This is a genomic window from Streptomyces sp. NPDC101234 (assembly GCF_044767525.1).
GTDB lineage: Bacteria > Actinomycetota > Actinomycetes > Streptomycetales > Streptomycetaceae > Streptomyces > Streptomyces sasae.
Window position 1 is genome coordinate 1 of the sequence record NZ_JBIWOA010000048.1, and the last position, 57,671, is coordinate 57,671.

General features: G+C 71.7%; 40 protein-coding genes and 1 rRNA gene (1 of these 41 running past the window's edge). 19 read left to right on the forward strand and 22 right to left on the reverse strand.

The window, feature by feature from the left end; genetic code table 11:
• Positions 1-86: ribosomal RNA gene (rrf, locus tag ACIRR9_RS49020) — 5S ribosomal RNA — on the forward strand; the annotation flags it as partial.
• 105 nt (positions 87-191) lie between these two features.
• Here the strand turns inward: rrf and ACIRR9_RS49025 are convergent.
• The 5 genes from ACIRR9_RS49025 to ACIRR9_RS49045 are packed head-to-tail and all read right to left on the reverse strand — an operon-like array spanning position 192 to position 5,865.
• On the reverse strand, positions 192-1,502 hold the full coding sequence (locus ACIRR9_RS49025) for a DUF58 domain-containing protein (RefSeq protein ID WP_403766395.1): 1,311 nt from the start codon (positions 1,500-1,502) through the stop codon (positions 192-194).
• The gene (locus tag ACIRR9_RS49030; RefSeq protein WP_403766520.1) at positions 1,502-2,491 is read right to left on the reverse strand and encodes an AAA family ATPase; all 990 of its coding nucleotides are present in this window, start codon (positions 2,489-2,491) and stop codon (positions 1,502-1,504) included. The genes ACIRR9_RS49025 and ACIRR9_RS49030 overlap by 1 nt, the downstream gene beginning before the upstream one ends.
• Positions 2,491-3,687 carry a DUF4350 domain-containing protein gene (locus tag ACIRR9_RS49035; RefSeq protein ID WP_403766398.1) on the reverse strand — a complete coding sequence of 399 codons (1,197 nt, stop codon included), beginning with the start codon at positions 3,685-3,687 and terminating at the stop codon, positions 2,491-2,493. The genes ACIRR9_RS49030 and ACIRR9_RS49035 overlap by 1 nt, the downstream gene beginning before the upstream one ends.
• Complete coding sequence (locus tag ACIRR9_RS49040) at positions 3,684-4,436, reverse strand: DUF4129 domain-containing protein (RefSeq protein WP_403766400.1); 753 nt, start codon at positions 4,434-4,436, stop codon at positions 3,684-3,686. Before ACIRR9_RS49040 ends, ACIRR9_RS49035 begins: the two co-directional genes overlap by 4 nt.
• A gap of 34 nt (positions 4,437-4,470) precedes the next feature.
• Positions 4,471-5,865: a hypothetical protein gene (locus ACIRR9_RS49045; protein ID WP_403766403.1), complete on the reverse strand. Its 1,395-nt coding sequence runs from the start codon at positions 5,863-5,865 to the stop codon at positions 4,471-4,473.
• Positions 5,866-6,005: 140 nt separating this feature from the next.
• Here ACIRR9_RS49045 and mtnA point away from each other — a divergent pair, with 140 nt between their 5' ends.
• The 7 genes from mtnA (at position 6,006) to ACIRR9_RS49080 (ending at position 14,921) form a co-directional block, all read left to right on the forward strand.
• On the forward strand, positions 6,006-7,148 hold the full coding sequence (gene mtnA, locus ACIRR9_RS49050) for an S-methyl-5-thioribose-1-phosphate isomerase (RefSeq protein ID WP_365347047.1): 1,143 nt from the start codon (positions 6,006-6,008) through the stop codon (positions 7,146-7,148).
• Positions 7,149-7,152: 4 nt separating this feature from the next.
• A complete protein-coding gene (gene mtrA / locus ACIRR9_RS49055) occupies positions 7,153-7,842 on the forward strand; it encodes a two-component system response regulator MtrA (protein WP_187283109.1) in 690 nt (229 codons plus the stop codon).
• A 1-nt stretch (position 7,843) separates the two neighbouring features.
• Complete coding sequence (gene mtrB / locus ACIRR9_RS49060) at positions 7,844-9,901, forward strand: MtrAB system histidine kinase MtrB (RefSeq protein WP_403766407.1); 2,058 nt, start codon at positions 7,844-7,846, stop codon at positions 9,899-9,901.
• The gene (locus ACIRR9_RS49065; protein ID WP_403766410.1) at positions 9,891-11,729 is read left to right on the forward strand and encodes an LpqB family beta-propeller domain-containing protein; all 1,839 of its coding nucleotides are present in this window, start codon (positions 9,891-9,893) and stop codon (positions 11,727-11,729) included. Before mtrB ends, ACIRR9_RS49065 begins: the two co-directional genes overlap by 11 nt.
• Positions 11,730-11,985: 256 nt before the next feature.
• Positions 11,986-12,957, forward strand: coding sequence for a ComF family protein (locus ACIRR9_RS49070; RefSeq protein ID WP_403766412.1), 972 nt, complete (start codon positions 11,986-11,988; stop codon positions 12,955-12,957).
• Between the two features lie 315 nt (positions 12,958-13,272).
• Positions 13,273-13,965, forward strand: a complete 693-nt coding sequence (gene hpf, locus ACIRR9_RS49075; protein ID WP_260328265.1) for a ribosome hibernation-promoting factor, HPF/YfiA family — start codon at positions 13,273-13,275, stop codon at positions 13,963-13,965.
• A 206-nt stretch (positions 13,966-14,171) separates the two neighbouring features.
• Positions 14,172-14,921: a response regulator transcription factor gene (locus tag ACIRR9_RS49080; RefSeq protein WP_123976536.1), complete on the forward strand. Its 750-nt coding sequence runs from the start codon at positions 14,172-14,174 to the stop codon at positions 14,919-14,921.
• A 33-nt stretch (positions 14,922-14,954) separates the two neighbouring features.
• On the opposite strand, the gene ACIRR9_RS49085 is transcribed toward ACIRR9_RS49080, so the two are convergent.
• Both ACIRR9_RS49085 and ACIRR9_RS49090 read right to left on the reverse strand, forming a co-directional pair.
• Positions 14,955-16,145: a winged helix-turn-helix domain-containing protein gene (locus tag ACIRR9_RS49085; protein ID WP_403766416.1), complete on the reverse strand. Its 1,191-nt coding sequence runs from the start codon at positions 16,143-16,145 to the stop codon at positions 14,955-14,957.
• Between the two features lie 49 nt (positions 16,146-16,194).
• Entirely contained in the window at positions 16,195-16,770 is a 576-nt protein-coding gene (locus ACIRR9_RS49090; RefSeq protein ID WP_403766419.1) for a GNAT family N-acetyltransferase, read from the reverse strand.
• A 326-nt stretch (positions 16,771-17,096) separates the two neighbouring features.
• Here ACIRR9_RS49090 and secA point away from each other — a divergent pair, with 326 nt between their 5' ends.
• A complete protein-coding gene (gene secA / locus ACIRR9_RS49095) occupies positions 17,097-19,943 on the forward strand; it encodes a preprotein translocase subunit SecA (protein ID WP_403766422.1) in 2,847 nt (948 codons plus the stop codon).
• A 591-nt stretch (positions 19,944-20,534) separates the two neighbouring features.
• Here secA and ACIRR9_RS49100 read toward each other — a convergent pair.
• Positions 20,535-20,996: an Rv3235 family protein gene (locus ACIRR9_RS49100; RefSeq protein ID WP_403766424.1), complete on the reverse strand. Its 462-nt coding sequence runs from the start codon at positions 20,994-20,996 to the stop codon at positions 20,535-20,537.
• Positions 20,997-21,323: 327 nt separating this feature from the next.
• Between ACIRR9_RS49100 and ACIRR9_RS49105 the strand changes: the two genes are divergently transcribed.
• The 3 genes from ACIRR9_RS49105 to ACIRR9_RS49115 all read left to right on the forward strand — a co-directional run bounded on the left by ACIRR9_RS49105 (position 21,324) and on the right by ACIRR9_RS49115 (position 27,954).
• Complete coding sequence (locus ACIRR9_RS49105; protein WP_403766427.1) at positions 21,324-21,836, forward strand: DUF6912 family protein; 513 nt, start codon at positions 21,324-21,326, stop codon at positions 21,834-21,836.
• Positions 21,837-21,912: 76 nt separating this feature from the next.
• Positions 21,913-22,578, forward strand: coding sequence for an HAD family hydrolase (locus ACIRR9_RS49110; RefSeq protein ID WP_403766430.1), 666 nt, complete (start codon positions 21,913-21,915; stop codon positions 22,576-22,578).
• 438 nt (positions 22,579-23,016) lie between these two features.
• Positions 23,017-27,954 (forward strand): NAD-glutamate dehydrogenase, encoded by a 4,938-nt coding sequence (locus ACIRR9_RS49115; RefSeq protein ID WP_403766433.1) that lies wholly within the window; start codon positions 23,017-23,019, stop codon positions 27,952-27,954.
• 65 nt (positions 27,955-28,019) lie between these two features.
• On the opposite strand, the gene ACIRR9_RS49120 is transcribed toward ACIRR9_RS49115, so the two are convergent.
• Positions 28,020-28,859 (reverse strand): ABC transporter ATP-binding protein, encoded by an 840-nt coding sequence (locus ACIRR9_RS49120; RefSeq protein ID WP_365347069.1) that lies wholly within the window; start codon positions 28,857-28,859, stop codon positions 28,020-28,022.
• Positions 28,852-29,766 carry an ABC transporter permease gene (locus ACIRR9_RS49125; protein ID WP_403766436.1) on the reverse strand — a complete coding sequence of 305 codons (915 nt, stop codon included), beginning with the start codon at positions 29,764-29,766 and terminating at the stop codon, positions 28,852-28,854. Before ACIRR9_RS49125 ends, ACIRR9_RS49120 begins: the two co-directional genes overlap by 8 nt.
• 357 nt (positions 29,767-30,123) lie before the next feature.
• On the opposite strand from ACIRR9_RS49125, the gene ACIRR9_RS49130 reads away from it, so the two are divergent.
• The 3 genes from ACIRR9_RS49130 (at position 30,124) to ACIRR9_RS49140 (ending at position 32,168) form a co-directional block, all read left to right on the forward strand.
• Entirely contained in the window at positions 30,124-30,750 is a 627-nt protein-coding gene (locus ACIRR9_RS49130) for a TetR/AcrR family transcriptional regulator (protein WP_316779073.1), read from the forward strand.
• Positions 30,751-30,831: 81 nt separating this feature from the next.
• On the forward strand, positions 30,832-31,209 hold the full coding sequence (locus ACIRR9_RS49135; RefSeq protein ID WP_403766439.1) for a DoxX family protein: 378 nt from the start codon (positions 30,832-30,834) through the stop codon (positions 31,207-31,209).
• Between the two features lie 35 nt (positions 31,210-31,244).
• Positions 31,245-32,168: an RNA polymerase sigma-70 factor gene (locus ACIRR9_RS49140; RefSeq protein WP_403766441.1), complete on the forward strand. Its 924-nt coding sequence runs from the start codon at positions 31,245-31,247 to the stop codon at positions 32,166-32,168.
• 43 nt (positions 32,169-32,211) lie between these two features.
• Here the strand turns inward: ACIRR9_RS49140 and galE are convergent, their stop codons facing one another.
• Complete coding sequence (galE, locus tag ACIRR9_RS49145; RefSeq protein WP_403766443.1) at positions 32,212-33,192, reverse strand: UDP-glucose 4-epimerase GalE; 981 nt, start codon at positions 33,190-33,192, stop codon at positions 32,212-32,214.
• Positions 33,193-33,231: 39 nt separating this feature from the next.
• Entirely contained in the window at positions 33,232-34,449 is a 1,218-nt protein-coding gene (locus ACIRR9_RS49150; protein ID WP_403766445.1) for a glycosyltransferase 87 family protein, read from the reverse strand.
• A 424-nt stretch (positions 34,450-34,873) separates the two neighbouring features.
• Here ACIRR9_RS49150 and ACIRR9_RS49155 point away from each other — a divergent pair, with 424 nt between their 5' ends.
• Positions 34,874-36,370, forward strand: coding sequence for a glycosyltransferase family 39 protein (locus tag ACIRR9_RS49155; RefSeq protein ID WP_403766447.1), 1,497 nt, complete (start codon positions 34,874-34,876; stop codon positions 36,368-36,370).
• Between the two features lie 87 nt (positions 36,371-36,457).
• Here ACIRR9_RS49155 and ACIRR9_RS49160 read toward each other — a convergent pair whose 3' ends face one another.
• Positions 36,458-36,940 carry a MarR family winged helix-turn-helix transcriptional regulator gene (locus ACIRR9_RS49160; protein ID WP_403766449.1) on the reverse strand — a complete coding sequence of 161 codons (483 nt, stop codon included), beginning with the start codon at positions 36,938-36,940 and terminating at the stop codon, positions 36,458-36,460.
• A gap of 125 nt (positions 36,941-37,065) precedes the next feature.
• Here ACIRR9_RS49160 and ACIRR9_RS49165 point away from each other — a divergent pair, with 125 nt between their 5' ends.
• Complete coding sequence (locus ACIRR9_RS49165; RefSeq protein WP_403766451.1) at positions 37,066-37,482, forward strand: organic hydroperoxide resistance protein; 417 nt, start codon at positions 37,066-37,068, stop codon at positions 37,480-37,482.
• Here the strand turns inward: ACIRR9_RS49165 and ACIRR9_RS49170 are convergent.
• From ACIRR9_RS49170 to ACIRR9_RS49210, 9 genes are all read right to left on the reverse strand, one after another.
• Complete coding sequence (locus ACIRR9_RS49170) at positions 37,469-38,950, reverse strand: hypothetical protein (RefSeq protein ID WP_403766453.1); 1,482 nt, start codon at positions 38,948-38,950, stop codon at positions 37,469-37,471. The two genes, ACIRR9_RS49165 and ACIRR9_RS49170, sit on opposite strands and share 14 nt — an antisense overlap.
• A 72-nt stretch (positions 38,951-39,022) precedes the next feature.
• Positions 39,023-40,294: a hypothetical protein gene (locus ACIRR9_RS49175; protein WP_403766456.1), complete on the reverse strand. Its 1,272-nt coding sequence runs from the start codon at positions 40,292-40,294 to the stop codon at positions 39,023-39,025.
• Positions 40,291-42,546, reverse strand: a complete 2,256-nt coding sequence (locus ACIRR9_RS49180; RefSeq protein WP_403766459.1) for a CDP-glycerol glycerophosphotransferase family protein — start codon at positions 42,544-42,546, stop codon at positions 40,291-40,293. Before ACIRR9_RS49180 ends, ACIRR9_RS49175 begins: the two co-directional genes overlap by 4 nt.
• A gap of 2 nt (positions 42,547-42,548) precedes the next feature.
• Complete coding sequence (locus ACIRR9_RS49185; RefSeq protein WP_403766462.1) at positions 42,549-44,741, reverse strand: CDP-glycerol glycerophosphotransferase family protein; 2,193 nt, start codon at positions 44,739-44,741, stop codon at positions 42,549-42,551.
• 124 nt (positions 44,742-44,865) lie between these two features.
• Complete coding sequence (locus ACIRR9_RS49190; RefSeq protein ID WP_403766464.1) at positions 44,866-47,163, reverse strand: CDP-glycerol glycerophosphotransferase family protein; 2,298 nt, start codon at positions 47,161-47,163, stop codon at positions 44,866-44,868.
• Between the two features lie 157 nt (positions 47,164-47,320).
• The gene (locus tag ACIRR9_RS49195; protein WP_403766466.1) at positions 47,321-48,160 is read right to left on the reverse strand and encodes a carbohydrate ABC transporter permease; all 840 of its coding nucleotides are present in this window, start codon (positions 48,158-48,160) and stop codon (positions 47,321-47,323) included.
• Complete coding sequence (locus ACIRR9_RS49200; RefSeq protein ID WP_403766468.1) at positions 48,157-49,506, reverse strand: carbohydrate ABC transporter permease; 1,350 nt, start codon at positions 49,504-49,506, stop codon at positions 48,157-48,159. The genes ACIRR9_RS49195 and ACIRR9_RS49200 overlap by 4 nt, the downstream gene beginning before the upstream one ends.
• A 7-nt stretch (positions 49,507-49,513) precedes the next feature.
• Positions 49,514-50,893 (reverse strand): ABC transporter substrate-binding protein, encoded by a 1,380-nt coding sequence (locus tag ACIRR9_RS49205; protein ID WP_403766470.1) that lies wholly within the window; start codon positions 50,891-50,893, stop codon positions 49,514-49,516.
• A gap of 157 nt (positions 50,894-51,050) precedes the next feature.
• On the reverse strand, positions 51,051-54,695 hold the full coding sequence (locus ACIRR9_RS49210) for an FHA domain-containing protein (protein WP_403766473.1): 3,645 nt from the start codon (positions 54,693-54,695) through the stop codon (positions 51,051-51,053).
• Between the two features lie 416 nt (positions 54,696-55,111).
• Between ACIRR9_RS49210 and ACIRR9_RS49215 the strand changes: the two genes are divergently transcribed.
• Positions 55,112-56,836, forward strand: a complete 1,725-nt coding sequence (locus tag ACIRR9_RS49215; RefSeq protein ID WP_403766476.1) for a serine/threonine-protein kinase — start codon at positions 55,112-55,114, stop codon at positions 56,834-56,836.
• A 111-nt stretch (positions 56,837-56,947) separates the two neighbouring features.
• Positions 56,948-57,671: the 5' portion of a serine/threonine-protein kinase gene (locus ACIRR9_RS49220; RefSeq protein ID WP_384556009.1), read on the forward strand. Its footprint extends 503 nt past the window's final position; the window shows 724 of its 1,227 coding nt (coding positions 1-724); it begins with the start codon at positions 56,948-56,950; the stop codon falls past the right edge of the window.

Sequence of the window (57,671 nt, forward strand, 5' to 3'; positions counted from 1 at the left end):
GTTACATTCCGAACCCGGAAGCTAAGCCTCACAGCGCCGATGGTACTGCAGGGGGGACCCTGTGGGAGAGTAGGACGCCGCCGAACAAATATTGAGAAAGAGCCCCACACCTCACGGTGTGGGGCTCTTTTGCGTTTAGGGGTCTGTGAAAAGAAAAAGGCAGGCCCACGCACAGGCCTGCCGTGCGGTCTTCAGAGCCGGCCCGCCGCTTTCAAAGCGAGGTACGCATCCGCCAGCGCGGGTGCGAGGGCATCAGGCGTCGCGTCCACAACCGTCACACCGTGCCGACGGAGTTGCTCTGCGGTCCGATGCCGTTCGCTCTGGGCCTGCGCCGCTGCCGCTGCCTCATATACCGCGTCGGCGTTCCCACGGGCCGTCGCCATTCGGGAGACATGCGGGTCGGCCACAGACGCGAGCAGAACTGTGTGACGTTGGGTCAGCTGGGAGAGCACGGGAAGCAGGGCCTGTTCGACAGGAGCGGTGTCGAGTGTCGTCAGCAGGACGATCAGGGAACGGCGTGGAGCCGAACGGAGTGCCATGGCTGTGAGGCCGCGTGCGTCGGTTTCGACGAGCTCGGGCTCGAGCGTGGCCATTGCGTTGACCAGGGACGGCAGCACATCGCCTGCGGAGCGGCCCTGGACGAGGGCGCGGACCCGGCGGTCGTAGGCGAGAAGGTCCACGCGATCGCCCGCTCGCGAGGCGAGGGCCGCCAGGAGGAGCGCCGAGTCCATGGAGGCATCCAGGCGTGGGGCGTCACCGACTCGGGCGGCGGAGGTGCGGCCGGTGTCCAGGACCAGGAGGATGTGCCGGTCGCGTTCGGGGCGCCAGGTACGTACGGCCACTGTCGACTGCCGCGCGGTGGCTCGCCAGTCGATGGAACGGGTGTCGTCACCGGGGACGTACTCGCGCAGGCTGTCGAATTCTGTGCCCTCGCCGCGCGTGAGAACGCTGGTGCGACCGTCGAGTTCACGCAATCGGGCGAGTTTTGACGGCAGGTGCTTGCGGCTGGTGAACGGGGGCAGAACCCGGACAGTCCAGGGCACCTTGTGGCCGCCTTGGCGGGAGAACAGGCCGAGGGGGCCGTAGGAGCGGATCGTGACGCCGTCCGCCTGGCGGTCACCGCGGCGGGTGGGGCGTAGCCGGGTCGTGACGCGTCGGCGTTCCCCTGCGGGGACGGTGAGGCGGTGGCGTGATGCCTCGACCTCGGTGCCGGGTTGCCAGCTGCTGGGCGGCCAGCCGTCCCTGAGGCGGGCCCGGAGCGGGCGGCCGGCCGGGTTGGTCACCGTCAGGGTGACGTCGGCGGTCTCGCCCAGGCGGGCCGAGGTGTCACCGGAGCGGGTCAGCACGAGCCGTCGTACCGGAGCCGCCAAGGCGAAGTCGCAGGCGCAGGCCAGGGCCAGCGACCCGTCGACCGCGAGGATGCCTGTCCAGCTGGGTCCCCACAGACCGATGGGGATCGATCCGATTGCCGCGAGGAGGGCGGCCCGTCCGGTGAGCGGCATCAGCGGGGGACCGGGACGTGGGCGAGGATCGCGTTGATGACGGAGTCGGCGGTCACGCCCTCCATCTCGGCCTCGGGGCGGAGCTGGACGCGGTGGCGGAGAGTGGGCAGGGCGAGGGCCTTCACGTCGTCCGGGATGACGTAGTCGCGGCCCGTCAGCCAGGCCCACGCACGGGAAGTGGCCAGCAGAGCGGTGGCTCCGCGCGGGGAGACGCCGAGGGTGAGGGACGGCGACTCGCGGGTGGCGCGGCAGATGTCCACCACGTAGGCGGTGATCTCGGAGGAGACGGTCGTCTTGGCGACCGCTGTGCGGGCGGCTTCGAGGTCGGCGGGGCCGGCCACGGGGCGTACGCCGGCGGCTCGCAGGTCGCGTGGGTTGAAGCCCTCGGCGTGCCGGGTGAGGACGTCGATCTCGTCCTGGCGGGAGGGGAGAGGGATCGTCAGTTTGAGCAGGAAGCGGTCGAGTTGGGCTTCGGGAAGGGGGTATGTGCCCTCGTACTCGACCGGGTTCTGGGTCGCGGCGACCAGGAACGGCTCAGGGAGCGGGCGTGGCGTGCCGTCGACCGTGACCTGGCGTTCCTCCATGGCTTCGAGGAGGGACGACTGCGTCTTGGGCGGGGTGCGGTTGATCTCGTCCGCGAGGAGGAGGTTGGTGAAGACCGGGCCGGGCTGGAAGGAGAACTCGGTGGTGCGGGCGTCGTAGACGAGGGAGCCCGTGATATCGCTCGGCATCAGGTCGGGGGTGAACTGGACGCGCTTGGTGTCCAGTTCGAGCGCGGATGCGAGAGTGCGGACGAGCAACGTTTTGGCGACTCCGGGGACTCCTTCGAGTAGCACGTGTCCGCGGCACAGGAGAGCGACGACGAGGCCGGTCACGGCGGGGTCCTGGCCGACCACGGCCTTGGCGATCTCGGCGCGGAGGGCCTCCAGGGAGGCCCGGGCGTCGGCCGGGTTCCCGGTGCTCCCGGCGTTGTCAGTGGTCGGGTCCATCATGGACGGCGTACCTCTCTTTCGAGGGCGTCGAGTTGGTCGGTGAGGGCGATGAGGGCCGCGTCGTCGCCGGGCGGCGGTCCGAAGAGCAGGGAGTGCAGGGTCTGTCCGTCGCCGTGGAGTTGGGCGGACAGGGCGGGGAGCAGGGCCTCGGGTGCGTGCGCCTGGGAGACGGGGACGCCGACGAGGGGGGCGAGGCGGGTGCGTGCGGTGGAGCGAAGAGCGGCGGCCGCGCGGTCGCGGGCGTTGGCCTTGCGATAGAGGCGGGCGCGGCCTTCGACGGTTTCGGAGGCGCGGATCGCCACGGGGAGTTTCTCAGGCACGAGGGGGCCGAGTCGGCGTGCCCGCCAGAAGGCGGCGAGGGCTGCGGCGATGAAGAGCTGGAGCGTGCCCCAGAGCCAGCCGGAGGGGAGCAGGTCGAAGAGGCTTTTCTGTTCGCCGGTGCCGGTGGCCGAGGAGTCGGAGAGCGAGGGGAGGTACCAGACCAGATGGGGGCGGGAGCCGAGGAGTTGGAGCGCGAGCGAGGCGTTGCCCTGCTCGTCGAGACGGTCGTTGAGCAGGATGTCGGGGGCGCCGAGGACGACGGTGTCGCCGCTTCCGGAGGCGGCGGGGACGCGGATCAGCGTGGCCAGCCGCTGGCTGGGGTAGCAGGAGTCGGCGTCGAGGTGGGTGGTGGTGTAGCGGATGCCGCCGGTGTCGGCGCTGCCCGCGCGACGGGCCTCGGCCAGGCCGCAGTGGGGATCGAGGGTGGAGTTGAGGCTGGTGGCGGGGTCGGCGGTGACGCCTGGTGCGAGCCGTTCGACGGACGAGCCGCCGGCGGCGACCAGGACGGTGCGCCCGCCCGAGCCGGCGGTCGACGCCCGCAGTTGGGACTGCTGGTGCGGGGTCAGCAGGTCGGGTATGGCGACGAGAAGGGTGGTGTCGCGGCCGGCCGCGGCGCGGGCCTCGGCCAGGGTGGTGACCACGCGGGTGGACACACCCCGGTCGGCGAGGAGTTCGGCGACGGCGCGGCTGCCGTAGCGGTCGGCGGAGCGCGGGTCGAGGTCGCCGTGTCTGTTGTCGGAGCGGATGACGGCGATGGCGACGGCCCCGGCCAGGAGGAGCACCACGGAGAGGACGATGCCTCGGGCGCGGGTCCACACCTGGCGGGTGGTGGGCGCCGTGGAGGTCGCCGGGATGACTGCGCCGGTGGTCATTCGGCGGCTCCCTGGCGGGTGTTGTGGGCCGTGCTGTGGGTGCTGGCGAGTACCGGCTTGGTGCGTTCCAGGTCGCGGTCGAGTTCGGCGATGCGCTCGTACGACGCCTGGGTCGCCCTGCGGCCGCCGTACGTGACGTCGTCGAACTCGCGGGCGGCGGCGCGCAGTCCGTCCGTGTGGGCGGGCAGGGCGCGGCCGGCTTCGGCGGCGGCCTCGTCGGCGGTGCGGCCGGGACGGACGTCGAGCAGGGCGCGTTCTTCCAGGGCGCGGACGACGCCGCGCATGCGTTCCTGGAGGGCCTGGTTCCAGTGGCCCTGGGCGGCGTGGGCCTCGGCGGCGGCGCGGTGCTCGGCGGCGCTGCGGGGGCGGTCGTCGAACAGAGCGGCGGCGGAGGCAGGCTGGCGGCGCGGGGTGCCCAGGCGCCACCACAGGGCGCCCAGGACGGCGATCACGGCCAGGACCACGACGACGAGGCCCAGCGCGCCTCCGGGCGTCGCGGACGCGGCGACGGAGAGCAGGCGGTCGATCCAGTCCAGGACGGCGTTCAGGGCGCGCTGGAACAGCCCGGGGTCGTTCTCGTGGTACATCCGCTTGGACAGCTCACGCCGTGCCGCTTCTCGCGCAGGGTCGCGCGGAATGGTCACGGGTGGCTCGTCGCCCGAGCCGGCCAGCGACAGCAGAGCTGTGTCACGGGCCCGCAGCAGGCCTTGTACGGCCTCGTCGACGGCGCGCGGCAGGATTGCCGGCATCGCTGCGAGGACTCCCCCCGTCGGAATCACCGCATCAGCTCCCCGGGACGGCGCCGGGGGTGCCGGCGCCGTAGTCCTCGACACCGGCGGCGCGGGCCAGTTCGAGGTCGAGGGCCTCGCGGCGGATGCGCTGGTCGATGTAGAGGAGCACGGTGACGCCCGCGTTGATCGGGAAGGTGAGCATGGAGCCGATCACCGAGCCGATTCCGCTGACGACGAGGAACGTCCAGCCGTAGTTGCTGTTGGTGCCCTGGAGGAAGCCGCTGAAGCCGTCGCCGCCGAGGTAGGCCCCGAGCACCGTGAAGGGGACCACGGCGAGCGACGAGACGATGTTGGCGATGATCGTGGCCAGGAACTGGATACCGAAGACCCGCCACCAGGAGCCGCGGACCAGCTTGGCGGAGCGGCCCAGCGACTTGGTGATGCCTTCCTTCTCCAGCATCAGGGCGGGCGAGGCCAGGGAGAAGCGGATCATCAGCCACACGGTCACGATGGCGCCCGCGAGGATGCCGAGGACGAGCAGTGCGGCGATGGCGCCGCCCGGACCGCCGGCGATCGCGACGACGATGCCGGGCAGCGCGCCCACGAGCAGGACGCCGACCGCGATGAGCCCCATCAGGACGATGAGGCCGAACAGTTTGGGGACCTGCGGACGGGCGTCGCGCCAGGCCTCGCCGGTGCTGACGGACCTGCCGAGGACGGCGCGGCTGGTGACGGTGGTCAGCAGGGCTGTCGCGATGATGGTCCCGACCAGGGAGATCAGCAGGACGGCGACCGAGCTGAGCATGACTTCGCCGGCGGCGCGGGACACCTCGCTGAGGGAGGCGCTCGGGTCGCTGAGGGAGTCGGTGGTCTCGGTGTCGTTCAGGACGAGGCCCTGAAGGAGGATCACCGCGACCTCGGTGACGACGGCGACGGCCAGCGAGATGCCGAGGACCGTGCGCCAGTAGGTGCGCATGGTGGAGACGGCGCCGTCGAGGATCTCGCCCACGCCGAGCGGGCGGAGCGGGATCACACCGGGCTTGGCGGCGGGCGGGGGGCCGCCCCAGCCGCCGCCCCAGGCTCCGTATCCGCCGGGCGGCCCGTAACCTCCGGGCGGGCCGTATCCGCCAGGGGGACCGTAACCGCCGGGTCCGCCGGGGCCCCCGTGACCGCCGCCGGGGGGCCGGCTGCCCCAGCCGGGGCCGGGGGGTGGGGGCGGCGGTGCCTGGCCTGGTGCCGGGGCGCCCGTGGGCGCGGACCACTGGCTGGGCGGCGGCTGTTCCTTCGACCACTTCGAACCGGAGCCCTGTGGATCCGCGCCCGGCTGTTCGGCGGGCTGTTCGGCAGGCACTGCGGGAACGGGGCGGTCGGCAGGGGCGGACGCGCCGGGTTCCCGCCCGTCGGACGGGGCGGATCCGGGCGAGGCCCAGCCCGGAGTGTCGTTCATCGAAGCTCCTTCACGGTGCCCGTCCGCGGTCGCGGTGGCAGGTTGGCAGCCATCGTGCCATGGGGCGGTCGCCCAGTGACCGGCCGCGGTAGAGGCTGCGCACCTTCAATTGTCCGCGGGATACGGGGCAGACTGACCGCATGGCTGATCAGTACGCGCAAACCGGCGAGGACAAGAGGCCGACGGGGATGGCCGTGATCCGGTGGGAGGAGCCTCCCGAAGGTCCTGTCGTGGTCCTTCTCGACCAGACCAGACTGCCCACCGAGGAGGTCGAGCTGGTGTGCACGGACGCGCCGGCGCTGGTGGAGGCGATCCGTTCGCTCGCGGTGCGCGGCGCGCCGCTGCTCGGGATAGCCGGGGCGTACGGCGTCGCGCTCGCCGCCGCGCGGGGCTTCGACGTGGACGAGGCCGCGGCGGCGCTGGCGAGTGCCCGGCCGACCGCGGTGAATCTGTCCGTAGGGGTGCGCAGGGCCGCGTCGGCGTACCGGGCGGCCCTGGCCAAGGGCGGGGACACCGGGGCGGCGGCCGCGGCGGCACTGGTGGCCGCGCGGGCCCTGCACCGGCAGGATGCCGAGGCCAGCGCCCGGATGGCCGGGCACGGGCTCGCGCTGCTGAACGAGCTGCTGCCGGGCGGAGGGCACCGGATCCTCACCCACTGCAACACCGGTTCGCTGGTGTCGGGAGGGGAGGGCACGGCGTTCGCGGTGGCCCTTCAGGCCCATCGGGCGGGGCGGCTGAGGCGGCTCTGGGTGGACGAAACGCGTCCGTTGCTGCAAGGTGCTCGCCTGACGGCATACGAAGCGGCTCGCAGCGGTATGGCGTACACCTTGCTCACCGACAACGCGGCCGGTTCGCTGTTCGCGTCGGGTGAGGTGGACGCGGTGCTGATCGGGGCGGACCGGATCGCGGCCGACGGATCGGTGGCGAACAAGGTGGGGAGCTATCCGCTTGCGGTGCTCGCGCGGTACCACCATGTGCCGTTCATCGTGGTGGCCCCGGTGACGACGGTGGATCCGGAGACGCCGGACGGGGCGGCCATCGAGGTCGAACAGCGCCCCGGATTTGAGGTGACCGAGGTCACAGCACCGCAGGTGCCGGTGACGGGAGCGGGAGGCGGGATTCCGGTGGCACCCCTGGGAACCCAGGCGTACAACCCGGCGTTCGACGTGACGCCGCCGGACTTGGTGACGGCGATCGTCACCGAGGAAGGCGTCGTTTCGCCCGTGACGGCAGAGGCACTTGCCGAGCTGTGTGCCAGGTCACGCCAGGTAACGATTAGCTAATGGGATGATGTCGTTTATGAAGGGACGAGTCCTTGTCGTCGACGACGACACCGCACTGGCCGAGATGCTCGGCATCGTGCTGCGTGGTGAAGGTTTTGAGCCGTCTTTCGTAGCCGACGGCGACAAGGCGCTGGCTGCTTTCCGTGAGGCCAAGCCCGACCTGGTGCTGCTGGACCTGATGCTGCCCGGCCGGGACGGTATCGAGGTGTGCCGCCTGATCAGGGCGGAGTCCGGGGTGCCGATCGTGATGCTCACTGCGAAGAGCGACACCGTCGATGTGGTCGTGGGCCTGGAGTCGGGCGCGGACGACTACATCGTGAAGCCGTTCAAGCCGAAGGAGCTGGTGGCCCGGATCCGGGCCAGGCTGCGGAGGTCGGAGGAGCCGGCGCCGGAGCAGCTCGCCATAGGTGACCTGGTCATCGACGTGGCCGGGCATTCGGTGAAGCGGGACGGGCAGTCGATCGCGCTGACCCCGCTGGAGTTCGACCTGCTGGTCGCGCTCGCCCGCAAGCCGTGGCAGGTGTTCACGCGTGAGGTGCTCCTGGAGCAGGTCTGGGGCTACCGGCACGCGGCGGACACCCGTCTTGTCAACGTTCACGTCCAGCGGCTGCGCTCCAAGGTCGAGAAGGACCCGGAGCGGCCGGAGATCGTGGTGACCGTCCGTGGTGTCGGATACAAGGCCGGACCGAGCTGACATGTCCGGGGACAGTGCCGCTTCGGCCCCCGGCCGGTCCGGGGACCGTCCGGGGCGGCCTGTCGGCGGAAAGGGGTCCGGCTCGCGCTGGCGGCTGCTCTTCGAGGGCGGACTGCTCCAGGGCGGAGTCCAGGGCAGCCCGGTCCTGCGGCTCTTCATGCGCTGGGTGCGGCGCCCGCTGCTGCCGGTCATGCGGCTGTGGCGGCGCAACATCCAGCTCAAGGTCGTCGTCACGACCCTGCTGATGTCGCTGGGCGTGGTCCTGCTGCTCGGCTTCGTCGTCATCGGGCAGGTCCGCAACGGCCTGCTGGACGCCAAGGTGAAGGCCTCGCAGAGCCAGGCCACCGGTGGGTTCGCGGTGGCCAAGCAGAAGGCCGACGAGGCCGCGACCGGCACCGGTGACACCGCCGCGTCGGCGGACGGACGGCAGTCGCAGAACGTCACCTCGTGGATGAGCGATCTCGTCGACTCGCTTTCCAGCGGCGGCCAGGGCGCCTTCGACGTGGTGACGCTGCCCGCGGGCAGCAACAACAGCGGCGGCGGGCGCACGCGTGCCTCCGGGCAGGTCGACCCGACGGCCAGCGTGCCCGACGACCTGCGCGCGCGGATCAACGGCAATACGACGGCCGCGCAGAGCTATACCCGGATCATGTACACGGACAGCGATATGGAGTCGCAGCCCGCGCTGGTCATCGGCAAGCAGGTCAACGACCCGAACAACAACCCGTACGAGCTGTACTACCTCTTCCCGCTCACCCAGGAGGAGAAGTCCCTCAGCCTGGTCAAGGGCACGCTGGCGACCGCCGGGCTGTTCGTCGTCGTACTCCTCGGGGCCATCGCCTGGCTCGTGGTGCGGCAGGTCGTCACGCCCGTGCGGATGGCGGCCGGGATCGCCGAGCGGCTCTCCGCGGGGCGGCTCCAGGAGCGGATGAAGGTCACCGGCGAGGACGACATCGCGCGGCTCGGCGAGGCCTTCAACAAGATGGCGCAGAACCTCCAGCTGAAGATCCAGCAGCTGGAGGACCTGTCGCGGATGCAGCGCCGGTTCGTGTCGGACGTGTCGCACGAGCTGCGGACGCCGCTGACGACCGTACGGATGGCGGCCGACGTCATCCACGAGGCGCGCGAGGACTTCGACCCGGTGACGGCGCGGTCCGCGGAGCTGCTCGCCGACCAGCTGGACCGCTTCGAGTCGCTCCTCGCCGACCTGCTGGAGATCAGCCGCTTCGACGCGGGCGCGGCGGCGCTGGAGGCCGAGCCGATAGACCTCAGGGAGGTCGTACGGCGGGTGGTCAGCGGGGCCGCGCCGCTCGCGGAGCGCAAGGGCACGCACATACGCGTGGTCGGCGATCTGCAGCCCGTCGTCGCCGAGGCGGACGCCCGGCGCGTGGAACGGGTGCTGCGCAACCTGGTCGTCAACGCCGTGGAGCACGGTGAGGGCAAGGACGTCGTCGTCAAGCTGGCCGCGGCCGGCGGGGCGGTCGCGGTCGCGGTGCGCGACTACGGCGTCGGGCTCAAGCCCGGCGAGGCGACCCGGGTGTTCAGCCGCTTCTGGCGGGCGGACCCGGCGCGCGCCCGTACCACCGGCGGTACGGGCCTGGGGCTGTCGATCGCCCTGGAGGACGCCAGGCTGCACGGTGGCTGGCTGCAGGCGTGGGGGGAGCCGGGCGGCGGCTCGCAGTTCCGGCTGACGCTGCCGAGGACCGCGGACGAGCCGCTGCGGGGCTCGCCGATACCGCTGGAGCCCAAGGACTCCCGGCGCAACCGGGGGCTCAACGACGCCGGTCTGCCGAGCGGTGGAGGGGACAAGCGGGCGACCGTACCGGTGCAGCCCGGCGGCCAGGCGTCGCCGCTCGCGCCGATTCCGCAGCGGGTGGCCACCGTGGCTCCCACCGCCGACCCGACCGCCCTGCCCGGCAACGGCGCCCGCGTGGTGCCGAGGCCCACCGGGGGCGCACGGCGCCAGGAGAGCACGTCAGAGACCGGCGCGGCCGACGACGGGAGCGTCGCCGGGCCGGAGGAGCCGAACAAGCCAGGGGAGGCATTTCGTGGGCGCTGACCGCGAGGGGAGCGCCCGGCGCCGACCGGTGCGTGCGGTGGCGTACGCCGCCTGTGGGGCCGTATTGCTGGCGGGCTGTGCCTCCATGCCGGACAGCGGCGACCTGCAGGATGTCGAGTCCACGCCACGGCAGGACACACAGGTGCGGGTCTTTGCCATGCCGCCGCAGCAGGACGCCTCGTCGACCGAGATCGTCCAGGGTTTCCTGGAGGCCCTGACCAGCGACGATCCGCACTACGACACCGCGCGCCAGTATCTGACCACGGCCGCCGCGAAGACCTGGCGGCCGGAGCTGCAGGCCACGGTGCTGGCGAACGGGCCGAGCATCCAGACCGCCGCGCGCCCGGCGGGCCGGGAGGACGCCGACAGCATCGCCTACGCGATCCAGGGCAGCCAGGTGGCCACCGTCGACGCGCAGCAGGCGTACACGCCCGCCGACGGGTCGTACCGCAGGACGGTGCATCTGACGAAGGACGCCAAGAGCGGGCAGTGGCGGATCGACTCGCTGCCGCAGGGTGTCGTGATGGGCCAGTCGGACTTCCAGCGCAACTACACGTCCGTCGACAAGTACTACTTCGCCTCGGACACCTCGGCCGCGGAGACCGGGCAGCCGGTGGCGGTCGCCGATCCCGTCTTCGTCCGCAGCAAGGTGGATCCGACGACCCAGCTGGTGCGTTCGCTGCTCAACGGCCCCACCTCCTGGCTCGGCCCGGTGGTGCGGTCGAGTTTCCCGACGGGTGCGGCGCTGAAGAAGGGCGTGTCCGGGCTGACGCCCGACGACCAGAACCGGCTCACCGTGCCGCTGAACGTCAAGGCGTCCCGGATCGGTTCGGCCAAGTGCACGGAGATGGCGACCCAGTTGCTGTTCACGGTGCGGAACCTGACGCCCACGGTGGGCTCGGTCGCGCTGCAGTCGGTGAACGGCGGCCGGATGTGCGACGTCAACGAGGAGGACGCCGAGGGCATCGCCTGGCGCCCGTCCACCAAGCGGCCCGACTACCTGTACTTCCTCGACAGCAAGCACCGGCTGGTGCGGATGACCACCGGCGGTCCCGGCACCAGCGCGGTCGCGGTACCCGGTCCGTTCGGCGCGGGCACCAAGCCGCTGCGGTCGGTGGCGGTGGCCCGTGACGAGCGGACCGCCGCCGGGGTCACCAGCGACGGCAAGGCGCTGTACGTCTCCTCGCTCACGTCGGACGGCTCGCTCGGGAACGCCGTGCTGACCAGCCGCGGTGCGACCGAGGACGACCGGCTGACGGCCCCGAGCTGGGACGCCCGGGGCGACCTGTGGGTGGCCGACCGGAATCCCGACAAGCCGCAGCTGTACATGCTGGCGCAGGGCGTCGGTCAGCCGCTGGCCGTGCAGATCCCCGAGCTCGACGGCCGTATCGAGGACGTCCGGGTTGCCGCCGACGGGGTGCGGATCGCGCTCGTCGTGGAGAAGAACGGCGAGCAGTCGCTGCTCGTCGGGCGGATCGAGCGCACCAAGTCCGACGACAAGCAGGAGGTTTCGGTCCTCGAACTGCGCTCCGCCACGCCCGGCTCCGAGGAGGTCACCGCGATGTCCTGGGCCGGGGACAGCCGGCTCGTGGTGGTCGGGCGTGAGCAGGGCGGTGTGCAGCAGACGCGGTACGTCCAGATCGACGGCTCCACTCCGGACGGGCCGGCGCCCGCGGCCCTGACGGGCGTCCTGGCGATCGCCGCGTCCGAGGACGACCGGGTGCCGCTGGTGGCCGACTCGCAGGACGACGGGATCGTCCGGCTGCCGTCCGGCGACCAGTGGCAGAAGGTGGTCAAGGACGGGTCGGCGCCGGTCTATCCGGGCTGAGCCCACCACCGCGTGAGCGGCCGTCCCGGTTCGGCGCCGAACCGCGACGGCCGCTTCTGCGTGCGCTCCGAGCGGGGCCGCTCGGTGCCGGGTGCCTCGGGCGACCGCCATTTGTGTGCCCCGGGCGACCGTTGTCGGACGGAGTGGCCGCCTTCTCACCCGTGTGGGTGACGTGCTGTGCGTGTCGCGTGGAGTTGTCCACAGGCAGTTGTCCACAGGGGTGGCCGGTCCGGCCCGGCATTGGCACAGTGGGCACATGCGGGGGTGGTGGCAGGATCTCACCGACCTGGTGCTACCGGCCGAGTGCGGAGGCTGTGGAACGCCTCGCACGGTGCTCTGCGACGGGTGCCGTGCCGCCCTGAGCGGGGCCGTACCGCGCCGGGTGCGACCGGTGCCGGAGCCGCCCGGGCTGCCGGCGGTGTACGCGGCGGCGCCTTATGCGGACGAGGTACGGGCGGCTCTCCTCGCCCACAAGGAAAGGGGCGCATTGGCGCTGGTCGGAGCGCTGGGGACGGCTCTGGCAGGAGCGGTGCGCGCCGGGTTCCCGGAGGCGCTGACGGTCCGGACGGCCCGGAGCGTCAGGATCGTGGCCTCCTGGGCCGACCGGGCGACCGGGAGTGCCGGTGGCGACACCGGCGGCGTGACCGCCGACCCGGCCCGCGGTGCCTGTGCCGGCGGACCCGTGCTGCTCGTCCCGGTGCCCTCCGCGCCGTGGGCCGTGCGGGCGCGGGGGCATGATCCGGTGCGGCGGATCGCCCTCGTGGCGGCCGCGGAGCTGCGGCGGAGCGGGGCCTCGGTCCGGGTGGCCCCGGTGCTGCGGCAGCGGCGGGCGGTGGCCGACCAGGCGGGGCTCAACTCACGGCAGCGGCTGGCCAATCTCGCGGGCGCGCTGGAGGTGTCGGCGGGCGGTGCGAGGCTGCTCGCAGGGGGCTCTGTCGTTCTCGTCGATGACCTCGTCACGACCGGCTCGACGCTTGCGGAAGCGGCCCGCGCGGTGCGGGAGGCGATGGGGCCAGAAGGGTCAGGAGGGGCAGGAGCGGAGACAACGGCCGTGTATCGGCGCGCGGCTTGGGAAGGTAGGGAGGAACGGACGGCCGGAGCGAGGGAAGCGCGAGCGCAGTGGACACGGGACGCACCGGGAAAGGCCGAGGCGAACGCCCTCAGGTGGCCGATCCGTGCGGCTGTGGTCGCGGCGGCGCCAGATTCTTTCGAAATGAACCGGAACTGACTGTGAACGTTCATCGTTGCAGGTAGTGACAGGGTCAATTCACCTGAATGGAGGTACGCATCAGTAGAGGGTGACGACATCCGTCCGGGCGAGATATGTTCGGTTGTGAGGGAGAAAGCCGCAGGCCATGTCTCCTCTATCCGAATGCCGTGCCGCGGGTTTTCCGTAATCATCGCGGTGCTGGGGTGCAGATCTTGCCCATGGGGGAGGAGGAGGTGAAGTCACCGAGTCCGAGGCTCCGGGGTTCACCGGAGTTGGGTGCAAAAGGGAGATGCTCCGCCTGTGGAGCGGAGCGATCCGGGAACGGAGTTCTGCGTGGACATCGTCGTCAAGGGCCGCAAGACCGAGGTGCCCGAGCGGTTCCGCAAGCACGTGGCCGAGAAGCTGAAGCTGGAGAAGATCCAGAAGCTCGACGGCAAGGTGATCAGCCTCGACGTCGAGGTGTCCAAGGAGCCCAACCCCCGACAGGCCGACCGTTGCGACCGAGTGGAGATCACGCTCCGCTCCCGCGGTCCGGTGATCCGGGCGGAGGCAGCGGCCAGTGACCCGTACGCGGCACTCGACCTGGCGGCGGAGAAGCTGGACGCGCGACTGCGCAAGCAGCACGACAAGCGGTACTCGCGCCGCGGCGCACAGCGGATCCCGGCCGCCGAGGTCGCCGACCACGTCCCGGGCGCGGCGACGCTCAACGGGAACGGCAGCCCCTTCCACGAGGAAGAGCCCGACGGCGTGCCCACCAAGAAGATGGGCTCCCTGGAAGTGAAGGGCGAAGGCCCCCTCGTCGTCCGCGAGAAGACCCACGTCGCCTCCCCGATGTCCCTCGACCAGGCTCTCTACGAGATGGAACTGGTCGGACACGACTTCTACCTGTTCGTCGACTCCGAGACCAAGGAGCCGAGTGTCGTCTACCGGCGGCACGCGTACGACTACGGTGTCATCCACCTCAGCACGGACCCGATGGTCGCCCAGGCGCAACCTCCGGCGGCAGGGGGCACGCTGGGCGGCTGACCCCAGCGGCAGGCAGCTGAGCCTGTGCCCCTGGAAGCGCGTGTGCGCCCCCAGGGGCACCGGTGTGCGACCACTTCGCGCCCCGCTCTGTCACCGCGTTGTCGCCCGGGCATGGAATCATGGCCAGGGTGGTCCAACCGGTGGGCCGCTGCCTTGGGTTGGCGATGGCACAGCACCACAGGCCACAGCCTTCAGGGGGAGGAACGATGGCGGACAGTTTCGGACCGATGCAGGACGAGGACGCCGACGGCGGCGTCGTCGGCATGGGCCCGGACGCGGACGGCACTCCGCGCAAGGAACCGATCAGGGTCCTTGTGGTGGACGACCATGCCCTCTTCCGCCGCGGTCTGGAGATCGTGCTCGCCGCCGAGGAGGACATCCAGGTCGTCGGGGAGGCGGGGGACGGCGCCGAGGCCGTCGACAAGGCCGCCGACCTGTTGCCGGACATCGTGCTGATGGACGTCCGGATGCCCAAACGCGGCGGAATCGAGGCCTGCACCTCCATCAAGGAGGTCGCGCCCAGCGCGAAGATCATCATGTTGACGATCAGCGACGAAGAGGCCGATCTCTACGAAGCGATCAAGGCGGGCGCGACCGGATATCTCCTCAAGGAGATCTCCACCGACGAGGTGGCAACCGCCATTCGCGCGGTGGCCGACGGACAGTCGCAGATCAGCCCGTCCATGGCGTCGAAACTCCTCACCGAGTTCAAGTCGATGATCCAGCGCACCGACGAGCGCCGGCTGGTGCCGGCGCCGCGGCTGACCGACCGTGAACTCGAAGTGCTCAAGCTCGTCGCCACGGGGATGAACAACCGCGATATCGCGAAGGAGTTGTTCATCTCCGAGAACACCGTGAAGAACCATGTGCGCAACATCCTGGAGAAGCTGCAGCTGCACTCCAGGATGGAGGCGGTGGTCTACGCGATGCGGGAGAAGATCCTCGAGATCCGCTGAGGCCGCCGGTGCCGACACTGGCAGCCACGCCGGTCAGCGCAGCGCGGCGATCAGGGCGCGGGTCACTTCCTTGAGGAGGGGCTCGCGCAGCTCGGGGGCGTCCACCCGCTCCACCCGCACCGTCGTGCAGTCCACCCAGCTCGCCGCCTCGACCAGGGCCTCCGCCACCGCCGGAACCGCCTTCGGACCGTCCAGCGTGACCTGGCGGGCCACCAGGATGTCGCTCCCCTCGCGCGCAGGGTCCACCCGGCCCACGAGACGGCCGCCGGCCAGCACCGGCATCGCGTAGTAGCCGTACACCCGCTTCGGCTTGGGGACGTAGGCCTCCAGGCGGTGGGTGAAGCCGAAGATCCGCTCCGTGCGCGCCCGGTCCCAGATAAGCGAGTCGAAGGGGGAGAGTAGGGTCGTACGGTGCCGGCCGCGCGGGGGCGTGGCCAGGGCCGCGGGATCCGCCCAGGCGGGCTTGGACCAGCCCTCCACCTCCACCGGGACCAGTCCCGAGTCGGCGATCACGGCATCGACCTGCTCGCCCTTGAGCCGGTGGTAGTCGGCGATGTCCGCGCGGGTGCCGACGCCCAGCGACTGCCCGGCCAGCCCGACCAGGCGGCGCAGGCACTCCGTGTCGTCCAGCTCGTCGTGCAGCAGCGCCTGCGGGATCGCACGCTCGGCGAGGTCGTACACCCGCTTCCAGCCGCGCCGCTGGACGCACACCACCTCGCCGTACATCAGCGCGCGCTCCACGGCGACCTTGGTGCCGGACCAGTCCCACCACTCGCTGGTCCTCTTCGCACCGCCCAACTCCGTGGCGGTCAGAGGGCCTTCGCTGCGCAGCTGCTTGATGACCTGGTCGTAGACGCCTTCGGGGAGCTCATGCCCCCAGTGCGGGCGGTCGCGGTAGGCGCGGCGGCGGAAGGCGAAGTGCGGCCACTCCTCGACGGGCAGGACGCAGGCCGCGTGCGACCAGTACTCGAAGGCGTGGGTGTCCGTCCAGTAGGCGGCCTCGACCGTCTTGCGGCCGACGCGGCCGAGGCGGGCGTACGGAATCAGCTCGTGGGAGCGGGCGAGGACCGAGATGGTGTCGAGCTGGACCGCGCCGAGGTGGCGGAGAACGCCCCGGACGCCCGAGCGGCGGTCGGGAGCGCCGAGGAAGCCCTGTGCCCTCAGGGCGATACGGCGGGCTTCGTCCGCCGAGAGGGCGGCGGTGGGGCGCGGGAGGGTCGTCATGGGCCGGACGATAGAGGGTGGCACTGACAGCCCGGCGCGAGCTGGGACTTCACCCCTGCGTGGGCGCCGGCAGATAGGGCGCGGCCGAGGGCAGACCCAGGTCCGAGGGGAGGAGGGAGCCCACCCAGCAGTCCCGTCGTACGCCCTTGTTGTTGAGGCAGGAGCGCAGCGTGCCCTCGATGGTGAAACCGGCGCGTTCCGCGACCGCGCGGGAGGCGCCGTTGCCGACCTCGGCACGCCATTCGACCCGGTCGATCGCCATCTGGGTGAAGGCCCAGCGGGCGGCCGTGAGGGTGGCCTCGGTCGTGTAGCCGCGGCCGCGGTGCTCCTTGGCGGTCCAGAAGCCCACTTCCGCGGCGCCCAGGGAGCGCATGGTCAGGGCGAGCATCCCGGCCAGCTCCCCGGTCGGCAGGAAGATGCCGAAGGTGAACATCGAACCCTCGGACCAGCCGTCGGGGACCAGCTGCTCCGTGAAGCCGCGAGCGTGCTCCGGAAGGTAGGGCGAGGGGATCGTCGTCCAGCGCTGGATGTCGGGATCCTGGACGGCCGCGTACACCGCTTCGGTGTCCTGCGGGCCGACCGCGCGCAGGATGAGACGGGGAGTGGTGAGCGTGACGGGTTCCATCGGCCGATTCTGCTCGGCCGGGCGGCCGGGCCGCCATATATTTCGCGGTCCGTGAGCGTGTGATCACTTTTCGCGCAATTCCTTGCCCTGATGCGGCACTATCCGTGTATCCCGGCCGTTGTCCTGTATGAAGCGGCAGACATCCGGCGACACCACCCGGAGAAGTGACATGAATCGGGCTCGCCGAGCCCTCGGGAGAGCGGTGGACGGTCGTCGGGCCGCCAGGCCTCCCGGCACGGCCGGGTCCTCGCATACGATGGCCGTTGCTCAGTACGTCAAATGGAAACCGACCGTCCCAGGCCCGACCGGCAAGGAGACAAACCCCCGTGTCCGTCCTCTCGAAGATCATGCGTGCAGGCGAAGGCAAGATCCTGCGCAAGCTGCACCGCATCGCGGACCAGGTCAACTCCATCGAAGAGGACTTCGTCGACCTCTCCGACGCCGAGCTGCGGGCCCTCACCGATGAGTACAAGCAGCGTTACGCCGACGGCGAGAGCCTCGACGACCTGCTCCCCGAGGCGTTCGCCACCGTCCGCGAGGCGGCCAAGCGCGCCCTCGGTCAGCGTCACTACGACGTGCAGATCATGGGCGGTGCGGCCCTCCACCTCGGCTACGTGGCGGAGATGAAGACCGGTGAGGGCAAGACCCTCGTCGGCACCCTGCCCGCGTACCTCAACGCGCTGTCGGGCAAGGGCGTCCACCTCATCACGGTCAACGACTACCTGGCCGAGCGCGACTCCGAGATGATGGGCCGCGTCCACAAGTTCCTGGGCCTGAACGTCGGCTGCATCCTCGCCAACATGACGCCGGCCGAGCGCCGCGAGCAGTACGCGGCCGACATCACCTACGGCACGAACAACGAGTTCGGCTTCGACTACCTGCGCGACAACATGGCATGGGCCCAGGACGAGCTCGTCCAGCGCGGCCACAACTTCGCCATCGTCGACGAGGTCGACTCCATCCTGGTCGACGAGGCCCGTACGCCGCTGATCATCTCCGGCCCGGCCGACCAGGCCACCAAGTGGTACGGCGACTTCGCCAAGCTGGTCCTGCGTCTGAAGAAGGGCGAGGCGGGCAACCCGCTCAAGGGCGAGGAGGAGACCGGCGACTACGACGTCGACGAGAAGAAGCGCACGGTCGCCATCCACGAGTCCGGTGTCTCCAAGGTCGAGGACTGGCTGGGCATCGACAACCTCTACGAGTCGGTGAACACGCCTCTGGTGGGCTACCTGAACAACGCCATCAAGGCGAAGGAGCTCTTCAAGAAGGACAAGGACTACGTCGTCATGGACGGCGAAGTCATGATCGTCGATGAGCACACCGGCCGTATCCTCGCCGGCCGCCGTTACAACGAGGGCATGCACCAGGCCATCGAGGCGAAGGAAGGGGTGGACATCAAGGACGAGAACCAGACCCTTGCCACGATCACCCTCCAGAACTTCTTCCGCCTCTACAAGCGCCACGACCACAACGGCAAGGAACAGCCCGGCCTGTCCGGCATGACCGGTACGGCCATGACCGAGGCCGCCGAGTTCCACCAGATCTACAAGCTCGGCGTGGTTCCGATCCCGACGAACAGGCCGATGGTCCGCAAGGACCAGTCCGACCTGATCTACCGCACCGAGGTCGCCAAGTTCGAGGCGGTCGTCGACGACATCGCGGAGAAGCACGAGAAGGGCCAGCCGATCCTGGTCGGCACGACCTCCGTCGAGAAGTCGGAGTACCTCTCGCAGCAGCTCTCCAAGCGCGGTATCCAGCACGAGGTGCTCAACGCCAAGCACCACGAGCGCGAGGCGTCGATCGTGGCGCAGGCGGGCCGCCGGGGCGCCGTCACGGTGGCCACCAACATGGCCGGCCGTGGTACCGACATCAAGCTCGGCGGCAACCCCGAGGACCTCGCCGAGGCGGAGCTGCGCCAGCGCGGCCTCGACCCCGAGGAGCACATCGAGGAGTGGGCGCAGGCGCTGCCGGCCGCTCTGGAGAAGGCCCAGCACGCGGTCAAGGCCGAGTTCGAGGAGGTCAAGGACCTCGGCGGCCTCTACGTCCTCGGTACCGAGCGGCACGAGTCGCGCCGGATCGACAACCAGCTGCGCGGTCGTTCCGGCCGTCAGGGCGACCCCGGTGAGTCGCGCTTCTACCTCTCCCTCGGCGACGACCTGATGCGCCTGTTCAAGGCCCAGATGGTCGAGCGCGTGATGTCCATGGCCAACGTGCCGGACGACGTGCCGATCGAGAACAAGATGGTCACCCGCGCGATCGCGTCCGCGCAGTCGCAGGTCGAGCAGCAGAACTTCGAGACCCGTAAGAACGTCCTGAAGTACGACGAGGTGCTCAACCGGCAGCGCGAGGTCATCTACGGCGAGCGCCGCCGCGTCCTGGAGGGCGAGGACCTGCAGGAGCAGATCCAGCACTTCATGGACGACACCATCGACGCGTACATCGGTGCGGAGACCGCCGAGGGCTTCCCGGAGGACTGGGACCTCGACCGGCTGTGGGGCGCCTTCAAGCAGCTCTACCCGGTGAAGGTCACCATCGACGAGCTGGAGGAGGCGGCCGGCGACCGTGCGGGCCTGACCGCCGAGTACATCTCCGAGTCCATCAAGGACGACATCCACGAGCAGTACGCCTCGCGCGAGACGCAGCTCGGCTCCGAGATCATGCGTGAGCTGGAGCGCCGGGTCGTGCTGTCGGTCCTCGACCGCAAGTGGCGCGAGCACCTCTACGAGATGGACTACCTCCAGGAGGGCATCGGCCTGCGCGCGATGGCCCAGAAGGACCCGCTGGTCGAGTACCAGCGCGAGGGCTTCGACATGTTCACCGCGATGATGGACGGCATCAAGGAGGAGTCCGTCGGCTACCTGTTCAACCTGGAGGTCCAGGTCGAGCAGCAGGTCGAGGAGGTCCCGGTCGAGGACTCCGAGACGGTCGCGGACAGCGTCCAGGACGCGGTGCCGGCCCAGGCGGGTGCCCGTCCCGAGATCCGCGCCAAGGGCCTGGAGGCGCCGCAGCGGCGGGGCATGCACTTCTCGGCGGCCACCGTGGACGGCGAGGGCGGTCTCGTCGAGGGTGACTTCACCTACGACGACGAGGAGCCGGCCCGCTCCGAGGCGGACGGCCTGACCCGCGCGGAGCGCCGCAAGCAGGCGAAGACCCGCCGCAGCCGCAAGAAGTAACAGCGCCGACAACGCTTGGCGAGGGCCGACCACCTCATACAGAGGGGGTCGGCCCTTTCGGCTTGTGGCGCGTGCGGCGAGGGGTGGGTCGGGCCGGCCGGTGGGTGAGAGAGGACGGGCCAGCTGCGCGCCGGACCTGCCGCGGATAGGCCGAAGCCGGCCGCCGACAGGCCGACCGGGGACGGGCACCGGAAGGGTTCCCGGCGCCTTTCCCGGCAGACGCCCCGCAGAGGCGCACACTCCGTCCCCGGCGGCACTGCTCAGGCCTCTCCGCGCGGCATCAAGGGGCACAGCTGGGTCCGCCTGCACGAGCGGGCCTGCCGCCCCTTTCGGCCCGCCCGCCGGTCGCCCCGTGGCGTGCGGCCCTCCCGGCAGTGGCTCCGCGCTACACGCGGCCCCTCCGCCAGCCGTCCCGCAGCGGATGCGCCCCGCCCGCCGGTCGCCCCGCGGCGTGCGGCCCTCCCGGTGCCCGCCCTGCGGCGGACGCGCCCTGCCCGTCAGTCGTCCCGCGGTGGCTCCGCCCCGCCCGCCGGTCGCCCCGTGGCGTGCGGCCCTCCCGGTGCCTGCCCTGTGGGGCACGCGTCCTGCCCGTCAGTTGCCCCGTGTCCCCCGTGGTCCGCCCAGTTCCACTGCCGTGCAGCGCCAGCGCAGGTCCTCGCCCTGTTCCAGGCGGAAGGCCATGGCGCGGAGCTGGTCGCCCGCGGCGATGCGGGCGAAGACCTCGAGGGCGCCGGTGCGGGGGACGTAGTAGCCGATGTCGCGGACGACGGGGTCGGTTCCGCGGGTGCGCAGGGGGCCGCGTGCGGCGAGGCGGGCCAGGTCGTCGTAGGCGGGGCCCGCGGTGTGCCGGAGCATCCAGTGCACGGGGCGTCGGCCGCTCAGGACGGCGAGGAGGCGCTCCGCGAAGAGGTCGGTGGGGCGGGGGCTCGGCGGTGCCGCCGGAGGCGTGAGCGGCCTGCGGGAGGTGGGGGTGCCGGGGCGGCGGGAGTCACGGCGGCCGGGCGGGCGGGTGGCCGGGCGGAGCTGGGTGGTCCTGGTCATGACTTTGTTCATGGGGGGTCACCGTTCGGCGGGCCCGGCGGGTACCGGGCGGTAACTTGCGGTCGGTGATCTTGTACGGGGCAGGGGCGGCGTCAGCAAGGCGGTGGCGGTCCGTGTCGGAGGTCCCGGAATGTTCACCTATCCGAGTGGTGAGCGGTAGAGGAATCCCGTTGGGCATGCGGTGGGACCGGGTGAATCGCGGGGCGTCGGGTTGACGCCTCCGGCGTCACCGCCCGGGACCCGAAAGGGGACGCCCGCACGTATCCTGAAGGCCCTCCGGGAGGCGCCAGGGCCTTCGGGAGGAGGCAGAGTCGAAGAGCCCGGAAGAGAGCGGCCAGCATGCGCGTCTACGTCCCCCTGACCCTCCCCGGGCTTGCCGAGGCGCACAAGACGGGCGAGCTGGGGACCGGCCCGTTCGTCGCCTACGCCGTCACCCCCGCCCTGCGCGAGTGGTACCTCTCCGACGACATAGAGGAGCTGGAGTACGCCGCGCTCAACCGCGCCGCGCTGGCCTCCCTGCGGCTGCTGGCCGCCGACCCGGACGCGATGCGGCGCCGGGTCGTGGTCGCCGTCGACGTGCCCGACGGCACGGCGGCGGCCGACCCGGACCGCGGGCTCGACCCGGCCGCGCTGGGCGAGGTTCGGGTGACCGGGACGGTCGCGCTGGCCAAGGCCGCCTCCGTGCACGTCGACTCCGACGACGCGGAAGAGGACGTGATCGCCGCGGCCGCGGCGCTGGCGGCGGCGGACGACGGGGACGACGACGCGCAGTTCGTCGTGGACGGGGCCGAGGACCACGAGCTGCTCTGGTACGCCACACAGGAGATCCGGAACCTGGTGGGGCTCGACTGACCCCCTTGGACCAGTGTGACCTGCGATGGCCTGCCGGTGGTCTTGATTGTCGGTGGCGGCGGGTAGCGTTTTCGGCATGGGGAAGCACGACAGCGCACACATCGTCTGGGACTGGAACGGAACGCTGTTCCACGACAACGAGGCGATCATCGGGGCGACGAACGCGGCCTCCGCCGAGCTGGGCCTGGAGCCGATCACGCTGGAGCAGTACCGGGCGCTGTACTGCGTGCCGGTGCCGAGGTTCTACGAGCGGCTGATGGGGCGGCTGCCGACGAAGGCCGAGTGGGAGGTCATGGACGACATCTTCCACCGGTACTACGCGGAGCACCGCGGCCTGTGCGGGCTGACCGAGGGGGCGGCCGAGCTGCTGGCCGGGTGGCGCTCGGCGGGGCACAGTCAGTCCCTGCTGAGCATGTACGTGCATGACGAACTGGTGCCGCTGGTCCGGGGATTCGGGATCGAGCCGCACTTCATACGGGTCGAGGGCCGGGTCGGGCCGTCCGGGGGCAGCAAGGCCGAGCACATGGTGCGGCACCTGGGCACGCTGGGGGACGTGGAGCCCGGTCGGACCGTGGTGATCGGGGACGCGGCGGACGACGCGGTGGCCGCGCAGGCGGCGGGCGCCAAGGCGGTGCTGTACACCGGGGGCTCGCACGACCGGGCAAGCCTGGAGGAGGCCGGTGTACCGGTCGTGGACTCACTGGCCGAGGCGGTCGCGGAGGCGGAGCGGCTGGTGGCGTGAGCCTCCCGTAAGCCTCTCGGGGGCCGCCGTCCCTGTGCAGAGTGTCAAAGTTCCACCCCCTGTTTTGTACACATACGGCTCATGACGGGCCCCGGGTGGGGAGCGATAGCCTTGGTGGCGTGATCAGCGCGATAGTTCGCGGGGGCGTCAGTGCCCCTGCCCTGCGCCCGGTGAGCACGGAACACCTCCGTGACCGGGCGGCGGTCGCTGGTCTTCTCGGGCGGAGGGCATCGAAGAAAGCCCTGGCAGTGGCGACGCCGAGAGCGACGTCACACCCTCGGGGCGCGTCGAGAATGGCTGAATGCCCCCCGCTCATCTCACCTTGCGGCATAGCGTCGGAGCGGACCGGACACCCCGGCCGTGGCGTCGAGCCGCAGGGGGAAGAGCCCGTACTTCCTTCTACGTCACGCAATGGCGCGCGACAGGAGCCAGAGGACAATGCAGACCAAGCTGGACGAAGCCAAGGCCGAGCTGCTCGAACGGGCCGCCCGGGTAGCTGAGAACAGCCCGGCAGGGGGGCACCTACCGACTGGGACGACGGGGACGGTGGACCAGGAGTCCGTGTTCGCGTTCCTCCAGCGCTACTACCTGCACACAGCGCCGGAGGACCTCGCCGACCGCGACCCGGTCGACGTCTTCGGCGCCGCCGTCTCGCACTTCCGTCTAGCCGAGACCCGCCCGCAGGGCACCGCCAACGTCCGGGTCCACACCCCGACCGTCGAGGAGAACGGGTGGACCTGCAGCCACACCGTGGTGGAGGTCGTCACCGACGACATGCCCTTCCTCGTCGACTCGGTGACCAATGAGCTGACCCGGCAGGGACGCGGGATCCACGTCGTCATCCACCCGCAGTTCGTGGTCCGTCGTGACCTCACCGGCAAGCTGATCGAGGTGCTGCCCACCCCGGCCGCCGGCGAGGACCTGCCGCACGACACGCACTTCGAGTCCTGGATCCACGTCGAGATCGACCGCGAGACCGACCGCTCCGACCTCAAGCAGATCACCGCCGATCTGCTGCGCGTCCTGTCCGACGTCCGCGAGGCCGTCGAGGACTGGGAGAAGATGCGGGAGGCGGCCGTCCGCGTCGCCGAGGGCCTCGGCGAGGAGCCGGTGCCCGGCGACCTGCCGCGCCCCGAGGTCGAGGAGGCCCGTGAGCTGCTGCGCTGGCTGGCCGCCGACCACTTCACCTTCCTCGGCTTCCGCGAGTACCAGCTCCGCGAGGACGACTCGCTGGCCGCCGTGCCCGGCACTGGCCTCGGTATCCTGCGCTCCGACCCGCACCACGCCGTCGACGAGGGCCATCCGGTCAGCCCCTCCTTCGAGCGGCTCCCGGCCGACGCGCGCGCCAAGGCCCGTGAGCACAAGCTCCTCGTCCTGACCAAGGCGAACAGCCGGTCGACCGTGCACCGGCCGTCGTACCTGGACTACGTCGGCGTCAAGAAGTTCGACGCGGACGGCAACGTCGTCGGTGAGCGCCGGTTCCTGGGCCTGTTCTCGTCCGCCGCCTACACCGAGTCGGTGCGCCGGGTGCCGGTCATCCGCCGCAAGGTCGACGCGGTGCTGGACCGGGCCGGGTTCTCGCCCAACAGCCACGACGGCCGCGACCTGCTCCAGATCATGGAGACCTACCCGCGCGACGAGCTGTTCCAGACCCCGGTCGCCGAGCTGGAGTCGATCGTCACCAGCGTCCTCTACCTGCAGGAACGCCGTCGGCTCCGCCTCTACCTGCGCCAGGACGAATACGGCCGCTACTACTCGGCCCTCGTCTACCTCCCCCGCGACCGCTACACCACCGGCGTCCGGCTGCGGATCATCGACATCCTGAAGGAGGAGCTCGGCGGCACCAGCGTCGACTTCACCGCCTGGAACACCGAGTCGATCCTCTCCCGGCTGCACTTCGTCGTCCGCGTCCCGCAGGGCACCGAGCTGCCCGAGCTGTCCGACGCCGACAAGGACCGCATCGAGGCCCGGCTGGTCGAGGCGGCCCGCTCCTGGGCCGACGCCTTCGCCGAGGCGCTCAACGCCGAGTGCGGCGAGGAGCGCGCGGCCGAGCTGCTGCGCCGCTACACCAACTCCTTCCCCGAGGGCTACAAGGCCGACCACACCCCGCGCGCGGCGGTCGCCGACCTCGTGCACCTGGAGCGGCTCACCGAGGAGGCGGGCAACGACTTCGCGCTCAGCCTCTACGAGCCGGTGGGCGCCGCCCCCGACGAGCGCCGTTTCAAGATCTACCGCAAGGGTGCGGCGATCTCCCTGTCGGCCGTGCTGCCGGTCCTGAACCGAATCGGCGTCGAGGTGATCGACGAGCGGCCGTACGAACTGCGCTGCGCGGACCGGACGACCGCCTGGATCTACGACTTCGGTCTGCGTGTGCCGAAGGTGCAGGGCAGCGCGAACGGCGACTACCTGGGCGAAGACGGGCGTGAGCGGTTCCAGGAGGCGTTCGCGGCGACCTGGACCGGCCGTGCGGAGAACGACGGCTTCAACGCGCTGGTGCTGAGCGCCGGGCTGAGCTGGCGCCAGGCGATGGTGCTGCGGGCGTACGCCAAGTACCTGCGGCAGGCTGGTTCCACGTTCAGCCAGGACTACATGGAGACCACTCTCCGCAACAACGTCCACACCACCCGGCTGCTCGTCTCCCTGTTCGAGGCGCGGATGTCGCCGGACCGGCAGAAGGCCGGCCTGGAGATCACCGACGCCCTCCTGGAGGAGCTGGACGCGGCGCTCGACCAGGTCGCCTCGCTCGACGAGGACCGCATCCTGCGCTCCTTCCTGACGGTCATCAAGGCGACGCTGCGCACCAACTTCTTCCAGGAGTCGACCGCCGGCGAGCCGCACGCGTACGTGTCCATGAAGTTCGACCCGCAGGCCATCCCCGACCTGCCGGCGCCGCGCCCGGCGTACGAGATCTGGGTGTACTCGCCGCGTGTCGAGGGTGTGCACCTGCGCTTCGGCAAGGTCGCGCGCGGCGGTCTGCGCTGGTCCGACCGGCGTGAGGACTTCCGTACCGAGATCCTCGGCCTGGTCAAGGCGCAGATGGTGAAGAACACCGTCATCGTGCCGGTCGGCGCCAAGGGCGGCTTCGTCGCCAAGCAGCTGCCGGACCCGTCGAAGGACCGGGACGCCTGGCTGGCCGAGGGCATCGCCAGCTACAAGACGTTCATCTCGGCGCTGCTCGACATCACCGACAACATGGTGGCCGGTGACGTCGTGCCGCCGCAGGACGTGGTCCGGCACGACGAGGACGACACCTACCTGGTGGTCGCGGCCGACAAGGGCACGGCGACGTTCTCCGACATCGCCAACGAGGTCGCCGGCAGCTACAACTTCTGGCTCGGCGACGCCTTCGCCTCCGGCGGCTCCGCGGGCTACGACCACAAGGGCATGGGCATCACCGCCCGCGGTGCCTGGGAGTCGGTGAAGCGGCACTTCCGCGAGCTGGGCGTCGACACCCAGAGCGAGGACTTCACCGTCGTCGGCATCGGTGACATGTCCGGTGACGTGTTCGGCAACGGCATGCTGCTCAGCGAGCACATCCGCCTGGTCGCCGCCTTCGACCACCGGCACATCTTCATCGACCCGAACCCGGACGCGGCCACCTCCTACGCCGAGCGCCGCCGTCTGTTCGACCTGCCCCGTTCCAGCTGGGGCGACTACAACACCGAGCTGCTCTCGGCGGGCGGCGGCATCTTCCCGCGCAGCGCCAAGTCCATCCCGGTCAACGGCCACATCCGCGAGGCCCTCGGCATCGAGGACAAGGTCGCCAAGCTGACCCCGGCCGACCTGATGAAGGCGATCCTGGAGGCGCCGGTCGACCTGCTGTGGAACGGCGGCATCGGCACGTACGTCAAGGCGTCGACCGAGTCGAACGCGGACGTCGGCGACAAGGCCAACGACGCCATCCGTGTCGACGGCGCCGACCTGCGGGTCAAGGTCGTCGGCGAGGGCGGCAACCTGGGCCTGACCCAGCTCGGCCGGATCGAGTTCGCCCGGCAGGGCGGCAAGATCAACACTGACGCCATCGACAACAGCGCGGGTGTGGACACCTCCGACCACGAGGTGAACATCAAGATCCTGCTCAACGGTGTGGTCGCGGACGGCGACATGACGGTCAAGCAGCGCAACAAGCTGCTGGCCGAGATGACCGACGAGGTCGGCGCCCTGGTGCTGCGCAACAACTACGCGCAGAACGTGGCCATCGCCAACGCGCTGGCCCAGTCCGGGGACATGCTCCACGCCCAGCAGCGGTTCCTGCGCCACCTGGTGCGCGAGGGCCACCTCGACCGGGCCCTGGAGTTCCTGCCCACCGACCGCCAGATCCGCGAGCGCCTGGGCTCCGGGCAGGGCCTGACCGGTCCTGAGACGGCCGTCCTGCTGGCGTACACGAAGATCACGGTCTCCGACGAGCTGCTGGCGACGACGCTGCCCGACGACCCGTATCTGAGCAGCCTGCTGCACGCGTACTTCCCGACGGCCCTGCGCGAGCAGTTCGCCGCCGCGCTCGCCACCCACCCGCTGCGCCGCGAGATCACGACCACGGTCCTGGTCAACGACACGGTCAACACCGGTGGCACGACCTATCTGCACCGACTGCGCGAGGAGACCGGGGCCTCCCTGGAGGAGATCGTCCGGGCGCAGACCGCGGCCCGCGCCATCTTCCGCTCGGCGCCGGTGTGGGACGCGGTCGAGGAACTGGACAACAAGGTCGACGCGGCCGTCCAGACCCGGATCCGGCTGCACTCGCGCCGGCTGGTCGAGCGCGGCACCCGCTGGCTGCTCAACAACCGGCCGCAGCCGTTGCAGCTGCTGGAGACCGTCGACTTCTTCTCCGAGCGGGTCGAACAGGTCTGGCAGCAGCTGCCGAAGCTGCTGCGCGGCGCGGACCTGGAGTGGTACCAGCACGTGTACGACGAGCTGTCCGGCGCCGGTGTGCCCGACGAGATCGCCACCCGCGTGGCCGGCTTCTCCTCCGCCTTCCCGGCGCTGGACATCGTCTCGGTGGCCGACCGCACGGGCAAGGAGCCGCTGGACGTCGCCGAGGTCTACTACGACCTCGCCGACCGTCTCGGCGTCACCCAGCTGATGGACCGCATCATCGAACTCCCGCGGGCCGACCGCTGGCAGTCGATGGCCCGCGCCTCCATCCGCGAGGACCTGTACGCGGCGCACGCGATGCTCACCGCCGACGTCCTGGCCGCGGGCAACGGCACCTCGACGCCCGAGCAGCGCTACCAGGCCTGGGAGCAGAAGAACACCGCGATCCTGGGCCGGGCCCGCGCCACCCTGGAGGAGATCCGCAGTTCGGACTCCTTCGACCTGGCCAACCTGTCGGTGGCCATGCGCACGATGCGGACGCTGCTGCGGACGCATTCGTAGCCGTACGACATGAAGGCGCCCCGGGCCGGTGACGGCTCGGGGCGCCTTTCTCGTTGCCGCTCGGTTCAGGAAGGCTGCGGGACCTTCGGGCCGTCGGCCTGCTTCGGCTTCGCGGACTTGTCGCCGGTGAAGGCCTCGTACTCGGCGAGGACGTCCTCGGTCGGCCCGTCCATACGCAGCACACCGCGCTCCAGCCACAGCACGCGTTCGCAGGTGTCCCGGATCGAGGCGTTGTTGTGGCTGACGAGGAACACGGTGCCCGCGTGCTCGCGCAGCTCGCGGATGCGCTCCTCGGAACGCCTGCGGAAGGCCGCGTCACCGGTGGCCAGCGCCTCGTCGATGAGCAGGACGTCATGGTCCTTGGCGGCGGCGATCGAGAAGCGCAGCCGGGCGCCCATGCCGGAGGAGTAGGTCCGCATCGGGAGGGTGATGAAGTCGCCCTTCTCGTTGATGCCGGAGAAGTCGACGATGTCCTGGTAACGCTCCTTGATCTCCTCGCGGGACATGCCCATCGCGAGGCCGCCGAGGTAGACGTTCTTCTCGCCGGTCAGGTCGCCCATCAGGGCCGCGTTGACGCCGAGGAGGGAGGGCTGGCCGTCGGTGTAGATGGCGCCGTTCTCTACCGGGAGCAGGCCGGCGACGGCCTTGAGCAGGGTGGACTTGCCGGAGCCGTTGGTGCCGATCAGGCCGATCGCCTCGCCCTTGTAGGCGACGAAGGAGACGTTCTTGACCGCGTGCACGAGGCGGGTGCCCGCCGCCTTCTCGGCCTGCTTGCGCCGCACCATGCGGTTGAGGGCGGCGGTGGCGGAGCCGCGTCCGGCGCCGGTGCCGTGGACCCGGTAGATGATGTCGACGCTGTCCGCGACGACCGTGGGGATGCGGGTGTCGTTCACGTTCTCAGCCACGGCCGTACGTCTCCTCAGCCTTCCAGAAGTAGATGAAGCCGCCGACGCCGGCGACCAGGGCCCAGCCGGTCGCCGCCGCCCACACGTGCGGGGGCAGCTGGCTGGAGTGGAAGCTCTTGATCAGCGCGTAGCGCATGAGGTCGATGTAGACGGCGGCCGGGTTGGTCTCCAGGGCGACCGTCACCCAGTGAGGCAGGTGGTCGCCCTTGGTCAGCTTGGTGATGCTCCACATCACGCCGGACACGTACATCCAGGTGCGCAGGAGGAACGGCATCAGCTGGGCGATGTCCGGGGTCTTCGCGCCCATCCGGGCCATGACCAGCGCGACACCGGTGTTGAAGGTGAACTGCAGCACCAGCGCCGGGACCACCAGTAGCCAGGAGGCGGAGACGGGGATACCGAAGCAGAGCAGGATGACGACCAGGGCCGCCATCGAGAACAGCAGTTGCTGGAGCTGCTGGATCGCGAACGAGATCGGCAGCGCGGCCCGCGGGAAGTGCAGGGCGCGGACGAGACCGAGGTTGCCGGAGATCGCCCGGGTGCCCGCCATGATCGAGCTCTGCGTGAACGTCCAGATGAACACGCCGGTGACCAGGAACGGGATGTAGTCCGGCACGTGCTTCTTGGTGCCGAGCAGGACACCGAAGATGAAGTAGTACACCGCCGCGTTCAGCAGCGGGGTCATGACCTGCCAGATCTGGCCGAGCTTCGCCTGGGCGTACTGGGCGGTGAGCTTGGCGGTGGCGAAAGCGGTGATGAAGTGCCGCCGCGCCCACAGCTGGCGGACGTACTCCGGCAGGGAGGGACGGGCGCCGCTGACCGAGAGGCCGTACCGGGCGGCGAGTGCCGCGAGGTCGTCCTCGGCCGTGACCGGGGTCGGGGGCGGTGTGTGGAGAACCTGGGTCACATCCGCTGCTTTCACTCGGGGGGAGGGGGTGCGGCGTCCGGCTGGGCGCCGGGCCCGTCATCCGACGTTTCCTTACGCTTCTCTTTACGTTTTCTTACGTCGGGACGGGTCCGTATCGTCGCAACGGGAGCGTAGGCCGAGTTGGCGTCGGAACGCAACCGTTTCGTCGTCACGGACTGATGTGCGCCGTGACACTCCCGAGGTCGGGCCGCGACCGATTCGTTGTGGAGTACGGGCCGGAGCGTGTTCGATACGGCGGTGAGCAGGGAGACGTTCAGTGTGGGGTGGTTGCGACGATCGGGTGGCGGGTGTCGTCGCAACGCAACCGTTTCGTCGTTACGCCCCTATGCTGGGGGCATGACGACGAACGCCGAGGAGTCCCAGACGCGTCCGCGCCGACGAGCCCCCGCCGGGGCGGCCGTCCTGCGTGAGGACGTGACCGAGGCCATCCGGGCCGCCGTCTTCGAGGAACTCGCGGCGGTCGGGTACGCCAGGATGTCCATCGAGGGCATCGCGCGCCGTGCGGGTGTCGGCAAGACCGCGGTCTACCGCCGCTGGCGCTCCAAGCTGCACCTGGTCCTCGACGTCGTCTCGGCTCTCGCCGTGATGGGCCTGCCGGTGCCCGACACTGGCTCCCTGGAGGGCGACCTGCGGCTGCTGTACGAGGTCACGTCCCGTGCGCTGCGCCACCCCGTCGCCTCGCAGATCATCCCCGACCTCCAGGCCGAGGCCGCCCGCAACCCGGATATCGCCGAGGCCATGCAGAAGACGCTGCGGGAGGGTCAGGAGGGCGTCGCCAGCAAGATCATCGAGTCGGCCCAGCGGCGCGGTGAACTCGCCGCGAACCTCGACGACGACCTGGCCATGGACCTGATCTCCGGCCCGCTGTACTGGCGCTCGGTGGTGATCCGCTCCCCGAAGCTGCCGAAGGGGTACCTGGCGGCGCTGGCCCGCGGGACCACGGAGGCGCTGAAGGCGCTCTGAAGCACCTGACCGGGTGATGTCACAGGCGGGACGGCCGTCTCGTCGTAGGGGGCGCAGGCATCCTCGATCAAGGAGTGGACGATGAACCTCGCCCTGTGGATCGCCGCCGGACTGCTCGCCGCGGTGGCTCTGACCGGTGGCATCACCAAGACGTTCGTGCCGAGGCGGAAGCTGGCCGCGGCCCACGGCGGCGGCTGGACCGGTGACGTCGGCGACGGCTTCGTGAAGACGCTCGGCATCCTCGAACTCCTGGCCGCGGCGGGCCTGGTGCTGCCCGCCGTCACCGGCATCGCACCGGTACTGGTCCCGGTGACCGCCGGGTGCTGGATCCTGCTGATGACCGGCGCGATGATCACCCACGGCCGGCGCGGTGAACGGGCGTTCGTGGCGCTGAACCTGGTCTACCTGGTGATCGCGCTGGCCGTGGCGGTGGGCCGGTTCGGCCCCGGGTCCTTCTGACCGGCCCGGCCGTGGTCGCCGAAGGGGGAGTGGACATGGACAGGACCGAGGAGTTCCAGGAACTGCGACCGCTGCTGTTCTCCATCGCGTACCGGATCCTGGGCAGCGTGAGCGAGGCCGAGGACGCGGTGCAGGAGACCTGGCTGCGGTTCGAGGGCTCGCCGGCGGAGGTGAGATCGCCGAAGGCGTTCCTGTCGGCCGCGGTGACCCGGATCTCGATCGACGTACTGCGCTCGGCCCGCGTACGGCGCGAGGCGTATGTCGGCCCGTGGTTCCCGGAGCCGCTGCTCGCCGACCCCTACGAGGATCCGGTGCGGTCGGCGGAGCTGGCCGACTCGGTGTCGATGGCGGCGCTGCTGCTCCTGGAGCGGCTCAGTCCCCTGGAGCGAGCCGTCTTCGTCCTTCGCGAGGTCTTCGACTTCGGCTTCCCCGAGGTCGCCTCGGCGGTGGGCCGCTCGGAGGCCGCGTGCCGTCAGCTGGCGGTCCGGGCCCGGCGCCACATGGCCGAGGGCCGACCCCGCTTCGAGGCGGACCGGCGGGAGCGCGACGCGCTGGCGTCCCGCTTCTTCGAGGCCCTCCACGAAGGCGACATGGCCGGCCTGCAGGACCTGCTCGCCGCCGACGTGTCGCTGGTCGGCGACGGCGGCGGCAAGGCCCCGCAGCTGGCCCGGGCGGTCGTCGGCGCACAGGACGTGGCCCGCCTCCTCGCCGCCGTCTTCCCGCTGCTGGGCCGGATCGAGGTGACCTGTGAACGGCACGAGGTCAACGGCCAGCCGGGCGCGGTCTTCCACGACCGCGACGGCAAGATCCTCCAGACCTTCGCCCTCGACATCCTCGACGGCCGCGTCCAGGCGATCCGCCTGGTCCTGAACCCCGACAAGCTCGCCCACATGGGCCCGGTGGCGGACCCCTGGACCGTCTCGGAGGAGCTCAGACAGGCACGCCGCACCATGGAGTGACCGCGCACGCCTCATGAACCCGCCCGCCGGGCCCGCGCGAGGCTCAGCTCCTGGCCGCCTCCGGGTGGAGGCGTAGCCAGCCGTCCCAGGCCGAGGTGATCATGTCCTGGATGTCGTGTTTGGCTTTCCAGGCGAGTTCGGTGGTGATGCGGTCCGCGGAGGCGACCACGCGGGCCGGGTCGCCGGGGCGGCGGGGGGCGACGGCCGGGGGGAGGTCGTAGCCGGTGACCGCGTTGATGCGGTCGATCATCTCGCGGACCGAGACGCCCTCCCCGCGCCCGATGTTGAGGGTCAGCTCGCGGCCCGGCTCGGCCTGGAGGGCGCGGGCCGCGGCCACATGGGCCTCGGCCAGGTCCACCACGTGGATGTAGTCGCGGACGGTGGTGCCGTCCGGCGTCGGGTAGTCGTCGCCGAAGATGCGCGGCGGGGCGTTCTCCGTGAGCTTCTCGAAGACCATGGGGACGATGTTGAAGACGCCGACGTCGGCGAGTTCGGGGCTCGCCGCGCCCGCCACGTTGAAGTACCGCAGGGAGGCCGTCGAGAGACCGGTCGCCCGGCCGGTCGCGCGGACCAGCCACTCGCCCGCCAGCTTCGTCTCGCCGTACGGCGACATCGGCGCGCACGGCGTCTCCTCCGTCACCAGTTCGACGTCCGGCATGCCGTAGACCGCCGCGGAGGAGGAGAACACGAAGGAGGGAACGCCCGCCTCCGTCACCGCCTGGAGCAGCACCCGCAGGCCTTCGACGTTCTCGTGGTAGTAGTGCAGGGGACGCTCCACCGACTCGCCCACCTGCTTCTTCGCCGCCAGGTGCACCACCCCGGTCACCTCGTGCTCGGCCAGGGCACGCGCGACCTTCTCGCCGTCCAGTGTCGAGCCCGTCACCAGCGGGACGTCCTCGGGCAGGCGCTCGGCGATACCGGTGGACAGGTCGTCGTACACCACCGTCCGCTCGCCCGCCTCGGTCATCGCGCGTACGACATGCGCCCCGATGTAACCGGCGCCGCCGGTGATCAGCCAGGTCATGTGTGGCGGTCCCCTCCGTCTGTCAGCCCGTGGTGTTCGTCAGCCGCGGTCCACCTTCAGTGAAGCAGGTGCCGGCGACAACAGCGGACGGCTGATGTGGCTCCCCGTCGTCCACGGGATCCGCACGACGGCTCCCGGGCGGCGCGTGGCGCGCCACAGGTGGGTGAGGGAGAGGACGGCGGCGGTGGCCAGCAGGCCGTTGCGGGCGAGCATCAGCAGGCAGCCCGTCCAGGTGCAGCCGATGACCTCGGAGTAGTAGGCGGGGTAGGCGACGGAGCTGATCGCGGTCGCCGCCACGATCAGCGCGGCGACCGGGCGCTGTGTGGTGTGCCGGGATGTCAGGCACACGGCGGCCAGGCCCAGCAGCCAGATCATGTACTGCGGGCTGATCACCCGGCTGGTGACGGTGAAGAGCAGCACGGCGCTCAGCGCCGCGTCGTACGGGGTGGCCGCGGTCCAGTGCCTGGCGCGGACGCGCCACAGCAGCAGGAGTGCGAAGGCGGCCGCGGTGAGCGCGAGGGACGCGGTCGCGACGGCGTGCACATGCGGGCCGACGAATTCCATCGCGCCGTACCGGTAGCGGACCGTGCCCCGCCAGCCGGCGTGCCGCGCCAGGCTGAGGGCGGTGCCGCCGAGGGACTCGATCTGCACACCCCGGCCGCCCTGTTGGCGGAGAAAGGCCAGGGGGTTGCGGAACGAGAGGAGGAACGCGGTGAGGGTCACGGCCCCGGTCAGGGCCGCGGACAGCCAGGCCGAGCGGGTCGGGCGTCCGCGCGGGACTCCCAGCAGCACCAGCACCGGCCACACCTTCACCAGCGCGCCCAGCGCCGCGAGCGCCCCGCACGCGCGCGTGGAGCGCGACAACGCCAGCAGGGAGAGCACGGCGAAGGCGGTGACCTCCACGTCGTAGCGGACGAGCGGGAGGTGCAGCAGCAGGGGGAGACCGCCGGTCCAGAACGCGGCGCCCAGGAGGGTACGGCCCCGGCGCCGGCCCGCGTGGGCGAGCGCCGCCGTGATCAGCGCGTCGGCGGCCAGGGTGAGCGCCACGAACGCCTGGAAGTAACTGAGTCCGGGGACCAGTCCCGGCGCGAACAGCACCGCACCGGCGCCCGGCGGGTACTGCCACAACCTGTCGTGCGCCGGGAACGCGCCGTGGGACAGGACGCCGTACCAGTGGAAGTACAGCCGCCATACTTCGCGCGCGACCGCTCCGTGTCCCAGTACTCGCTCGTTGTTGTGGGCGAGGAGCCACAGCATCGACGCGCGCGTGGCGAGCCAGGCGGCGGCGAGACAGAGGAGACGTGGGAGATGCGGCGGACAGGAGATGCGCCCGGACCGTGGGAGGCGTGGGAGTCGAACAGCCGGGGCGAACGGGACGCGTGGGAGCGGGAAGTACGGGCGGCGATTCATCAACCGCGAGCGTAAGCCGCTCGGATGGTGTATTCATGCCGATACGCCGTCAATACCCGGCAAAGATTAGCTAATCGCAAAAGATCGGGCCGTGGTGAGTATCGGGCCTCTTGAAAAAGCGCATCCGCTGACAGCACAGACGCGGAAAGCACAGGCGCAGCAAGCACAAGCACAAGCACAAGTAGAAGTACAAGCACAGGCGCAGGCGCGGCAAGCGGATCCGCGAACATCGCGGACGGCGGAAGCCGGCCGAGCGCGCCGTGTTCTCGTCGTGGCCGCCCCGGCCGCGGTGATGCTCGCGATCGGGCTCTGGGGGCTCCACCGCGGCGGGATGTGGCGCGACGAAGCCGTCACCTACCAGGTCGCCCGGCGCACGGTCCCGCAGATCTGGCGGCTGCTGCACGGCGTGGACGCCGTGCACGGCCTGTACTACCTGCTGATGCACTTCGTCCTCGCCGCCGACCCCGGCCACCCCGGCGAGGTCGTCCTGCGGCTGCCCTCGGTCTGCGCGGCGGCCGCCACCGCGGCGCTGGTGGCCACCCTCGGCGCCCGCCTCGCCCGGCCGCGCGTCGGCCTGTGGGCCGGGCTGCTGTACGCGGTCACGCCCCTGGTCGGCCACTACGCGCAGGAGGGCCGCTCCTACGCCCTCGTCGCCGCGGGCGCCACCGGCGCGACGCTGCTCTTCGTACGGGCGGCGACGGAAGGCGGCCGCCGGGCCTGGTGCCAGTACGGCGCCGTCCTCGGAGTCACCTGCTGGCTGCACGAGTTCGCGGTCCTGCTGCTGCTCGCGCATGCGGGAACCCTGGTGCTGGCCCGTTCGTCGGGAAGGGTGTGGCGGGGGTGGTGCTGCGCGGCCGGGGGCGTGGTGCTGTCGCTGCTGCCGATGGTCGTCGTCTCGCACGGGCAGTCGGCCCAGGTCGCATGGCTCACGGAGCCGGACCTGGAGACCGCGCAGGATCTGCTGCGCCAGTACCTCGGCCCGACGGACCGGGTGTACTGGGCGTGCCTGGCGCTCGCGCTGCTCGGGCTGACCCGGCTGGTGGGCCGGCGCGGTGAGGTGACCCTCGCGGCGGTCGCCCTGCCGCTGGCGGTGCTGCCACCGGTGGCGTTGATGCTGGCCTCGCAGCTCACACCGCTGTACGTCGACCGGTATGTGCTGTACGCGCTCGCCGGTGCGCCGCTGCTGGTGGCGCTCGGCGCGGACCGGGTCGCCGGGGTGTTCGGCCGGCTCCGGTCCCGCGGCCCCGCGATCACGCCCCGGTCGCCGGCGTTCACCCTGGCGGGGGTGCTGGCGGTCGTCCTCGCCTTCACCCACCAGGTTCCGCTGCTGCGGGCGGACCGGGTGGCGGGCACCCGTCCCGACGACCTCGGAGCGGTGGCAAGGGCCGTGGCCCGTACGCTGCGGCCCGGCGACCCGGTGCTGTTCCTGCCGGCGCACGCGCGCGGGGCGCAGCTCGCGTATCCCGCAGACTTCGCACGCGCGCGGGACGTCGCACTGGCCGAGTCGGGGCCGGCGTCGGGGACGTTGTACGGGCGTGAGGTGGAGGCGGCGACGCTGCGGCGGCGGTTGGCGGGGGTCGACGAGGTGTGGGCCGTGATGGAGAAGTACGCGCTGGTGAGCGGGTACCGGCCGCGGCTGCCGACGGAGCGGGCCAAACTCGCCGTGCTGAACCAGCAGTTCGTGCTTCGGCAGGAGATGGTCATCGATCGGGTGGCGCTTCGGTTGTACGTGCGGCCGATCCAGGCGGACGCGGGCGGGTCCGGCTGAGTCCGGACTTTCGGCCGGTGGGGGCTGATCGCGCCCGCGCGGCGGTAGCCGCAGATCGACAACAGCCCCGCGCCCCTGAGGGGCGCTCTAGCAGGGCCCCTCTTCCAGGGCGGCGGCATCCAGCGTTCCCGTCAGCTGGTCCAGGCGGGCCTTCAGGTCCCGGATCTCGTCCACGTCGAAGCCCGTCGCCGCCACGATCCTCCGCGGCACCTCCAGCGCCTGCTCCCGCAGCGCCACGCCCGCCTCCGTCAGCCGTACCTCCACCGAGCGCTCGTCCCGCGCGCTGCGCTCGCGGTGTACCAGGCCCGCCGCTTCCAGGCGCTTGAGCAGCGGTGACAGGGTGCCGGAGTCCAGGCGCAGGTGTTCGCCGAGCTTCTTGACCGGAAGGTCGCCGTGCTCCCACAGCACCAGCATCACCAGGTACTGCGGGTAGGTGAGCCCGAGGTCCTTGAGGATCACACGGTAGACGCTGTTGAAGGCGCGGGACGCGGCATGCAGGGAGAAGCAGATCTGGCGGTCCAGGCGGAGCCACTCCGCTTCGGGGGCCGGTGTCGGGGTTGTCGCGGTCATGGCTCAATCGTAGCGCTTGCGAGCCATTAAGTTGTGTGCAATTAAATTGTGTGCTCTACTTGTGGTCGTGAGGGCGGCCGGACCAGGGCCGCCGGAACACCGAACTTCGAGAGGGATGGTCTTCCATGGACGCGCTCTACACCGCAGCCGCCACCGCCACCGGCCGGGAGGGACGGGCGGTCAGCTCGGACGGGCAGCTGGACCTCACGCTGGCGTTCCCGCCCGCGCTGGGTGGCAACGGCCAGGGCACCAACCCCGAGCAGCTCTTCGCCGCCGGTTACGCCGCCTGTTTCGCCAGCGCCCTGGGCGCCATCGGCCGCCAGGCCAAGGTCGACACCGGCGAGATCTCCGTCACCGCCGAGGTCGGCATCGGCAAGGACGAGACCGACGGCGGCTTCGCGCTCAAGGTCACCCTGCGCGTCGAGCTCCCCGCGGAGCTCGCCAACGAGACCGGCGAGAAGCTGGTCCACCAGGCCCACGCCTACTGCCCCTACTCCAAGGCCACCAAGGGCAACATCCCGGTCGAGCTCATCGTCGAGTAGTCACCCCGGGTACCTCCCTCCTACGGGTGAGCCGCGCGAGCACCTCCCCGGTCCGCCGGCTCCAGTCCACGACCACCGCCTCCTCGGGCAGCCGCTCCTGCCGCGTCAGCAGCAGCCAGCGCACCCGGGGGCGGTGGTCGTGGCCGTCGGCCAGTTCGATGCCGTAGCCGGGGAGCAGCCGGACGGCGTAGTAGGCGTCCGTGACCACCGGTTCCCCGGGGCCGATGTGCCGGGCCGCCCAGTCGTACGACGGCCAGCGCGGCGGCTGCGCGAAGCCGACCGGATCCACCGAGCGCGGTACCACCGCCCCGGCCTGCGCGGCCAGAAAGCCCAGGCAGGCCCCGCAGGCCGCGGCCCAGCCGAGTGCCCGCCGCCACCCCGGCCAGGGCCTCTCCGCCGCCAGCTCCACGGCCAGCGCGCACTGCGGTGCCAGCAGGGCGAGCCCGAGCAGCGTGCCGAAGCCGTACGCCGTCACCAGGCACTCCAGCGCGAACAGCAGGACCAGCGGCTCACGCCAGGCCGCGAGCCACACCGCCCGTCGCTTCACCCCCGCGGCCGCCTGCCGGGACACCCCCGCGGCCGCCCGGCCGGACACCTGCCCCGCGGCCCGCCGCGCCCGCAGCCACAGCGCCGGTACCCCCAGCAGCAGCGCCAGCCAGCACCGGCCCGCCGGCCCGTCGTACGGCTGCGGCAGCAGCTGCGCGTGCGCCCCGCACCCGGACACCCCGGCCGCCACCGTGCACATCAGCCCCCACCGCCCCCACACCGCGCCCCGCCATCCCCGCTGCCACCCCGCCGCGAAGGCCACCGCCCCGGCCCCCGCCCCGACGCCGGTCACCGGGTCGATCAGCGCCACCACCCCGTACAGCGCCCCGAGCGCCGCGTACCCGGACAGGCTGCGCAGGCCGCTCGGGCCGACATAGCGCACCCGGCGCAGATCACGCGCCCGGGTGCCGGTCAGGGCCCAGGCCCAGAAGGTGAGGCCGAGAGCGAACGCGGACGGGTAGCCGAGGCTGCCGGACAGCGGCAGCAAGGCCAGCGAGCCGGCACCCCGGCCCGGTTCCGTGCCCCAGAGCACGGCCATGAAGCCCAGCGCCAGCACCGGTGCCCAGGGCCGCGGGGTGAGGACGCGGACCAGCCGGCCGAGGCCCGTCAGCAGCACCAGCAGATTGACCGGCCCGCACACCCGCAGCAACTGCCAGCCCGTCAGCCCGGTCAGCCGGGCGAGCGCGCCCTGCGCGAGCACATACGGGGACACGGCACCTGCCGCCAGGCCCACCCGCAGCCGTTCCACCGCCGCCGCGTGCTGACCGGCCTCGCAGCACGGCGGCACCCGCCAGTACGCCAAGGTCATCAGCAGCCAGAACAGCAGGCCGAAGACCTGGTACGGGGTGAGTCTCCGGACCCGGCCGCCGCGCAGGGCGGTGGAGCCGTGTGCGGCGCGCCGGACCAGGGCGTCGGTGCTCACCGGGGAGAGCGGACAGGGCGGACCATTTGCCGAGTTTTCCCGTCCGCTCCGGCCGCTTTGCCGTCCATCACCTCATCGAGTGACATCGGCCGTCCGGGGAGACGCCTGCGCGGGCATCGGAACCGTCCGGTGCACCAGAGGCTCCAGAAGCAGCGGCACCCCCACCACCGGCAGCAGCCACGCCAGCACGATCAGCCGGTCGCCCCAGATGTTGATGTCGGGGTGCCCGGCCTGGGTGAGGATCCCGGTGCCCGCGGCCGCCAGCAGGAAGACCCCGAAGGCCGGCCGCCGCCGCGCGCCCCACGCCCCGGCCGCCAGCGCGGACAGGAACAGCGGTGCCATCGGCTGCCGGCGCAGCCACTCCACCCAGAAGTTCCCCTCCAGATGCAGGAACTCCTGCCAGGGGTGGACCCGGTCCGGGCGGGTGTAGTGGTTGGTCAGCAGGTCCTGCATGCTCTCCGACTCGGAGGGATAGTGCAGCAGCCGTACCAGCAGCAGTGTGCCGACGACCGCCGCGCAGCCCGCCGCCGCGATCGGCACCACCCCGCGCCCCGGCGCCCGCCCGTGCCGGCGCCGCCACAGCGCGACCACCGCCCCGGCCACCGCAAGGCACCCGCCGAGGAACAGCGCCTGCGAATGCTTCACCGTGAAGAGGATGAGCAGCGCGCCCGCCACCAGGGCCGTCCCCGCCCGCGCCCGTCGGGTCAGGGCCAGCGCGCAGCCCCACACCGCCACCAGTGTCAGCGCCAGCATCAGGCCCTCGGTCATCGGCCGCATCGCGGTCGTGCCCACCGGCAGGACGTAGTACAGGGCCTGCCCGGTCAGCGCGAGCGGCACCGCCACCGAAACCGTCCGCAGCACCAGGAAGACCAGCACCCCGCCCGCGCCCGCGACCAGCACACTCGCCAGCCACACCCCCCACGTCACCCCGAACACGGTCACGAAGGGCAGCAGGAACACCGGATAGCCGGGCCGCACCTCGAAGACGGCCCTCAGCCGCGGGCCCACGAACGGCACGATGTGCCCGTCCGTCTGCCCGGCCGCCAGCCGCCGCTCCGCACGCCGCAGTTCGGAGGAGCGGCACTCCGCGAACACCCGTCCCGCCGGGTTCGGCGCATGGAAGCGCAGCACGTCCACGCTCTGCGCGCGCCGCGCCTTCGACGCGTCGCCGGCGCAGGCCCAGTCGGCCGTCTCGGCCGCCGCCGCCCGCTTGGTCGCCCCGCCCAGGGTCAGCGCGTACGACACGTAGTTCTTGGAGTCGGGTGTGTCCCGGCCGGTGACATCGGCGAGTTGCAGCACCGCGAACACGGCGGCCAGCACCAGCACCCAGGTACGCGGTCTCACGTCGAGGCCAGCAGGCCGGGCGCGCCGGCCGGACCGGGCACCTGCACCGGTTCCGGCATCGGCTCACCGAGGAGCAGGGTCCGTACGACCCGTTCGGCGGCCCTTCCGTCGTCGAACTCGCAGAAACGGGACCGGAAGTCGGCCCGCAGCCGTGCCGACTCCTCGTCCCGCCAGCCGCCCGAGGCGAACAGCCACGCCAACTCCCGGTAGGAGTGCGACACATGGCCCGGCGCGTCGGCGGTGACATCGAGATAGGCGCCCCGGCTCGCGGTGTACGCGGCCCAGTCGTCGGCGTGCACGACGATCGGCCGGTCCAGGTTGGCGTAGTCGAACATGATCGACGAGTAGTCGGTGACCAGGGCGTCCGAGGCCAGCATGACCTCCTCGACGTGTGGTTCGCAGGTCGCGTCGACCAGGATCCCGCGCCGGTGCAGCTCGGCCAGGCCCATCCCACGGGCCGGGCCGGTCGCGAGGGCCGGGTGCAGCCGGACCACGAGCGTGTGGCCGGTGCCGAGGTCGGCGGCGAACCGGACCAGGTCGACCCGGTCGATGTGACCGCCCCGGACGTAGTCCCGGCGGGTCGGGGCGTAGAGCACGACCGTGTGGCCGGCCGGGATGCCGTGCCGGTCCCGGAAGCCGGCGCCCGCCGCGGAACCCTCGCACCCGGCGCCCGCCATACCGCCCTTGACCAGCACGTCGTTGCGCGGGCTGCCCGTACGGGCCGATGCGAAGTGGCAGGGGTAGGCCCGTTCCCAGACCAGCTCGGAGTGGCGGTTGGCGACCAGGCTGTGGTCCCAGCGGTCGGCCCGGCGCAGCATCTGCGGCACGTCGAAGGCGAGCCGGGCGCCGGGCTTGCCCAGCAGGTCGGCGCCCTTGTACTTGAGCGGGGTGCCCTGATGGGTGTGGATGTACACACTGCCGGGGCGTTTGACCAGTGTGCCGGGCCAGTTGACGTCGTTGACGAAGAACTTCGCGCGGGCGGTCAGCCGCAGGTAGTCCGGGGAGTCGAGCAGTACGTGCTCCACGTCCGCGGGCAGCGCCGCCGCCTCCTCGTCCCGTACCACCCACACCCCGCGCAGCCATGGTGCGATCTCCCGGGCCTTGCGGTAGACGGCCGCCGGGTCGCCCAGCAGGCCTCGGTGCGAGGACGCCGAGTAGACCACCAGGTCCGCGTCCGGTGCGCGCAGGCCGCGGAGCCTGCTCAGCGCCTGCCGGGCCCGGACCCCCGCCGCCTGCCGCACCCGCAGCGCCTGCCGCCCGCCCTCCCGGCCGGCCCGTTCGGCCTGCTGCCGCAGCAGGTAGGCCGCGTACGAGCCGCCGAGCACATCCAGACCGGCCGCCCCTTCGGCCCCCTCGGCCCGCTCGGTCTTCTCGGCCTCCTCGGGCCGGTAGGCGCGGTACAGCTCCGCCGTGCGCCGGAAGAACTCGCCCTTGGCTGCGGGCGGCAGCCGGTCCGGCTTGGCGAGGACGTCCAGGCAGTGCTCGCCCATCTTCCGGTGCAGATACGGCCGCCAACTCGCGAGTTCCGGGCGGGAGTCGACGAAGGCGAAGACCCGCTTGTACTGGTCGTGGACGTCGAAGTGCTTACGGCTGGTGGTGGAGAGGATGTTGCCCTGGCGGCGCTGGCGGTAGTTCAGACAGATCCGGTCGAGCGTGGCGATACGGGCCGCGCTGAGCATGACCGGGAAGGTCCAGGGCGTGTCCTCGTAGTAGCCCGGCGGGAACTGGAAGCCGTTCTCCTCGACGAAGTCCCGCCGGTAGACCTTGTTCCAGACGACCATCAACAGGTCGAGGATCTCGGGGTGTTCGGCCGCCGTGAACACCTCCGACGTCACACCGAGGACCTCCGCGAGCGCGTTGCGCCGGGTGCCGCCCCACCAGTAGGTGCGGGCGTAGTCGAAGACCAGGACGTCCGGGTCGCCGGTCTCGGCCAGCCGGTCGGCGATCGCGTCCAGCGCCCCCGGGGTGAGGGTGTCGTCGCTGTCGAGGAAGAGCAGGAAGTCGCCGGTGGCGTAGGGGAGTCCGGCGTTGCGGGCGCGGCCGAGGCCGACGTTCTCCGGCAGGTGCAGGACTCGCACGCGCGGGTCGCGGGCCGCGTACTCGTCGAGGATCGCGCCGCAGCCGTCCGGGGAACGGTCGTCGACGGCGATCACCTCGATGTCGTGACAGGACTGCTCCAGGACCGAGTCGAGGCACTCCCGGAGAAAGCCCTGCACCTTGAAGCAGGGCACGATCAGACTGAATCGGGGCACGGTCAGCTCCTGACAAGGGTCGCGGTCGGCGCCGGCAGGCGCTCTGCCAGGGGGATCACCGCCGGGATCGCCTCCGGTGGCTGGTTGAGGAAGACCCGCCGGACGACCCGCTCGGCGGCCAGACCGTCGTCGAACTGGCAGAAGCGGGCCCGGAACCCGGCCCGCAGCTGCTTGGACTCCGGGCCCGCGTAGGAGCCGTCGCGGAAGATCCGGGCCAGCTCCTCCGGGGTGCGGGCGACCGGGCCGGGCGGCTCGGCCATCAGGTCGAAGCAGACGCCCCGGGTGTGCCGGTAGACCTCCCAGTCGTCGGCGTAGACCACGATCGGCCGGTCCAGGTTGGCGTAGTCGAACATGATGGAGGAGTAGTCGGTGATCAGCGCGTCCGCGGCCAGACACACGTCCTCGGCGGAGCGGTGCGCGGTGACGTCGATGACCCGGCCGGTGTTCCGGAACGCCCCCCGGTCGTAGAAGTAGTGCGCGCGCAGCAGTACGACGACGTTCTCGCCGGCCGCCTCGCAGAACGCCTCCAGGTCGAGGCCGGGCTCGAAGCCGGTGTGGTGGTCGCGGTGGGTCGGCGCGTACAGGACGGCCGTCCTGCCGTCCGGGACGCCGAGCTTGCGCCGGGCACGGACCACGTCGTGGGCGGACGCCGTGTAGTAGACGTCGTTGCGCGGATAGCCGTACTCCAGCGCCTCGTACGAGCCCGGGAAGGCGCGCTCCCAGGTCTCGGTGGAGTGGCGGTTGGCGGAGAGGTTGAAGTCCCAGCGGTCGACCCGGCCGAGGAGCTTGGTGAAGCTGCCGGTCTGGGCGGCGACCACCGGGTACGTCGACTGGTCGACGCCCATCTTCTTCAGCGGGGTGCCGTGCTGGGTCTGCAGGTGCACACTGCCGGGCCGCTTGACGACCCCCTCGGCGAAGTTGGCGTTGTTCACCAGGTACTTGGCGCGGGCCAGCACCTGCCAGTAGCGGTGGCTGCCGATCACCGCGTACTCGACGCCCTCCGGCATGGCGTGCGCCTGGTCGGCCTCGACCAGGAACACCGAGCGGATGCGCGGGGCGAGTTCACGGGCCGTGGCATGGATCGCGGCCGGGTTGCAGGTGTAGCCGCGCCCCCAGTAGGCGCAGTACACGGCGAGGTGCGGGTCCAGCGGGCGGCGCAGTTCGAGGGCGTAGCGCAGCCGGGTGAGCGGCATGTGCGGCCGGGGCAGCCGCTCGGCCGCCCGCGCGGCCGCCTGGTTGACCCCGCGCAGCGCCCGGAACGCCGTGTACGCGCCCGCCGCGAGGAGCCGGTGCTGCACACCGATGCTCCCGCCCGGCATCCGGAACCCGGCCGGCCGGTACGTACGGTGCAGCCGCCCCGCCCGCCGGAAGAAGGCCCGTCGCCCGCCCGGCATCCGGTCCGGCCGCGCGGCCGTCCTCAGCACCACCCCGAAGACCTGCTCGAACAGCGGCCGGGCCCGCTCGCCCGGCAGCGCTGCGGCCCGCTCCAGGACCAGCTCGGCCTGGTCGAGGAGTTCGTGCTGGTGCGGCCCGGGGAGGTTGAGCCGGCTGCCCTGCCGGCGCAGCCGGTGCCGTACGACCACCGAGCGCAGCACCGCGATCCGCTCGGCGGCGACCGTGGTCAGACCGCCCCAGCCGAGGTCCGTGAAATGACCGTCGGGGAACAGCAGCCGCCGGTCCTCGACGAAGGTCCGGCGATAGGCGGCGCTCCAGGCCGGCAGTGCCACACCGGTCAGCGCGGGTGCCTGGTCCGGGGCGAAGGCGCCCTGCGGAACGCCCGCCAGCAGCGGCGCCGCCGGGTTGCCCGGCTCGCCCTCCCACCAGGGCATGCGTTCGTGCTCGAAGTACAGGACGTCCACGTCACCGGCCTCGGCCAGCCGCGCGTCGAGGAGTGCCAGCGCGCCGGGGACCAGTACGTCGTCGCCGTCGAGGAACAGCAGATATGTGCCGTTCGCCGCCCGCATCCCGGTGTTGCGGGCCCTGCTCAGCCCGGCGGACGGCGGTGAGTGCACCGGGGTCACCCGGGAGTCCCGCTCGGCGTATCCGGCGGCGACCGAGGCGGCCGGGGCGTCGGGCGCGTCGCAGACCGGGATCAGCTCCAGGTCTCCGAAGGACTGGGCGAGGACCGAGTCCAGCGCCTGGGACAGCCGGCCGGCGACCCCGTGGGACGGGACGATGATGCTGAAGCGGGGCATGCTGCTCTTTCTCAGGTGTGCAAGCGGCCCGGTCTCCCCGTCGGTCGCCAGGTGGACGGCCGGGACGGAGTGGGCCGCGAGGTGTGGGGGGCCATGGAGAAACTCCCTGAAAGGCAAACGGCGTTCAGCGGCTCTCGGTGACGGGCAGGTGGCCGGAAGGTTGCGGAACGGTGGCGAGCGGGGAGTGGGCGAGCCCCGAGGCGGCCGACGGAACCGGGTGCCGCTCATCAAGAGGGATGACCTTCGGCAGCCCGGCCGGCTCGCCGAGCACCACATGCCGTACGACCCGTTCGGCGGCGCGTCCGTCGTCGTACCGGCAGAACCGCTCGCGGAACGCGGCCCGCAGCTCCGCGGAGCGGGAGCCGCGCCAGTGGCCGGTGGCGAAGATGTCGATCAGCTCGTCCTCGGTGCGGGCGACCGCGCCGGGCGGGCTGGAACGCAGGTCGAAGTAGGTGCCGCGGGCCGCGTGGTAGGCGTCCCAGTCCTCGGTGTGCACGACGATCGGCCGGTCCAGGTTGGCGTAGTCGAACATGATCGACGAGTAGTCGGTGATCAGCGCGTCCGAGGCCAGGCAGAGGGACTCCACGCTCGGGTGGTCGCTGACGTCGATCACCCGCCCCCCGGCCCCGAGCGGGCCGTCGTGCCAGTAGTGGGCGCGGGCCAGGATCACGAAGCGCGGGCCGAGGCGGCGCACGATCCGGTCCAGGTCGAGGGCGGAGCGCTGGGTGCGCCGGTAGTCGCGGTGGGTGGGGGCGTACAGCAGGGCGACCGTGTCCTCGGGGACACCGAGCGACGCGCGGATCCGGGTCACGTCGGCGGAGGTGGCCTGCTGGAAGACGTCGTTGCGCGGATAGCCGTACTCCAGGGTGGTGTAGCCGCCGGGGTAGACGCGCTCCCAGGTGAGGGTGGTGTGGCGGTTGGCGGAGAGGAGGAAGTCCCACTTGTCGACGCCCCGCAGGAGTTCCTCGAAGTCCATGTCGGCGGCGGCCGCCGGGTGTTCCTGGAGGTCCAGGCCCATGTGCTTGAGGGGAGTGCCGTGCTGGGTCTGCACGAACACCTGGCCGGGGCGCTTGCGCAGCCGGCGGTCGAAGTTGACGTTGTTCACCAGGTACTTGGAGCGGGCCAGCGCCGTCCAGTAGGCGAGGGTGCCCGGACGCAGCGGGCGCGGGCCCGGCGGGATCGCTTGCTGGTGCTCGGGGCGGGCGATCCAGGCGGTGCGGATGTGCGGGGCGTGGCTGCGGAACGCCGCCTCCAGCGCACCAGGATTGCAGCCGTGGCCGCGGTTCCAGTAGGCGGCGAAGACCGCGCGGTCGGCGCGCAGCGGGAGGCGCAGCTGGACGCGGTAGTGGAGCTGGAGGAGGGCCGAGCGCAGGCCGCGGGCGAACTTGACGCCCGCCTTGAGGGTGCGGCGGCGCGCGGACATCGCCAGCTGGAGGGCGCGGTAGGTACGGTGCAGGCCGTAGTGGACGAGGGCGTGGCGCAGCCGGGTGCGATGGGGGTACCCCCGCTCGAGCGGAGCCGAGAGTGGGGGAGGAACCTGGGTGCCCTTGGCCCGGTAACAGCGGTAGTGGGCGCGGGCCTTGCGCAGGAACTCGGCACGGGTGCCCTTCGGGAGGCGGTCCCGCTTGGTGAACACCGTCGAGAAGTGGTCGATCATGCGGCGGAACAACACCGGTCGCCAGCGGTCGAGTTCGGGCCGCTCCTCGATGAACGCGAAGACCCGGTCGTACTGTTCGAAGATGTCGAAGTGTTTGCGGCTGGTGGTGGAGAGGATGCTGCCCCGCCGTCGCTGCCGGTAGTGCACACAGACGCGGTCGAGGGTGGCGATCGACCCGGCGGCCATCAGGACCGGGTAGGTCCAGGGGGTGTCCTCGTAGTAGCCGGGCGGGAAGGCGAAGCCGTGCTCCTCGACGAACTCCCGCCGGTACGCCTTGTTCCAGGCCACCATCAGCACCCGGAGCAGCCCGGGCCGGTCCTCTAGGCGGAACGGCGCCGGCCCTTCCTCGGTCAGCTGCGACGCGACCTTGTTGCGCTCCGCCCGGCCCGTCCAGAACGTCCGCGCGTAGTCGTACACGAGGACGTCCGGCTCACCGCTCTCCTTGACCCGGTCCGCGATCGCGCGCAGCGCGTCGGGCGTGAGGGTGTCGTCGCTGTCCAGGAAGAGCAGGTAGTCGCCGCGCGCCTGCTCCATCCCCGCGTTGCGGGCGCCGCCCAGGCCCTGGTTCTCCGTCAGGTGCACGGGCCGGACCCGTGCGTCACGGGCCGCGTACTCGTCGATGATCGCGCCGCAGGCGTCCGGTGAACAGTCGTCCACGGCGATCAGTTCGAGATCGGGGTACGACTGCGAGAGCACCGATTCCAGGCACTCGGACAGATACGCCTGGACCTTGTACGCGGGGACAATGACACTGAACCTGGGCAAGGGGCATCCATGGGTCGGTCGGCGCGGGCGTTCTGCCCGGGAACGGCCAATGGAATGATTTGGTTACGGTTCCTTACGTCATGTGGGGGAACGCCGCCGGCGACAGCGGAAGGGCGAGCCGGTTGCCGGCCCGCCCTCCGCGGGTACCGCCTCTGCGCTATTTGACCGCGCCCGCCATCACCCCGGACACGAACTGCCGCTGGAACGCGAAGAACACGGCCAGCGGGATGACCATCGAGATGAAGGCGCCGGGGGCGAGGACGTCGATGTTGTTGCCGAACTGCCGGACCTGGGTCTGCAGCGCCACCGTGATCGGCTGGGTGCCCGACTTGGTGAACACCAGTGCGACCAGCATGTCGTTCCACACCCACAGGAACTGGAAGATGCCCAGGCTCGCGATCGCCGGCCCGCCCAGCGGCATCACCACCCGGGTGAACAGGCGCAGTTCACCGGCGCCGTCCAGGCGCGCCGCCTCCAGCAGCTCCCGCGGGATCTGCGCGAAGAAGTTCCGCAGCAGGAACACCGCGAACGGCAGACCGAAGCCGACATGGAAGAGGATCACCCCGAAGATCGTCCCGAACAGACCGATCTTCCCGAAGAGTTCGGCGATCGGGATCAGCGCCACCTGGACCGGCACCACCAGCAGACTGACCACGATCAGGAACCACCAGTCCCGGCCCGGGAACTCCATCCACGCGAACGCGTAACCGGCCAGCGCCCCGATGGCGACGACCAGGATCGTCGCCGGGACGGTGATCAGGACCGTGTTCCAGAGGGAGTTGGTGATGTCGCTGTTCTCCAGGAGCTTCTGGTAACTCTCGAAGGTGAGCTGGGACGGCTTGCTGAACACCTGCCACCAGCCGCTCGCGCTCATGTCGTCCGGCGAACGGAGCGAGGAGGCGAGCAGGCCGATCGTCGGCACCAGCCAGAACAGGGCGACGACGATCAGGAAGAAGCGGACCAGACCGCCGTTGATCTTCTCCAGCAGCCAGCTCATCGCCGCTCCTCCCGCCTCAGCCGACGGACGTTGAACCACATCACCGGGATGACGAGAAGCAGCAGGAACACCGCGATGGCGCTCGCGATGCCCGGCTGCCCCTCCGAGAAGCCCTTGCGGTACAGCTCCAGGGCGAGCACGTTCGCGTCGTCCTGCGAGGAGCCCGGCGCGATGATGTACACGAGGTCGAAGACCTTCAGCACGTTGATCATCAGGGTGACGGTGACGACCGCGAGGACCGGTGCGAGGAGCGGCACGGTGACCTTGCGGAACACCTGCCACTCGGTCGCGCCGTCGACACGGGCCGCCTCCAGGAGTTCCCGGGGCACGCCCGCGAGCCCGGCCGCGATCAGCACCATCGCGAAGCCCGCCCACATCCAGACGTACGACCCGATGATGGCGGGGGTGACCAGGGTCGGGCCGAGCCAGTCGACGCCGTTGTAGGGCTGCTTGAAGTTGCTCGCGGGGAGTTGGAGCTGGGCCCCGTCCGCGGCGGCGGGGAGGGTGAAGGTGCCGTCTGCCGCCGCCTTGGCCGATGCCACCACCTTGCCGTTCTTGACCGCCTCGATCCGCATCCCGTCGTAGCCGAGCTCGGACGGGTCGGGCACGCCGAGCCTGCCGACGCCCTTGCCGCGGGTGAAGTCCTGCCAGGTGGTGCCGGTGATCTTCGCCGGGTCGGGCTTGGCCGCCACGGCGCTCTTCGCGCCCTTCGGCATCTGGTCGGGGGCGACTCCGACGAGCGGGAGGGCGACGGTCTGCCCGGTGCGGACGGTGGCCGTGGTGATGAAGCCGCCTTGGTACGGCTTCAGGGGTGAATCGCGGCCCGGGTGGGCGTTCGGGAACGCCGACGACTGGGCGAAGGTGTCGTGGATGCCGACCCAGACCGCGTTGGCGACGCCCTTGTCCGGGTCCTGGTCGTAGACCAGCCGGAAGATGATGCCGGCGGCCAGCATGGAGATCGCCATCGGCATGAAGACGACCAGTTTGAACGCCGTTCCCCAGCGGATCCGTTCGGTCAGCACCGCGAAGACCAGGCCGAGGGCGGTGGAGACGGTCGGCGCGAACACCACCCAGATGATGTTGTTCTTCAGGGCGGTGCGGATGCCGTCGTCCGTGAAGATCGCCTTGTAGTTGTCGAAGCCGGCGAACCCGTCACCGTTGGCGTTGTAGAAGCTGCGGATCAGCGAGTACCCGATCGGGTAGACCACGAGCGCGCCGAGCAGTACCAGGGCGGGGAGCAGAAAGAGAACCGCCACGGACTTGCGGGTGCCGGTCACGCTCTTGCGGCGGCGGGGGCGCGGGTCGGCGGGGGTCCCGGGGACCCCCGCCGTGGCGGGTGACGCCATCGCCGGGTCAGCTTCCGCTGCCGTAGGCGGCCGCCGCGTCCTTCTCCAGCTTCGCCTGGGTGCCCGCGACGTCCGTCGGGTTCTGCAGGAAGTCCTGGAGGTCCTTCCACTCGCCCTTGCCCGGGGTGCCGCCGAACGCCTGCGGGGCCTGGTCGGACATGTCGAAGCGGAAGTCGTCGCCGGAGGCGATCAGGGCCTGGGCGATCTTGCGCTGCACCTCGTTCGGGTACGCCGAGTTCGCCACGTTCTTGTTCGGCGACAGATAGCCGCCGAGCTTCGCCTGGATCGTCGCCGCGTCCGGGGAGGCCAGGAACTTCGCCAGCGCCTGTGCGCCCTTGGAGTCCTTGAAGACGACGGCCGCGTCACCGCCGGAGACCACGGGCGCGGTCGAGCCCACGCTCGGGAACGGGAACACCTTCGCGTCCGTGCCCACCTGTGCCTTGGTCTCACCGATGTTGACCTGCACGAAGTCGCCCTCGTAGACCATCGCGGCCTTCGGCTGGGCGCCGCCGGTGAAGGTCTGGGTGACCGACGCCGGGAACTCCGTCTGCAGCGCGCCGTTCGCGCCGCCCGCGATGTACCCCTTCTTGCCCCAGATCTGGGCGAGCGTGGTCAGCGCCTGCGCGACGCTCGGGTCCGTCCACTTGATCTTGTGCTGGGCGAGCTGGTCGTACTTCTCCGGGCCCGCCTGCGAGAGGTACACGTTCTCGAACCAGTCGGTCAGCGTCCAGCCGTCCGCGCCGCCGATCGAGAACGGTGTGACACCCGAGTCGTACACCGCCTGCGCCGCCGTCAGCAGGTCCTGCCAGGTCTTGGGCTCCTTGGCCCCCGCGTTCTCGAAGACCTTGGCGTTGTACCAGATCAGCGACTTGTTGGCGGCCTTGTAGTAGACGCCGTACTGCTTGCCGTCGACCTTGCCGATGTCCTGCCAGCCCTGCGAGTAGTTCTTCTGCACTTCCGTGATCGTGTCGGCGCTCAGCGGCTTCGCCCAGCCCTTCTGGACGGCCTGCTTGATCGCGCCGGGCTGCGGCAGCAGCGCGATGTCCGGCGGCTGACCGCCCGCGATCTTCGAGCCGAGGAAGTTGATGATCGGGTCCTGCGCGGGCACGAAGGTGACCTTCGCACCGGTGCGCTTCTCGAACTCCGCGAGGACCTGCTTGAAGTTCTTCTGCTCCTGCCCCGTCCAGACGGCGGCGACCTCCAGGTCGGTGCCGTTCAGCTTCGGGAGGGTGAGGGTGCTCGTCCCGGTGGCGCCGGTGCTGTTCCCGCCGCCGGACGTCTTGTCGTTGCCGCCTCCGCAGGCGGTGAGCGCGAGGGCTCCCGCGAGGAGTGCGGCGAGTGTGGTGACGGCCCTGCTTGTCCGGATGGTGTTGCTCATGGCGCGCATCACTTCCCCGTTCGTCGTTCCTCATTGAACGCCAGAACTCTGTCCCGTGCGCTCCGGTCTACGCGGGGGCCGCGTGCGCGGCAAGGGTGCCTGCCGGTGAGGGCCGGGGATCGTGATCGCCTCGTGATCGTGGGCTGATCGCAGAAGCGGTGATCGGTCAAAGAAGCGAGGGGACCTCCGCCGCGGAGACCTCCCGGGCCGCCCGCTCCACCGCGCTCGCCAGCAACGCCAGGTCCGTCGGGCCGTTGCCCAGTTCCCGGACCGGGCGGCGGGCCGGGGGATCGCCCATGCGGGGCCAGTCGAGGGGGACCACCGTGGGGCGCTGGGTCGCCGTACGGGGGATACGGCCCGTGACACGGCCCGCCTGGAACGCGGTGGTACGGCCGTCCGGGGTGGTGAGGCGGCCGCGGCCCGGGGCCGGTTCGTCGGGGCCGCCGGCCGGTGTGTCCAGGGTGACGCGCAGGGTGGCCTGCCGGGCCGGTTCCGTCTCCGCCGTACGACCGCCGGTGCCGGCCGCGGCGACCAGGTGGACGCCGAGCCGCTCGCCCTCCTTCGCCACCGCCTCCAGCGCCCGCATCACGGAACCGGCGGCCGGGCGGCCCGGTGAACCGAGCGCGGGGGAGACCAGGGCGTCCAGGTCGTCGACCACGACCACCAGACGGGGCAACGGCGGGGGCGTCTCGGTGGGCCGGCGGGCCGCGGCGCCGGCCGACGGGCGCAGCCGGAGCGTCGAGCTCGGCGGGGCTTCTATGTCGGCGGCGCCCGAGGTGGGGCGGGTGCGCTGGGGGACGATCCGGCCCGAGATCTCCCGCTGCGCGTGCCAGTCGTTGAAGTCGGAGCGGCCCAGCAGTTCGGCCCGCCGCTTCAGCTCGGCGCTCAGCGACTGGGCGAATTCACGCATCCGGACCGGGTCGTTGGCGGTGAGATGGGTCGTGACATGCGGTATGTCCGTACAGACCCGGAGGCCCTCGCCGTGCCCGGCACCCGTGCCGACGCCGTCGCGGCCGTCGATCAGGACGATCCCGAGCCGGTCCGGGCGATCGGCGGCCGCCAGCGAGGCGACCATCGCCCGCAGCAGCTCCGTACGGCCGCTGCCGGACGGGCCCTCGATCAGCAGATGCGGACCGTCGGCCACCAGGTCGGCACCGAGCGGGCCGCGCGGTCCGGCACCGAGCACCGCACGGGCCCGGCCGCCCAGCGACTCGGCGTCGTCCGCCGCATCCGCCCAGCGGGCCATCAGCGACGCCGGGGTCGCCCTCGCCAGCCCCAGCTCGTCCAGCAGACGGGCGGACTGGGGGAGCGGGGCGGTCACGCGCGTGTGCCGGTCGGCGCCCGGGCCGTCGGGGCGCAGCGGGGCCAGCGCCCGCGCGAACCGCTCGGCCCAGGCCGGTGAGACCGCGTCCACCGCGGCCAGGGTGCCGGGGCCGACCGGGCCGGTGGAGACCCGCATGAGGTGCAACGCCGTGGCCACGTCCCCGCTGAGCAGGGCCACCGCCCCGCACTCCCGGAACGTCGGCGTCACCGCGCACGCCGCCTCGTAGGTCTCCTCGACCGGGGAGGTGGACGAAGTGGGTGCCGTCTCGGCCAGGCAGATCACATGCACTCCGGCGCGCGGACCGGCGACCGCCAGCCGCGCCACCGCGTCGCGCAGGGCCGAGCCGCCGGGATCGCCGTCCACGACGACGACCGTGTACGGCCCGGGGAAGCCGCCCTTGTCGTCGGCGGCGCCGAGGTCGGCACGGGCCCAGGAGGGGCGCTGGGCGGCGTCTGCGGGGGAGGCGCCAGCCGTCCGTGCCGGGGCCGGCATCGGGGTCGGTGCCGAGGTCGGGCGGTCGGACGGGGTGGCCGGCCGCCGGGGTGCGGACATGTCCTCCACCCTGCGCAGCAGCTCCTCCACGCGGGCCGCCGCCTGTTCGCGGTCGTAGGCCAGCAGGAGGCGGCAGTCCTGGCCGTGCCCGGGACGGACGTGCGGGAGCCAGCCGAGCCAGGACCACTCCGCCGTGCGCTCCTCCAGCGGGCGGGCCCGGTCCGCGCTGATCAGGACGATCTCCAGCAGGTCGGGCGAGTGCAGCGCGGCGAGCTGGGCCAGTACCGAGCGGGCGAGACCGGAGAGGCGGGTGCGCGGGCCCGCCAGGCCCAGGGCACCGGCCTCGCGCAGGCCGGCGGTGACGGGCACGGCGGGGAGCAGGCCCGAGCCGCCCGGCGTCGGCCGGTCCGCCGTACCGAGCCGGACCGTGAGCGTCTCCGGGTGGCCGGGGCCGCGCTCCCAGAGGCGGGGGCCGGGTCCCAGCGCGGTGAGGAGCAGGGCGGCCGGGTCGGGCCAGGTCTCGGGCTGGGCGGGAGCGTCGGGGGACGCGGCGAAGTCGTCGTCGGCCACGGTCTCGTCGGCGCCGGCCGACGTGGGTTCACCCCGCCCGCCGGCCAGGCGCCGCGCCCAGGCGCCGAGGCCGCCGCGCCTGCGGGCGCCGGGCAGGACAGGGGCGTCGGTGCCGCGCAGAGGCGTGCCCTTGCGCCTGCCGGAGGAGGCGGCGGGGTCGTCGAAGTGCGCGGCGGAGGCGTCACCGGCCGGGTGCCCGGCCGACCGGGCGGCCTCCGGGGAGGTCCGGTGCGCTGCCGTCGGCTCGGAGGCCGTGGCGCCGGTGGGCGCGGTGCCGTAGGCGGTGGGGCCGGTGGGTGTGCGTCCGGCGGTTGTGGATCCGTGAGCTGCGGATCCGGCGTTCGTGGTCCCGGCGTTCGCAGATCCGTGAGACGTGGGGCCGGTGGGTGTGCGTCCGGCGGTTGTGGATCCGTGAGACGTGGCCCCGGCGCCCGCGGCCCCGGTGGAGGCGCTTCGGGCGTCGCCCGGGTCGCCGAGTATTCCGGTGCGGCCCGCGTGTGTGTCGCCGGAGGAACCGCGAGGGCCGGGCATCCCGGTGGTCGTCCGGGGATCCGGGCGGCTCTCGATCCTCGGCGCGTCGCCCTGCGCGGGGACGACCGTCGGGTCCACCGCGCCGTGCTGGCGGCCCCCCGGCGCGCCGCCCGGGGCTCCCCAGCCCGCCGTGCCGTAGGCGTGATGGGTGCGGCCGGCCGGAGCCGGCACGGCCGTACCGGCATCGGTGCCGGCGTCGCCGTCGGCCCCCTCGCCCTCCGTCAGCACCCGCACGCACCCCTCCCCGTCGGGTGCCGTGCCCAGCCGGGCCCCCGGCCCCCCGGACGGCGTAAGCCGCAGGGCCGATTCCCCGATGCGCAGCAGGGCGCCCGGGGTGAGGCGGACCGGGCGGTCGGTGACGCGGGTGCCGTCCAGGGCCGTGCCGTTGGTGGAGTTCAGGTCGGCGACCGAGACGCGGCCGTCGGCGGCGACCGTGACCGCGCAGTGCAGCCGGGAGACGTCCGGGTCGTCGAGCGGGACGTCGGCGTCGGCGGAGCGGCCGATGGTGATCTGGCCGCCGTGCAGGAGGTGGACCCCGCCCGCGTCGGGCCCGGCCACCACGTGCAGCTGGGTCGGGGCGTCGTCCAGCTCGGGATGCGGTTCGGGGGCCGCGGGGGCGCCCAGGGACAGCATGGCGCCGTCGACCAGCGGGGGCTCGCCCAGGATGCGGCGGCGGGCGTCCAGCCGCTCCACGCCGGCGTACAGCACCACGGGCGCGCTGCTCGGCTCGCGGCCGCCCAGGCTGCCGTCGCCGGTGACCGCCGAGGCCAGCGCGGAGGCCACCGCGGCCAGGTCCGTGCCCGCCGGTGCCGTCACCAGCACGTCGCGGCTCACGGCCCGGCCCCGCTGCGCGGCAGGGCCCAGCGGGTCTACGACGGTCAGCCGGATCTGCATCGGCGTCAGCGGTCCCTTCTGCGCGGGCGCGGAATTCCCCCCACCACCACTAGCGCGTCGGCCAGTTCTGCTGTCGCACGCATCCTCGCACCTGCTGCTGACAACGCGCCCACGCCCCGATGGTAAGTGATCTTGATTGGTCAGCTCTGCCCCCAAAAGTGCCTGCCAAGTGCCACGCGGGCGATCACTTGAGATCGGTCACGTCGGGCCCCGGCAACCACCGGACAGAAGCAAGCGTCTTTCCATCGAACGCGTACGGGAACGCCTACGTATGGGGATACGTCCGGAACGCTTACCGGCTGCCTACCGGGCAGGGGAAAGCACAGCCGGACGAAAACCCGGTGCCGGGCATCACGGCACTACAGTGGGTCGGACACAGGGTCGGACCCACCAGCAAGCAACAGGGAGTGCATGACGTGCGGCCGGTAGGCAGCAAGTACCTCCTGGAGGAGCCGCTCGGACGCGGCGCCACCGGTACCGTCTGGCGTGCCCGCCAGCGGGAGACCGCGGGCGCCGAGGCGGCCGTGCCCGGCCAGCCCGGCGAGACCGTCGCGATCAAGGTCCTCAAGGAAGAGCTCGCGAACGACGCCGACATCGTGATGCGCTTCCTGCGGGAGCGCTCCGTGCTGCTCCGGCTGACCCACCCGAACATCGTCCGGGTCCGTGACCTGGTCGTCGAGGGTGATCTGCTGGCCCTGGTGATGGACCTCGTCGACGGCCCCGACCTGCACCGCTACCTGCGCGAGAACGGCCCCCTCACGCCCGTCGCCGCCGCGCTGCTGACCGCCCAGGTCGCCGACGCGCTCGCCGCCAGCCACGCCGACGGCGTCGTGCACCGCGACCTGAAGCCCGCCAACGTGCTGCTCCAGCAGTACAACGGCCAGATGCACCCGATGCTGACCGACTTCGGCATCGCCCGCCTCGCCGACTCCCCGGGTCTGACCCGCACCCACGAGTTCGTCGGCACGCCCGCGTACATCGCCCCGGAGTCCGCCGAGGGCCGCCCGCAGACCGGCGCCGTCGACATCTACGGCGCGGGCATCCTGCTGTACGAGCTGGTCACCGGCCGCCCGCCGTTCTCCGGCGGCAGCGCCCTGGAGGTCCTGCACCAGCACCTCAGCGCCGAGCCCCGCCGCCCCTCGACCGTCCCCGACCCGCTGTGGACGGTCATAGAGCGCTGCCTGCGCAAGAACCCCGCCGAACGCCCCAGCGCCGAGAACCTCGCGCGCGGCCTGCGCGTCGTCGCCGAGGGCGTCGGCGTGCACGCGAACTCCGCGCAGATCGCGGCGGCCGAGGGCGTCGGCGCACTGCTGGCCCCCGACCCGGCGTCGCCGGCCGTACCGGGCGCGGCCGACCCGACCCAGGTGCTGCCGAACACGGGCGCGCCGATGGGGGCGCCGATGGGGACGTACGACCCGAACGCGGCGACCAGCTTCCTGCCGCACACCGGCGGGCCGGCGGGCGCCGCCGACCCGACCGCCGTACTGCCGAACACGGGCGCGGCCGATCCGACGGCCGTCATGCCGCCGATGCCCCAGGGACAGCCGGGCCAGCAGCAGCCGGAACAGCCGCACCCCTGGCAGACCCAGCTCCGCGCGGCCCGCGACCGCAACGAGCAGACGCAGGTCCAGTACCTCGACCCGGGCGAGGACCCGCTGCGCCGCCGTCCCCAGCGGCAGGTGGCCCGCCCGCAGCAGCAGCCGCCGCGCCAGGCCCCGCAGCAGCAGCCGGTACGCCGGCCGCAGCCGCGCGGGCAGGGCGGCCAGGGTGGATACGGCCAGCAGCAGCCCGCGGGGTACGGCCACCAGCCGCAGCAGCAGTACGCCCCGCCGCAGCAGCCGCAGCAGCGCTACGCGCCCCCGGCCGAGCCGCAGCGGGCCCCCCGCGAGCCGCGGGAGCCACGGGAGCCGCGGGAGCCACGCCGGCGCAGCGCCAACCCGATGAAGATCCCCGGACTCGGCTGCCTCAAGGGCTGCCTGTTCCTGATCGTCATCGTGTTCGTCGCGGGCTGGCTGATCTGGGACCTGACGCCGGTGCACACCTGGGTGGGGCAGGGCGAGGGCTACTGGAGCCAGCTGAAGGACTGGACGAAGTCGATCGGCAGCTTCATCAACAGCGTGGGCAGCGGCTCCGGCAACTGACCGCGACTCTGGGGATTTGTCGACATCTGGCGGGTGATTTCCGCCTCCGGGGTGAAGGTTGGCTCTTCGGACGCGTACTTTTATCGGCAACACGCGTCGGTAGGAGCAGTCTTGGCACGGAAGATCGGCAGCCGGTACACCGCGAACCAGATCCTGGGGCGGGGCAGCGCCGGCACGGTGTGGCTGGGCGAGGGACCGGACGGGCCCGTCGCCATCAAGCTGCTGCGTGAGGACCTCGCCTCCGACGAGGAGCTGGTGGGCCGCTTCGTGCAGGAGCGCACGGCCCTGCTCGGTCTCGAACACCCCAACGTCGTGTCCGTCCGCGACCTGGTCGTCGACGGCAACGACCTGGCCCTCGTCATGGACCTGGTCCGGGGCACCGATCTGCGCACCCGCCTCGAACGGGAGCGGCGGCTGGCGCCCGAGGCGGCGGTGGCGATCGTCGCGGACATCGCGGACGGGCTGGCTGCGGCGCACGCGGCGGGCGTGGTGCACCGGGACGTGAAGCCGGAGAACGTCCTCCTGGACATGCAGGGCCCGCTGGGCCCCGGCGGCTCCCACCCCGCCCTCCTGACCGACTTCGGGGTGGCGAAGCTGATCGACTCCCCGAAGCGGACCCGGGCCACGAAGATCATCGGTACCCCGGACTATCTCGCCCCCGAGATCGTCGAGGGCCTGCCGCCCCGCGCGTCGGTGGACATCTACGCGCTCGCTACGGTCCTGTACGAGCTTCTCGCGGGCTTCACCCCCTTCGGCGGCGGCCACCCGGGAGCGGTGCTGCGCCGCCATGTGACCGAGACCGTCGTCCCGCTCCCCGGGATCCCCGAGGAGCTCT

What these genes read in the sequence shown, in the direction of transcription:
- ACIRR9_RS49025 (WP_403766395.1), bottom strand. Translation starts at nt 1,502, where the DNA reads ATGCCGCTCACCGGACGGGCCGCCCTCCTCGCGGCAATCGGATCGATC.
- ACIRR9_RS49030 (WP_403766520.1), bottom strand. Translation starts at nt 2,491, where the DNA reads ATGGACCCGACCACTGACAACGCCGGGAGCACCGGGAACCCGGCCGAC.
- ACIRR9_RS49035 (WP_403766398.1), bottom strand. Translation starts at nt 3,687, where the DNA reads ATGACCACCGGCGCAGTCATCCCGGCGACCTCCACGGCGCCCACCACC.
- ACIRR9_RS49040 (WP_403766400.1), bottom strand. Translation starts at nt 4,436, where the DNA reads ATGCCGGCAATCCTGCCGCGCGCCGTCGACGAGGCCGTACAAGGCCTG.
- ACIRR9_RS49045 (WP_403766403.1), bottom strand. Translation starts at nt 5,865, where the DNA reads ATGAACGACACTCCGGGCTGGGCCTCGCCCGGATCCGCCCCGTCCGAC.
- mtnA (WP_365347047.1), top strand. Translation starts at nt 6,006, where the DNA reads ATGGCTGATCAGTACGCGCAAACCGGCGAGGACAAGAGGCCGACGGGG.
- mtrA (WP_187283109.1), top strand. Translation starts at nt 7,153, where the DNA reads ATGATGTCGTTTATGAAGGGACGAGTCCTTGTCGTCGACGACGACACC.
- mtrB (WP_403766407.1), top strand. Translation starts at nt 7,844, where the DNA reads ATGTCCGGGGACAGTGCCGCTTCGGCCCCCGGCCGGTCCGGGGACCGT.
- ACIRR9_RS49070 (WP_403766412.1), top strand. Translation starts at nt 11,986, where the DNA reads ATGCGGGGGTGGTGGCAGGATCTCACCGACCTGGTGCTACCGGCCGAG.
- ACIRR9_RS49080 (WP_123976536.1), top strand. Translation starts at nt 14,172, where the DNA reads ATGGCGGACAGTTTCGGACCGATGCAGGACGAGGACGCCGACGGCGGC.
- ACIRR9_RS49085 (WP_403766416.1), bottom strand. Translation starts at nt 16,145, where the DNA reads ATGACGACCCTCCCGCGCCCCACCGCCGCCCTCTCGGCGGACGAAGCC.
- ACIRR9_RS49090 (WP_403766419.1), bottom strand. Translation starts at nt 16,770, where the DNA reads ATGGAACCCGTCACGCTCACCACTCCCCGTCTCATCCTGCGCGCGGTC.
- ACIRR9_RS49100 (WP_403766424.1), bottom strand. Translation starts at nt 20,996, where the DNA reads ATGAACAAAGTCATGACCAGGACCACCCAGCTCCGCCCGGCCACCCGC.
- ACIRR9_RS49105 (WP_403766427.1), top strand. Translation starts at nt 21,324, where the DNA reads ATGCGCGTCTACGTCCCCCTGACCCTCCCCGGGCTTGCCGAGGCGCAC.
- ACIRR9_RS49110 (WP_403766430.1), top strand. Translation starts at nt 21,913, where the DNA reads ATGGGGAAGCACGACAGCGCACACATCGTCTGGGACTGGAACGGAACG.
- ACIRR9_RS49115 (WP_403766433.1), top strand. Translation starts at nt 23,017, where the DNA reads ATGCAGACCAAGCTGGACGAAGCCAAGGCCGAGCTGCTCGAACGGGCC.
- ACIRR9_RS49130 (WP_316779073.1), top strand. Translation starts at nt 30,124, where the DNA reads ATGACGACGAACGCCGAGGAGTCCCAGACGCGTCCGCGCCGACGAGCC.
- ACIRR9_RS49135 (WP_403766439.1), top strand. Translation starts at nt 30,832, where the DNA reads ATGAACCTCGCCCTGTGGATCGCCGCCGGACTGCTCGCCGCGGTGGCT.
- ACIRR9_RS49140 (WP_403766441.1), top strand. Translation starts at nt 31,245, where the DNA reads ATGGACAGGACCGAGGAGTTCCAGGAACTGCGACCGCTGCTGTTCTCC.
- galE (WP_403766443.1), bottom strand. Translation starts at nt 33,192, where the DNA reads ATGACCTGGCTGATCACCGGCGGCGCCGGTTACATCGGGGCGCATGTC.
- ACIRR9_RS49150 (WP_403766445.1), bottom strand. Translation starts at nt 34,449, where the DNA reads ATGCTGTGGCTCCTCGCCCACAACAACGAGCGAGTACTGGGACACGGA.
- ACIRR9_RS49160 (WP_403766449.1), bottom strand. Translation starts at nt 36,940, where the DNA reads ATGACCGCGACAACCCCGACACCGGCCCCCGAAGCGGAGTGGCTCCGC.
- ACIRR9_RS49165 (WP_403766451.1), top strand. Translation starts at nt 37,066, where the DNA reads ATGGACGCGCTCTACACCGCAGCCGCCACCGCCACCGGCCGGGAGGGA.
- ACIRR9_RS49185 (WP_403766462.1), bottom strand. Translation starts at nt 44,741, where the DNA reads ATGCCCCGCTTCAGCATCATCGTCCCGTCCCACGGGGTCGCCGGCCGG.
- ACIRR9_RS49195 (WP_403766466.1), bottom strand. Translation starts at nt 48,160, where the DNA reads ATGAGCTGGCTGCTGGAGAAGATCAACGGCGGTCTGGTCCGCTTCTTC.
- ACIRR9_RS49200 (WP_403766468.1), bottom strand. Translation starts at nt 49,506, where the DNA reads ATGGCGTCACCCGCCACGGCGGGGGTCCCCGGGACCCCCGCCGACCCG.
- ACIRR9_RS49205 (WP_403766470.1), bottom strand. Translation starts at nt 50,893, where the DNA reads ATGCGCGCCATGAGCAACACCATCCGGACAAGCAGGGCCGTCACCACA.
- ACIRR9_RS49210 (WP_403766473.1), bottom strand. Translation starts at nt 54,695, where the DNA reads ATGCAGATCCGGCTGACCGTCGTAGACCCGCTGGGCCCTGCCGCGCAG.